This window comes from Endozoicomonas sp. ISHI1 (genome assembly GCF_024606225.1).
Classification (GTDB): domain Bacteria; phylum Pseudomonadota; class Gammaproteobacteria; order Pseudomonadales; family Endozoicomonadaceae; genus Endozoicomonas_A.
This window is the reverse complement of the sequence record NZ_JAGRPU010000015.1, coordinates 57672-115342: the sequence shown is the minus strand read 5'-3', so window position 1 is coordinate 115342 and position 57671 is coordinate 57672. Positions and strand designations below refer to the sequence as shown.

The 57671-nt window shown below is 48.8% G+C and carries 48 protein-coding genes (2 of these 48 cut by a window edge); 15 read left to right on the top strand and 33 right to left on the bottom strand.

Annotated elements, in window-relative coordinates; all coding sequences use genetic code 11:
* Positions 1 to 676: the final stretch of a Re/Si-specific NAD(P)(+) transhydrogenase subunit beta gene (gene pntB, locus KBW69_RS11550; protein ID WP_257254249.1), read on the top strand. It extends 725 nt beyond the left edge of the window; only the last 676 of its 1401 coding nucleotides appear in the window; its start codon lies off the left edge, out of view; its stop codon occupies positions 674 to 676.
* Between the two features lie 80 nt (positions 677 to 756).
* On the opposite strand, the gene KBW69_RS11545 is transcribed toward pntB, so the two are convergent.
* Both KBW69_RS11545 and nagB read right to left on the bottom strand, forming a co-directional pair.
* Entirely contained in the window at positions 757 to 1545 is a 789-nt protein-coding gene (locus KBW69_RS11545) for a hypothetical protein (RefSeq protein WP_257254248.1), read from the bottom strand.
* 467 nt (positions 1546 to 2012) lie between these two features.
* On the bottom strand, positions 2013 to 2813 hold the full coding sequence (nagB, locus tag KBW69_RS11540) for a glucosamine-6-phosphate deaminase (RefSeq protein WP_257280949.1): 801 nt from the start codon (positions 2811 to 2813) through the stop codon (positions 2013 to 2015).
* Positions 2814 to 2951: 138 nt separating this feature from the next.
* Between nagB and sbcD the strand changes: the two genes are divergently transcribed.
* Together sbcD and KBW69_RS11530 are read left to right on the top strand one after the other, a co-directional pair.
* The gene (gene sbcD / locus KBW69_RS11535) at positions 2952 to 4262 is read left to right on the top strand and encodes an exonuclease subunit SbcD (RefSeq protein WP_257280948.1); all 1311 of its coding nucleotides are present in this window, start codon (positions 2952 to 2954) and stop codon (positions 4260 to 4262) included.
* Complete coding sequence (locus KBW69_RS11530; RefSeq protein ID WP_257280947.1) at positions 4259 to 7924, top strand: AAA family ATPase; 3666 nt, start codon at positions 4259 to 4261, stop codon at positions 7922 to 7924. Before sbcD ends, KBW69_RS11530 begins: the two co-directional genes overlap by 4 nt.
* A gap of 211 nt (positions 7925 to 8135) precedes the next feature.
* On the opposite strand, the gene KBW69_RS11525 is transcribed toward KBW69_RS11530, so the two are convergent.
* From KBW69_RS11525 to KBW69_RS11505, 5 genes are all read right to left on the bottom strand, one after another.
* A complete protein-coding gene (locus tag KBW69_RS11525; RefSeq protein ID WP_257254243.1) occupies positions 8136 to 8561 on the bottom strand; it encodes a hypothetical protein in 426 nt (141 codons plus the stop codon).
* A gap of 348 nt (positions 8562 to 8909) precedes the next feature.
* Positions 8910 to 11576: a ubiquitin-like protein gene (locus tag KBW69_RS11520; protein WP_257280946.1), complete on the bottom strand. Its 2667-nt coding sequence runs from the start codon at positions 11574 to 11576 to the stop codon at positions 8910 to 8912.
* Complete coding sequence (locus tag KBW69_RS11515; protein ID WP_257280944.1) at positions 11573 to 12214, bottom strand: recombinase family protein; 642 nt, start codon at positions 12212 to 12214, stop codon at positions 11573 to 11575. The genes KBW69_RS11520 and KBW69_RS11515 overlap by 4 nt, the downstream gene beginning before the upstream one ends.
* A gap of 383 nt (positions 12215 to 12597) precedes the next feature.
* Positions 12598 to 13188, bottom strand: coding sequence for a hypothetical protein (locus KBW69_RS11510; RefSeq protein ID WP_257280943.1), 591 nt, complete (start codon positions 13186 to 13188; stop codon positions 12598 to 12600).
* Between the two features lie 14 nt (positions 13189 to 13202).
* Positions 13203 to 14477 carry an ATP-binding protein gene (locus KBW69_RS11505; RefSeq protein WP_257280942.1) on the bottom strand — a complete coding sequence of 425 codons (1275 nt, stop codon included), beginning with the start codon at positions 14475 to 14477 and terminating at the stop codon, positions 13203 to 13205.
* 242 nt (positions 14478 to 14719) lie between these two features.
* Between KBW69_RS11505 and KBW69_RS11500 the strand changes: the two genes are divergently transcribed.
* The gene (locus KBW69_RS11500; RefSeq protein ID WP_257280941.1) at positions 14720 to 14881 is read left to right on the top strand and encodes a hypothetical protein; all 162 of its coding nucleotides are present in this window, start codon (positions 14720 to 14722) and stop codon (positions 14879 to 14881) included.
* 32 nt (positions 14882 to 14913) lie between these two features.
* On the opposite strand, the gene KBW69_RS11495 is transcribed toward KBW69_RS11500, so the two are convergent.
* The 12 genes from KBW69_RS11495 to gspC all read right to left on the bottom strand — a co-directional run bounded on the left by KBW69_RS11495 (position 14914) and on the right by gspC (position 26447).
* The gene (locus tag KBW69_RS11495) at positions 14914 to 15669 is read right to left on the bottom strand and encodes a type II secretion system protein N (protein ID WP_257254473.1); all 756 of its coding nucleotides are present in this window, start codon (positions 15667 to 15669) and stop codon (positions 14914 to 14916) included.
* A gap of 5 nt (positions 15670 to 15674) precedes the next feature.
* A complete protein-coding gene (locus KBW69_RS11490; protein ID WP_257254472.1) occupies positions 15675 to 16223 on the bottom strand; it encodes a type II secretion system protein M in 549 nt (182 codons plus the stop codon).
* Complete coding sequence (gene gspL / locus KBW69_RS11485; RefSeq protein WP_257280940.1) at positions 16220 to 17455, bottom strand: type II secretion system protein GspL; 1236 nt, start codon at positions 17453 to 17455, stop codon at positions 16220 to 16222. The genes KBW69_RS11490 and gspL overlap by 4 nt, the downstream gene beginning before the upstream one ends.
* Entirely contained in the window at positions 17452 to 18459 is a 1008-nt protein-coding gene (gspK, locus tag KBW69_RS11480) for a type II secretion system minor pseudopilin GspK (RefSeq protein ID WP_257280939.1), read from the bottom strand. The genes gspL and gspK overlap by 4 nt, the downstream gene beginning before the upstream one ends.
* Positions 18456 to 19094, bottom strand: a complete 639-nt coding sequence (gene gspJ, locus KBW69_RS11475) for a type II secretion system minor pseudopilin GspJ (protein ID WP_257280938.1) — start codon at positions 19092 to 19094, stop codon at positions 18456 to 18458. Before gspJ ends, gspK begins: the two co-directional genes overlap by 4 nt.
* Positions 19091 to 19483, bottom strand: coding sequence for a type II secretion system minor pseudopilin GspI (gene gspI / locus KBW69_RS11470; RefSeq protein WP_257254468.1), 393 nt, complete (start codon positions 19481 to 19483; stop codon positions 19091 to 19093). The genes gspJ and gspI overlap by 4 nt, the downstream gene beginning before the upstream one ends.
* Positions 19484 to 19486: 3 nt before the next feature.
* Complete coding sequence (gspH, locus tag KBW69_RS11465; RefSeq protein WP_257280937.1) at positions 19487 to 20071, bottom strand: type II secretion system minor pseudopilin GspH; 585 nt, start codon at positions 20069 to 20071, stop codon at positions 19487 to 19489.
* Positions 20071 to 20511 (bottom strand): type II secretion system major pseudopilin GspG, encoded by a 441-nt coding sequence (gene gspG / locus KBW69_RS11460; protein WP_257254466.1) that lies wholly within the window; start codon positions 20509 to 20511, stop codon positions 20071 to 20073. Before gspG ends, gspH begins: the two co-directional genes overlap by 1 nt.
* A 90-nt stretch (positions 20512 to 20601) precedes the next feature.
* Positions 20602 to 21825, bottom strand: a complete 1224-nt coding sequence (gene gspF, locus KBW69_RS11455; protein WP_257254465.1) for a type II secretion system inner membrane protein GspF — start codon at positions 21823 to 21825, stop codon at positions 20602 to 20604.
* Complete coding sequence (gspE, locus tag KBW69_RS11450) at positions 21825 to 23375, bottom strand: type II secretion system ATPase GspE (RefSeq protein WP_257254464.1); 1551 nt, start codon at positions 23373 to 23375, stop codon at positions 21825 to 21827. Before gspE ends, gspF begins: the two co-directional genes overlap by 1 nt.
* Positions 23350 to 25434, bottom strand: coding sequence for a type II secretion system secretin GspD (gene gspD, locus KBW69_RS11445; protein WP_257280936.1), 2085 nt, complete (start codon positions 25432 to 25434; stop codon positions 23350 to 23352). Before gspD ends, gspE begins: the two co-directional genes overlap by 26 nt.
* Before the next feature lie 116 nt (positions 25435 to 25550).
* Positions 25551 to 26447, bottom strand: a complete 897-nt coding sequence (gene gspC, locus KBW69_RS11440) for a type II secretion system protein GspC (RefSeq protein ID WP_257280935.1) — start codon at positions 26445 to 26447, stop codon at positions 25551 to 25553.
* 551 nt (positions 26448 to 26998) lie between these two features.
* On the opposite strand from gspC, the gene KBW69_RS11435 reads away from it, so the two are divergent.
* Positions 26999 to 27586: an acyloxyacyl hydrolase gene (locus KBW69_RS11435; protein ID WP_257280934.1), complete on the top strand. Its 588-nt coding sequence runs from the start codon at positions 26999 to 27001 to the stop codon at positions 27584 to 27586.
* A 733-nt stretch (positions 27587 to 28319) separates the two neighbouring features.
* On the opposite strand, the gene KBW69_RS11430 is transcribed toward KBW69_RS11435, so the two are convergent.
* Positions 28320 to 28562, bottom strand: coding sequence for a helix-turn-helix domain-containing protein (locus tag KBW69_RS11430; RefSeq protein WP_257280933.1), 243 nt, complete (start codon positions 28560 to 28562; stop codon positions 28320 to 28322).
* Positions 28563 to 28801: 239 nt separating this feature from the next.
* Between KBW69_RS11430 and KBW69_RS11425 the strand changes: the two genes are divergently transcribed.
* Positions 28802 to 31255, top strand: a complete 2454-nt coding sequence (locus KBW69_RS11425) for a heavy metal translocating P-type ATPase (protein WP_257274221.1) — start codon at positions 28802 to 28804, stop codon at positions 31253 to 31255.
* Positions 31256 to 31258: 3 nt separating this feature from the next.
* Positions 31259 to 31678 carry a Cu(I)-responsive transcriptional regulator gene (cueR, locus tag KBW69_RS11420; RefSeq protein ID WP_257252478.1) on the top strand — a complete coding sequence of 140 codons (420 nt, stop codon included), beginning with the start codon at positions 31259 to 31261 and terminating at the stop codon, positions 31676 to 31678.
* A gap of 152 nt (positions 31679 to 31830) precedes the next feature.
* On the opposite strand, the gene KBW69_RS11415 is transcribed toward cueR, so the two are convergent.
* From KBW69_RS11415 to galU, 6 genes are all read right to left on the bottom strand, one after another.
* Positions 31831 to 32235 carry a hypothetical protein gene (locus KBW69_RS11415; protein WP_257252476.1) on the bottom strand — a complete coding sequence of 135 codons (405 nt, stop codon included), beginning with the start codon at positions 32233 to 32235 and terminating at the stop codon, positions 31831 to 31833.
* A gap of 113 nt (positions 32236 to 32348) precedes the next feature.
* Positions 32349 to 32798 carry a DUF411 domain-containing protein gene (locus KBW69_RS11410; protein ID WP_257280932.1) on the bottom strand — a complete coding sequence of 150 codons (450 nt, stop codon included), beginning with the start codon at positions 32796 to 32798 and terminating at the stop codon, positions 32349 to 32351.
* 68 nt (positions 32799 to 32866) lie between these two features.
* Complete coding sequence (locus tag KBW69_RS11405; RefSeq protein WP_257274222.1) at positions 32867 to 33265, bottom strand: hypothetical protein; 399 nt, start codon at positions 33263 to 33265, stop codon at positions 32867 to 32869.
* Between the two features lie 156 nt (positions 33266 to 33421).
* Positions 33422 to 34633 (bottom strand): glycosyl transferase, encoded by a 1212-nt coding sequence (locus KBW69_RS11400; RefSeq protein ID WP_257252472.1) that lies wholly within the window; start codon positions 34631 to 34633, stop codon positions 33422 to 33424.
* A gap of 60 nt (positions 34634 to 34693) precedes the next feature.
* The gene (locus tag KBW69_RS11395; protein WP_257280931.1) at positions 34694 to 35626 is read right to left on the bottom strand and encodes a mannosyl-3-phosphoglycerate phosphatase; all 933 of its coding nucleotides are present in this window, start codon (positions 35624 to 35626) and stop codon (positions 34694 to 34696) included.
* Positions 35592 to 36422, bottom strand: coding sequence for a UTP--glucose-1-phosphate uridylyltransferase GalU (gene galU, locus KBW69_RS11390; protein WP_257252468.1), 831 nt, complete (start codon positions 36420 to 36422; stop codon positions 35592 to 35594). Before galU ends, KBW69_RS11395 begins: the two co-directional genes overlap by 35 nt.
* Positions 36423 to 36580: 158 nt before the next feature.
* Between galU and KBW69_RS11385 the strand changes: the two genes are divergently transcribed.
* Positions 36581 to 38290 carry a sugar phosphorylase gene (locus tag KBW69_RS11385; protein ID WP_257280930.1) on the top strand — a complete coding sequence of 570 codons (1710 nt, stop codon included), beginning with the start codon at positions 36581 to 36583 and terminating at the stop codon, positions 38288 to 38290.
* Between the two features lie 824 nt (positions 38291 to 39114).
* Here the strand turns inward: KBW69_RS11385 and ggt are convergent.
* The 4 genes from ggt to sigZ all read right to left on the bottom strand — a co-directional run bounded on the left by ggt (position 39115) and on the right by sigZ (position 43240).
* A complete protein-coding gene (ggt, locus tag KBW69_RS11380) occupies positions 39115 to 40881 on the bottom strand; it encodes a gamma-glutamyltransferase (protein ID WP_257280929.1) in 1767 nt (588 codons plus the stop codon).
* Between the two features lie 102 nt (positions 40882 to 40983).
* Positions 40984 to 41679: a class I SAM-dependent methyltransferase gene (locus tag KBW69_RS11375; protein ID WP_257280927.1), complete on the bottom strand. Its 696-nt coding sequence runs from the start codon at positions 41677 to 41679 to the stop codon at positions 40984 to 40986.
* Positions 41680 to 41801: 122 nt separating this feature from the next.
* Positions 41802 to 42563, bottom strand: coding sequence for a glutathione S-transferase family protein (locus KBW69_RS11370; RefSeq protein WP_257280926.1), 762 nt, complete (start codon positions 42561 to 42563; stop codon positions 41802 to 41804).
* 140 nt (positions 42564 to 42703) lie between these two features.
* Complete coding sequence (sigZ, locus tag KBW69_RS11365) at positions 42704 to 43240, bottom strand: RNA polymerase sigma factor SigZ (RefSeq protein WP_257280925.1); 537 nt, start codon at positions 43238 to 43240, stop codon at positions 42704 to 42706.
* 226 nt (positions 43241 to 43466) lie between these two features.
* On the opposite strand from sigZ, the gene KBW69_RS11360 reads away from it, so the two are divergent.
* A complete protein-coding gene (locus tag KBW69_RS11360) occupies positions 43467 to 45005 on the top strand; it encodes an F-box/WD40 repeat-containing protein (protein WP_257280924.1) in 1539 nt (512 codons plus the stop codon).
* Between the two features lie 240 nt (positions 45006 to 45245).
* Complete coding sequence (locus tag KBW69_RS11355; protein WP_257280923.1) at positions 45246 to 46904, top strand: F-box/WD repeat-containing protein; 1659 nt, start codon at positions 45246 to 45248, stop codon at positions 46902 to 46904.
* Positions 46905 to 47034: 130 nt separating this feature from the next.
* Here KBW69_RS11355 and KBW69_RS11350 read toward each other — a convergent pair whose 3' ends face one another.
* From KBW69_RS11350 to KBW69_RS11340, 3 genes are all read right to left on the bottom strand, one after another.
* A complete protein-coding gene (locus KBW69_RS11350) occupies positions 47035 to 47754 on the bottom strand; it encodes a hypothetical protein (protein WP_257280922.1) in 720 nt (239 codons plus the stop codon).
* Complete coding sequence (locus KBW69_RS11345) at positions 47754 to 48155, bottom strand: hypothetical protein (protein ID WP_257275664.1); 402 nt, start codon at positions 48153 to 48155, stop codon at positions 47754 to 47756. Before KBW69_RS11345 ends, KBW69_RS11350 begins: the two co-directional genes overlap by 1 nt.
* 306 nt (positions 48156 to 48461) lie before the next feature.
* Positions 48462 to 48713, bottom strand: a complete 252-nt coding sequence (locus KBW69_RS11340) for an accessory factor UbiK family protein (protein ID WP_257275663.1) — start codon at positions 48711 to 48713, stop codon at positions 48462 to 48464.
* A 156-nt stretch (positions 48714 to 48869) separates the two neighbouring features.
* On the opposite strand from KBW69_RS11340, the gene KBW69_RS11335 reads away from it, so the two are divergent.
* From KBW69_RS11335 to KBW69_RS11315, 5 genes are all read left to right on the top strand, one after another.
* On the top strand, positions 48870 to 50189 hold the full coding sequence (locus KBW69_RS11335) for a serine hydrolase (RefSeq protein WP_257280921.1): 1320 nt from the start codon (positions 48870 to 48872) through the stop codon (positions 50187 to 50189).
* Between the two features lie 25 nt (positions 50190 to 50214).
* Positions 50215 to 50997, top strand: coding sequence for a hypothetical protein (locus KBW69_RS11330; RefSeq protein WP_257280920.1), 783 nt, complete (start codon positions 50215 to 50217; stop codon positions 50995 to 50997).
* A gap of 310 nt (positions 50998 to 51307) precedes the next feature.
* Positions 51308 to 51646, top strand: a complete 339-nt coding sequence (gene glnK, locus KBW69_RS11325; protein ID WP_257280919.1) for a P-II family nitrogen regulator — start codon at positions 51308 to 51310, stop codon at positions 51644 to 51646.
* Positions 51647 to 52043: 397 nt separating this feature from the next.
* Entirely contained in the window at positions 52044 to 53294 is a 1251-nt protein-coding gene (locus tag KBW69_RS11320) for an ammonium transporter (RefSeq protein ID WP_257275060.1), read from the top strand.
* A gap of 514 nt (positions 53295 to 53808) precedes the next feature.
* A protein-coding gene (locus KBW69_RS11315) for a hypothetical protein (protein ID WP_257280918.1) crosses the window boundary here: on the top strand, positions 53809 to 57671 show its 5' portion. The gene runs 220 nt beyond the window's last position; the window shows 3863 of its 4083 coding nt (coding positions 1-3863); the start codon lies at positions 53809 to 53811; its stop codon lies beyond the right edge, outside the window.

The window sequence follows — 57671 nt, the reverse complement described above, 5'->3', positions numbered from 1 at the left end:
CAATCTGCTGATCATCACAGGTGCCATGGTAGGCTCGTCAGGTGCCATACTCTCCTACCTGATGTGTGCTGCCATGAACAGATCCTTTATATCCGTTATTCTTGGTGGTTTTGGCACCGAAGGCGGCTCTGTAGCAGAAGGTGAGGAGCAAGGTGAATACACTGAGGTCAATGTGGAAGAAGTCGCTGAAATGCTGAAAAATGCTTCCAGTGTGATTATCACTCCCGGATACGGTATGGCCGTCGCCCAGGCTCAGCATCCCCTGAGAGAACTGGTCAATAAGTTGTTGGCTCAGAACACCAGGGTGCGCTTTGGCATTCACCCGGTTGCGGGTCGTCTGCCAGGCCATATGAACGTTTTGCTGGCTGAAGCAAAAGTGCCTTACGATATCGTTGAAGAGATGGATGAGATCAACGACGATTTTACCGAAACCGATGTCGTTCTGGTGATTGGTGCCAACGATACCGTAAACCCGGCAGCGGCAGAAGATCCAGGCAGTCCGATTGCGGGTATGCCGGTACTTCGTGTCTGGGAAGCAGAAAGGGTAGTGGTATTCAAACGATCCATGGCTACAGGCTATGCTGGCGTCCAGAACCCTCTTTTCTTTAAAGACAACTCTCGTATGCTTTTCGGAGACGCCCACGGCACCGTCGAAGGTATTCTTAAACAGTTCTGACATGAATACCCGGATAAAAGTCTTACTTCTATCCGGGTAAAGCAGTTGCTAGAAATTTGCTTCATGCAAGAAAGAGTATATTAAGCCTCATCACCTTGACGCTGCTGATTTTCTGGTACCGGATTTTCCGGTGCTGGGTTTTCAGGTACTGGATTCTCTGGCGATGGGTTTTCAGCTACTGGATTCTCTGGCGATGAGTTTTCAACTACTGGATTCTCTGGCGATGGGTTTTCAGGTACTGAGCCTCCCTCAGGTACTGGGTTTTCAGACACCGACAGCTTGCAGGCACCCGACAGCAAAACCGTGCTTTTTTCAGTTGATGAGCATTCTGGTAGCGGGCTTAAAGGTAGTGGCGACAGAACTATAGTGAGTCTGCTACTCTCCGCGAAGGGCACTGCATTAAAATAAGTAGGTGACCAGTTACTTTGAGGGTCTGTCACCACCGGACCGTATTCCCTGCCATCTACAGACAATGAAATCTGGTATGACTGCTCATCGGGATAATAAAATTTACCACCCGCAAATACGGTAAAAGTATAAGTAGGCCTATACACATCCGGACTGTCCAGAGACCAGCCTACACTTCCTTGAGGGTACTTGGCATCAGTCGGATGAGTATCATCATTCACATTCTGGAGACTGATATTGGTATTAATGGGAACGTAAACACCGGACTTTTCAACAGCATCCAGTGTGACCGACAAGCCACTCACCTTCCTGAAGTGCGTCAAAGCACTATATTCAAAGCCATCGGCCTTGGCACTGAAGCCGTAACCGATCCCCACCGTTTCGTCTCTGAATACCACATCTGCTGCGGACGCGAAACTGGAAAGAAATATACTAACGGGTAAAACCAGTAAAACTTTCATAACTAAAAAAAGCCTCTTCTGATGTTATAACCCTGAAAAATCATCAAGACGCATCAACCAGCATTAGGTTCGCTTCAACAATAACACCAATACCGGAGTCACCGTTTATTGATCTGCACGAAAATAAACGAACGTCACACGTCCACTTCTCGCCAACTCATTTGCGACCTACAACTAATTACGTCGGCCGAAATGCAGCAGAACAAGAAGCTCGACATTTAATGAAGTTTCCGGACTAAACCACCGCTCAATTATAGATACTCATTTCTATAACTGCTTTTTTTTACCGTGAAAAAAATTTACTCCGCCATTTTTTATTCTCAAGGGCATGACTTTCCTGATATCGGAATATCCGTTCTGATCCGGCGAGCCTGCTGTTTCAATTGGTGACACTCTTCATCCTTAAGAAGCTGTCACAAAGCTGCTGCACTTCTCAGATAGAGCGTTCAACAGTGAGTGCCTGATAATCAGAGGCCGCGAATATTTTCAGCTTCCAGCTCAGCAAAGTATTTCAGGGTCTTCACCCGCAATTCCATGGTGGCTTCTTCATCACAGACGATCATGGCTTTCGGGTGCATCTGCATGGCAGAAATAGTCCACAGATGGTTCACGGAACCTTCGACCGCAGCATGGAGGGCATAAGCCTTATCTGCACCGGTGACCAGAATCATGACTTCACGGGCATCCATCAATGTGCCCACGCCAATGGTCAGGGCCAGTTCGGGTACCTGATCGATGTCGTTTTCGAAGAAACGGGAATTGGCCTGACGGGTCTTGTCAGTCAGGGTCTTGATGCGGGTGCGTGAAGACAGGGAAGAACCTGGCTCGTTAAAGGCAATATGGCCATCGTGACCGACTCCACCCATGAACAGATCAATGCCACCACAAGATTTGATCTTGTCCTCATAGCGCTGACATTCAGCTTCCAGGTCTGCAGGATTGCCGTTGAGCAGATTGATGTTTTCTTGGGGGATGTCAACATGCTCAAAGAAATTCTTGAACATGAAGGTGCGGTAAGATTCCGGATGATTGGCGGGGATACCCACGTATTCATCCATGTTAAAGGTCACTACATGCTTAAAGCTCACTTCGCCGGCACGGTTCATCTCAATCAGGTTCTTGTAGGTAGCCAAAGGTGTGCTGCCTGTTGGCAGACCCAGAACAAAAGGGTTCTCTGCCGTTGGCTTGAACTCGTTGATCCGTCTGGCAATGTGCCTGGCGGCCCATTTGCCCACGTCGGGTTTAGCGGATAGAGGAATTAAGCGCATAGTTTATCCTTCTGGTTGCAGACTTTCAGAATTCTGTTTAGCCGGACGATGAACATTTGTCACCCTTTTTTCGGCGTGATGTAACCGGTCACATTATCACCCCTGCACATACCGGCCTATCTCACAGATCAATGTTTCGTGAAAAAGAGACGAATTTCTCTTATTCTCTACTATCCGCTCCTCTTTCTGGTTAATCCAAAATACATGCGCATTCTTCACACGTCTGACTGGCATCTTGGTCAACACTTTATGGGCAAGAGCCGAGAGCCTGAACATCAGGCATTTATCCGCTGGTTGCTAAAAACCGTCGACGAGAATTCTGTGGATGCCATTATTATCGCCGGTGATATTTTTGATACCGGAACACCTCCCAGCTATGCACGAACGCTCTACAACCGCTTCATTGTCGACCTCCAGAAAACCTGCTGCCAGCAGCTGATTATTGTCGGAGGCAACCATGACTCGGTCGCAACCTTAAATGAGTCCAGAGATTTATTGGCCTGCCTGAATACCCATGTGATCGGTGGCGTTACAGAAAACCCGCAGGACCAGATAGTGGTTTTAAAGAACCATCAGGGAGAGCCCGGCGCAGTCGTGTGTGCCATACCTTTTATCCGCCCCAGAGATGTTCTGGAAAGTCAGGCAGGTGACAGCGATACCGATAAGCAGCAAGCCCTGCAGAACGCAATCGCCAGGCACTATCAGGAAGTATTTAAACTGGCCTCCGATAAACATCTGCCAACCATAGCAACAGGGCACCTGACCACAGTGGGTGGACAAATGACTGAGTCGGTGCGGGACATTTATATAGGAACCTTGTCGGCTTTTCCGGCCAGTGCTTTCCCTCCGGCTGACTATATAGCCCTCGGACACCTGCACCGCGCCCAGAAAGTCTCGGATCAGGCACATATTCGCTACTCAGGCTCTCCCATTCCACTGAGCTTTGATGAGACATCCTGCCGCAAACAAGTTGTGCTGGTTGACCTTGAGTCCGGTGCTGCGCCAGACATCACAGAGCTGGAAGTGCCCACATTTCGTTGCCTCAAAAGCCTCAAAGGCAATTTGGACACCATTCAGGACGCGCTGGAAAAGATCGATGACGAATGCCCACTGACCACCTGGCTGGAATTGGAAGTCAGCACTGATGACTACCTCACTGATCTGCAAAAACCAATACAGATCATGCTGGAAGAGAGAAATCTGGAAGTATTAAGAGTGCGTCGAAAGCGCGAAATCAACCGTGCTGCTCTGCAAAGCGAGAGCAAAGAAACGCTTGACGAGCTTGATGTCTCTGAAGTATTTGCCCGTCGACTGGGCGACGAAGATATTGATGAGCAACGCGCAGCCACTCTCAGTCAGGCTTTTAATGAAATCCTTGCCACTCTGGATGAACCGGAAGAAGACCGCAACACCTCTGAGCCTGAGGACGAGAAGGAGTCAATGGTTTGAAAATCCTCAGTCTACGTCTGAAAAACATCAACTCGCTAAAAGGTGAGTGGAAAATTGATTTCACCGAAGATAACTTCCGCAACAACGGCTTTTTTGCCATCACCGGCCCAACGGGGGCGGGAAAAACCACGTTACTGGATGCCATCTGTCTGGCTCTTTATCATCAGACACCTCGACTGAGCAGCGTCTCAGCCAACGATAACGAGTTGATGACACGTCATACGTCAGAATCTCTGGCGGAAGTGGAATTTGAAGTTCGGGGACAGGGCTATCGTTCATTCTGGTCCCAGCGTCGGGCCAGAGGCAAAGCAGACGGTAAGTTGCAGAGTCCACAAGTGGAGCTGGCGAAACTGGATGGCGCCATTATGACCAGCCGCATCAACGACAAATTAAAAATCGTCAGTGACATCACCGGTCTGGACTTTGGTCGTTTCACCAAGTCCATGATGTTGGCCCAAGGGGGCTTTGCTGCTTTTCTGCAGGCCAGCGCCAATGACCGGGCCGGGCTTCTGGAAGAACTGACAGGCACGGATATCTACGGAGAAATTTCCCGCCGGGTGTTTGAGCGAGCACGATCAGAGCAGGAAACACTCAACCTTCTACAGGCCAGAACCGAAGGCGTTGAGCTGCTGGACGACAGTGTTATGGAAAATCTGGCTAAAGAGCAGACCGACCTGACGGAATCCAGCCGCAGGATACAGAGCCAGATTGATGAACTGAACAGACAACATACCTGGCTGGAAAAAAAAGCAGAGCTTGAGCAAGAAAAGCAAGCGTCCGAGCATTTACACCTGCAAAATGTGGAACAACAGGAAGCCCATCGTGAAACCCTGAAAAAACTGGACGAATCGATTCCTGCTCTGGAAATAAAGCCCGTCTATGATCAGCTATCGACCCTGAGGGCGGCGGCTGCTCATCGTCAGAAACAGTTGGATGATCTGTCAGAGAAAGAACAAACCCTCAAGGAAACCCTGACGGAAAAAGAACAGGCTAGCAAAAGTGCACAGGAAAACCTCAAGCAGGTCAAACAGCAGAAAGCAGAAACCGAGCAGTTGATAGCTGATCAGATCATTCCGCTGGATCTTCAAATCGCCGAAGCCCAACGCAGTCAGGCCGAGCTGTCTGAAGCACAGAAAGAACGTCAGAAAACATTTCAAAGTCTGGAAGAGCAGTACTCAACACAACAACAGAATCGCCAACAACTTCAGCACGCTCTAAAACAGGCCTCTGACTACCTGGCCCAACATGCTCAACATGAGAAGCTGGCAGAACAGCTGCCGCTCTGGCGTTCGCAGTTTGGTCAAAGAAAGTCTCTGGTCAAACAGATTCATCAGCTCAGACACTCGCTTCAAGAACAGCATAGCCGGATTGAGAAGGACAGCACCCGACACGAACAGTTGCTGGAACAGCAAAAAGTCAGCGAGGAAAGGTTAGCCCGGTCCCGTCAATGGTTGGAGCAACGGCAGACTCAACGCCAGCATTGGCTTCAGGGTCAGGAAGAGTCTTTAGTCAGGCGACAACAACACGCCATGATGGAAAAAGTGCCACTGTGCCAGCAGCTGAAAACGCTGGTTAAGCAGCATCTTGAAAACCACACCAGCCTGTGTGCAGAAAAAACGACACTGGATGAAAATAGCAGGCAACTCACCGCTGTTCGGGCAGAACTGACTCAGCAAAGGGAACTATACAGAAAAGAAACTCAGCACCTGAAAGATCTGGAAACCCTGCTGCTTCAAGAGAAAACGATTGCCAGCCTTAGTGAGCATCGTAATCAACTGAGAGATGGCGAAGCCTGTCCACTCTGTGGCTCAAAAACACACCCTGCTGTACAGAGTTATCAACAGGTAGACGTCGATTCCACTTTTTATCGACAGGAAGAAAAGAAGCAGCTTGTGGCAGAACTGGAGCAGCAGGGAACCCGGAAAAAGCAGCTGGAAACAGAACTCAAAACGCTGTGCACCACATCAGAAAAGCGCATTCTGGAATTACAGGATTGGCAGGCATCAACGCAGAAAGAGTGGCAGAAGCTTTGTCAGTCATTTCAGATTCAGCTGAATATCTCTGACACTGAACAGGTTCACACCTGGCTAAACAACACCAGAGAGCAGCTGTCAGCCATTAATGAGCGAGTCAAACAGCTGGATACGATCAACCAGCAACTGCAAAGCGCCCAACAGACGGCAACTCGGGAACAGCAGCAGCTTGATCAGAAACAGTCTCAATTGGCTCTGTTGCAACAACAGCTGAGTCAGGCTTCGGCACAAGTCGGAACAATGACTCAGCAGCTCTCAGGGCAGGAACAGGAACTGAGCCAGTTGGAGCTCGCCCTTCATCACTCTCTTGAAACCGCGCTTCCGGCACTTGAAAACCAGGACGGTTGGCTCATTGAACAAAAAGCGTTGAAAGATCGCTGGCAAACATGCCATCAGCAGAGTCTGGAGCAACAACAGGCACTGCAAACGCTTAATCATGAAATACAGATGCTTGAGCAGAATCTGCTTCAGTCCCGACAACAGGCTGATCAATTAAACCGGCAACTGGAACAGATCGAAAGAGAGCAGGCTGATCGCAAAGACATGAGATTCACACTGTTTGGCGAACTGAAGGTCAGCGAGGAACGCAGCAGGATCGAACAAGCTATAGTCACCGCTGAACAAAGCGTTAGTAGCGCAGATAAAGGGTTGCAGACAGCGTTGCGCGCTGTCAGCGAACTGTCCGGCTCTATCCGACAACACCTTAATGACCAAACAACTCATCAGTCAGAACTGGAGGGAAAAGAGGCACACTGGCAAAGCACTCTGGAAGACAGTCCTTTTGATTCCAGCGAACAGTTTGAGCAGTCCCTGCTTGCTCCTGAACAACGTACAGAACTGGAAGCACTGAAAAACACTCTGAACAAGGCCATTGCGCGCAGTACCGAACGTTGCAAACTGGCGGCTGCCTCGTTGGAAAAGCTATTGCAGGAAGCCCTGACTGAACAGGCCTCTGAAGAGATTCTGACTTGCCTGAAACAACAGACCGCAGAGCTGAGCCTGAACAATCAGCGACTGGGTGAAATCCGACAGGCACTCACTGAAGATCAGAAAAAGCGTCAGCAGTTGTCTGGCTGGGTAGATGAAATTAGCCGCCAGAAACAGCAGTTTGCCGTCTGGGAACATCTCAACAGCCTGATTGGTTCGGCAAAAGGCGACAAGTTTCGTAAGTTTGCCCAGGGACTGACCCTCGACCACCTCATTTACCTCGCCAACCAGCAGTTACAAAGGCTGCATGGTCGTTACCAGCTAAACAGAAAAGCAGGCGAAGCTCTCAGCATGGAAGTCATTGATACCTGGCAGGGTGATACTGCCCGGGATATCAAAACCCTCTCAGGAGGAGAGAGCTTTCTGGTCAGTCTGGCACTGGCACTGGCCTTGTCTGATCTGGTCAGTCACAAAACCAGTATTGATTCGCTCTTTCTGGACGAAGGCTTCGGCACACTGGATCAGGAGACACTGGAAGTAGCGCTGGATGCCCTGGACAACCTGAACGCTTCAGGAAAGATGGTAGGCGTTATCTCACATATTGAATCACTGAAAGAAAGGATTCCTACGCGTATTGAAGTGAGGAAAGAGACTGGGTTGGGATACAGTACTCTGGACAAGCGTTATGCTGTGGCCAAGTAGACGACATTGGTCTTTACTTCTCAAGGGAAACCGGCACTGTTCATCAGGTCTTATCAGGAAGATCCACTAAAAGATCCGAAAGAACTCTTGAAAGATAGCGTTATCTCTTTCGACGGCCAGAAGAACTCAGTATCAGATGACTGGGAGGTGCTGCAATGATTGCATCAGATCAGTCACCAGGTTCAGCTCAGTGAAAACTGTACGGTGAGAGCTAAGGACTCAACAGCAGCTTCACTGTTTCAGCCTTAACCTGCCCTGGCTCTCCGGTCTCCAGCAATCGTATGCTCTGAACGCTGAGTCCTCTGGCGTACATATCCGCAAACCCGTTCACAAAGGACGCCACCGAGCCTTTCCTGATGTAGATTTCAGCCTGCTGGGCATTGCCCTCTCTGACACCAATCCGCAAGCCGTTGTCGTCAGCTATCTGCTGCATCAGCATCTGCCAGTCTGCCAGATTAGTGGGCTCTGCTTTTGGCATGGCCATTTCTTCCGACTGAAGCTGGGCTCTTTCCAACAGTTGGGTCAGCTCCGGAGCGGGACTGACAGGCTTTTCAACCGGTTTAAACTTTAGATACAAGACAGTGGCTCCGGCCAGAACGAGAGCAAACAATAGAATTCTCATAAAGATTTTATTCATGGAATTTCCATTAACAGGAAGAATGACCCAGTCAACCAGGGTGGCTGATGCAAATTCAGGTTTAATGATAACCTTTCCTGTGATCTATAAACCCAAGTTCCTTCCTCTGTCAATAGTATCCATCTACCCGGCAGTTACTCTGAGTTCTCTTTGGTTTCTGGTCTACAATGGGCGATAGATATCCAGTACCCTTGAGTCACACCTGAAGACCCTGCTTCTTCACTTGCTGAAATACCAGTACCAAACTCAGGTTATCAACCCGGTCTTGCCTTCTCTCGACTTACCCGACTCTAAAGAGGCGGGGCTGCAGCCTTAATTTCGTTCAAAGATGGTGCTGAAGGAACTGGGTTATCTGTGAGGAATCCATGTGGCATGTTTTGAAAAAAACCTTTCTCCTTCAGGTAAGACAAACCCCTCTCCATCTTCAATAGTGTTAAAGTTTTGTTCGCCTGTATAAAACCAGTTTTTTACTGCATCAATAAGCAGGTCTTTTTCTATCTCTGTTAATATTTTGCTTCCGTCATGATAGTCGTCGTCCACGATATTCAAGCTTATGGAGTTAAATACCCACTCCTGACTATCAGGATTGTAAGAAAAACCACAACCAATAACAGAGCTATCTGGATATTCTCCAAAAACCGATTTATAAAGCTTTCCATGTATTTGTGACGGGAATGATGACTTGATACCTTTTATAGCCTGAGTCCTTTGAATAATAATGTAACCAGCCTTGCAATGAACTCCATTTTTTACCCAATCTAACTTGCCATCTGCGGAATAAAGCATGATGCCCGCTAAGCGTTCATTTCCATACAGGCTTTTAGGTTTGTAGGAATGACAGGATACGTGAAGAAACCTTAATGGTATTTGTTTGATGGGTTCTCCTCTCTCATAACGCGTAAGCAGTGAATTTATTTCCGCTTCTCCGTGATGCATAATGATGGTTCCTGAGCCACTGAATCTAAGCACGAGATGAATAGTGCTTTCATTTAAAATCTTATAATCAGAAAGGGTTTTGTTCGTTTCTCCTTCTAATTCGTTGCCACCAAAAACAAGTCTCATTTGATCAGGAGGGGTGCCCTCCTTATCGTGTATAAGTTCTTTTAAGTACTCAAGTCTTACATGGGGAGAAACGTAGAGTGTAATTATGTTTCCGTTAATGAATCTGCAGAAAATATATATTTTATCTGTTGCATTTAGATCTCTTAATCGTTCAGAAACTTCGTCAGAAAAATCATAATTTCCAATATAATTCGCCATGTACTCCATTATTTGATCAAGCTCTCTGTTTTTATAACAGGTTTCGAATGGATCTTCATAATCACCATACTTAACCATATGCTCAGCCAGTTTTTTTCGTTTGCGTAGCATAGCAACTATGGGCAGAGTCAAATACTGCCACTTTTCTTGCAGCATTACGGAAAGAAAAGAAGAACCCCCACTGCTAAGCTGATCATAATCTTTGAAAGACAATACACTGCCATAGCGGTTTAGGTAATCAACCACGGTTGGGTTTTCAATTATTTCTGACACTGGAGGAATGTCTGTATCGCCAGTTCGGTCAATATCTGTCAAAAGGACAGCAACACCATCAACCGTCTCTACCCAGGTTTTATAAGCTTTTTTCTCTTTTTTCCTGAGAACATCCAGCTTATCTAAATAAAAATGACGTCTACCCACTTTAAGCAAGTAATGGTGATGAGGTTCTGAAAAACTGGCATCTGCTTCCAACGGATCCTTTCCATCCTCTCCCTGCGGCGCTCCAGCTCCCTGTTTCTGAATACTACCACTCTTTGGCACTTTTGATGCGCTGGGCTGTGAATTGGTTGACTGACTGTTTGCTGACGCTTCACCAGATGGTGGTTGCTTTGATTGAGTACTCTGGCTTCCACCTAATTGATGAATCGCTGCTTCAGGAAGTAGGTTGTTGAGGGCATTTTGCAACGCGTCTATTTCAAAGTTTAAATCTAAATCCTGATGAGGTTGTTCCAAGATTGATGCAAGCTGCTCTTCAAGTGCGCCCTGCAAAGCCAGGCTGTATTCTCCCGACTGTCCGATTTCAAGCAGTGCATCTATAAATGCCTCAAGACCAGTGAGCCTTGGTTTTAGCCACAACATCAATTCTCTTGTACTACTCATATGTTTTAATAATTGCTGATATTGCAAGGGGCTGAGAAACAGGTCATCAGTAGGCTGACCATTTATGTTAATAAGTAATCTAACACCTGATTCGTCATCCCTGCTTCCAAAGAGCCAGCTTTTTACTCTCTCGCTCGGCAGTATCCTGTTCCAATCCCAGTCCAACCTCATGACAGGCAATATATCCATACTCCAGTCTGTACTGACTTGTTGTGGAATCCAACCCGGTCGCTTTTTCCGGTAGTCATCGTCAAACCAAAAACCGCCATCGCTGTCAGGTGAATAATTCAAATCTGATTTTGGTTCAAGCACTCCTCCAATGAGATCTGAACTGGAAGAAGAAAGGTGGTTTTTGCTCTTTTTCTTTTTTTGGCTGACCGCCATTATCGGTTGGTCAGAAAACAAATATTGCCCAATCTTGTAGGGGTATTGCTCTAAAGTCGCTGGGGGGCAGAGACAAGGATTTTTAAGTGTTAAATATGATTGTGGATTCTTAATGACCAAACTGAAAGTATTTATTGGGGGGAAGTGGCCTAATCGCATCATATCAACAGGGGCTTCACCGTCTATACTAATCTCTTCTGAACACGCAACAATGTGTTGATAGGGTTCGGCAAATAATGTTATCGAAATTTGGTCTGAAGATGATGCCCCCGGCTGAATTGATTTAACTTTTAAGCTGGATTTTACTTGATACTCCTGGTTTTCCAACAAAGGTGGAAGCCATTCAAGTGTCGTAACTTTTTCTGCATTAGCCAGGCTTGGAAAGATATAGACTCCCCACAATATCACACCCCATTCTATAATTGACCAAGTGAAGTTCTTTATTATTTTTCCCCCGTTGTTATTTGTTTGTGTTTCATAAAAAAAATTCATAATACAACACCCAACCCTTTTATGGCGTTCATAATCTCATCCCGCCGGGTACTGGAAAGCTCAGCCCGTATAAATCCTCTTAATTCCTTATTTTTGATATCCAGAGCATCCGCCAAAATACGAGCGTCATACCCCTGATGGACCAGCTGCGCCTCAGTGCTACTCAGGTCATAAGCCAGTACTGATTTAACCCGCTCTTCGGTAACAGGCTTGATTCCGGCATGAAGGCCTTCCGTCAGCACCAAACTCAGATACTGGTTGATTTGCAGTGGTGTCGCCAGTGCTTTTGCCAAGTATTCAACAGCTTCCGGTTTGATGATGCTTTCTGGCTTCGTCTTTGGTTGAAGGCATTGGGTGAATAGCCACTGAATGTAATCCTTTTTGTGCTTGTGAAAGCTGTCCAGGGTGAAAGTGGTGGCTCTCGTGCCTATCTCTTCCATCATCGGGCGTTTGAGGTCATTGCTGAGTTTGGGGTGTCCTGTCAATACAGTCACCAACTCATCCAGACCGGGGCGCTCTGACTTGGTACCACAAGCAACATCCCGAAAAATCCTATTACATCCAGCTTCTTCAAGGGCTTCGATCTGGGGAGTTAGATTCTGGTCACGTGTACTGACACGGGCATAACCGAGTTTCATGGCAATTGGGAGGAAACAGCAATGTTCGTATTAGTCAATAACTGCCTGAAAAATAGACGGCAGATTGGTTGACGTCAAAGATGGACTTCAGGTTTTCGCCATGCTCTGTGGATTGGCTGACAAGGGCTTTGAGTTATTTGCAACTAAGCGGAAAAATGTGTCAGGGGAGGCGCAGCCCAACAGCAGCGAGCTATAGCCAAATAGCACATAAAAGCTCACGTGCTCTTGTCATGGCAACATAATACTTGGATATTTCAGAATCTTTTGCTGTTTTTTCAGGGCTTTTCATATCAGTGATGATAATAACGTCGTTTTCAATGCTCTTGAAATGCCTGATCTCTGCAAAGGTAATGGTTTGATGCGGAAAGTATCGGACAGCGTATTCATCCAGTGGAGTGATGAAGTGATTTTGGCTGACGGTCGGATGTGCTGCCTGTGATTGTCGGTAAGCCAGTGGTGACAGGATGGTGATTGATGATGCAGAGACCCTTCCCGTGAAGACGCCATAAAATGTTTATTTTCCCCCGGTTGTTTAGCACTTCTCTGGTTTCGCTGTGTGTCGTTGCCAAGGTATCAGGCTTTTTGAAAACAACCTCTTCGCCACCATCTTCCGTAAGACAGCTTTTGACCCAGCCCTTGATATTGCGGTAATGACTCTTTCCTTCAGGTGCAAAGCTCCAGGCAGAATAATAAACCCGCAACGTAATTTTGTTACCCGTCAGGAAAAATGACATGCCTGCAGAACAGGGAGGCTGGTAACGCCTGGTTGAACGAATCGACTGGGCAGAATCAGGATCATCGTTATCAGGTGTATCTTCTTCAGCGTCTTCGTATTGGGACAGAGGAAACAAAATGCCGGTAAAATAACGGTCCAGAGGCGAGCTGCCCGTCAGTATTTCACCCTCGCCAAGGTCGCCGGTTAACTGGGAGCGAAGCCAGTTAACCAGCTTTTTTCTTTGGTACTGGTAATCCATAAGCGTTTTGCTTCCTACATATAAAACCCGCCGGGGCAGAACAGACATCCTGCCGGTACAGCCATCAGATTGTTCGAGAAGGGCAACACCCTGTCACCGTTATATACAATCACCCCCCGCCGGATACTTCCTGCCTCTATGAGCATTTCCTGAGCTGCAAACATCTCCCGCTTAATGGTCATGCCTGCCTTCACTTCAATGCCTGTCGCCTGGCCGTTGTTGCCGGACAGAATAAAATCCACCTCTCGTTTATTTTTATCCCGGTAGTGAAATAGCTGACACTCTTCTTCACTGACAGCAATAGCCTTTAACAGCTCGGTGCACACCCAGGTTTCCATCAACGACCCCATCAAGTTTCTATCTGCCTGAATTGCAGTTTCGTTAATGCCTCGTATGGCACAGAGCAATCCGGTATCGACAAAATGTATCTTGGGTTGCCTGATGGCCCGCTTCAGTTCATTGCGATGAAAACCCGGAATGCGCTTGACCAAATAAAGATTTTCCAGTGCCGACACGTATTTCTGAACCGATTTATTATCCATCTGCACTGCCTTGCCAAGACTGGCGTAGTTCAGGGATTCTGATGACAGCGCCGCCAACAGCTTGAGCAACTGCGCCATTGCATCCAGCTTCTGAAGCTGAAACACCTCTCCTATATCCCTTCGGACAATGGCATCTGCATAAGCCCGGTGCCAGCGGGTTCTGCGCCCCGGCGAACGCTGCTGAACCTCCGGATAACCGCCACAGACAATAGCTGAAATAACCTGATCGTATTCAAGAGGGTTTAAAGCGTCTGGGAGACAGTCCGGAGCCAGTAACTGGTGAATAATATCGCCGCTTTCTTGCTGTCCGGATGGGATTTGCTTTAGCTCTGCCTGGCTAAAAGGATACAGGGTGACAAACTCGGCACGTCCGGCCAGCGAGTCTGCCAGCGTCGGCAAGGTCATCAGATCCGCAGAGCCGGTCAGAATAAACGAACCGGGCTGACGATCCTCATCAACCAGCAATTTAATCGTGCGAATCAGCTCAGGTGCCCGCTGCACCTCATCAATCACCACTGGCCGGGACTGGCTACGCAGCAAACCGATGGGATCGTTACGGGCAATGGCAAGAATATTCTCATCATCCAGAGTCAGGTAGCTACTGGTCTCCTCATATTCAGGCCGGTTCAGAAAATGTCGGGCGAGGGTGGTTTTGCCCGATTGCCGAGGACCGGTAATCACGACCACCGGCGTATCAGCCAGACACGCCTGAAGATAAGGCTCGATACCTCTGGGGATATAGGACATGGTGAAATCATCCGTCCAAAATGGATTATTATTAAGACTTTTATGGATTTTAGCACAGACTTAAAAGGATTTTTTCCAAGACCAAATTGGATTTAATATTAGGTGGGTATTCTTATCCAATCGACCAGGCAGTGCATCAGTAACCTGACCGAAAGGACACCTGAAAATGATATAGAGTATGGCGTTCAGGTTTGCTACGACTGCTCGCACAGCAATCAAAGATGAACAATGGGATCTGATCAATGACACGCTGCCGGGCAAAGTCACTGATCCCGGGCCGACAGCTGACAACAGGTGATTTATTGAGGCGATTTTCTGGCTTGCTGGTACCGGGGGTTCCGTGGAAAGGCCTGCCTGAGGAGTTCAATGATTGGCACAAAAGCTTTCAGGCAGAATGCCCCTGAATATGCGGCCAGATCATTTTGAAAACTGCGAATTAAATTCGCCCTCTTAATGTTAAAGGATAGCGCCCCTGAGAATCCGGCCTTCCAAGAAATTGCATGCCGTCTTTCATGGTTTCTGGCAGGGCCTCACCTTCAGACACTTTCCCGTTCAACGAATAGCTGCCGTTAAGATTAAAGCTGAAAACGGCATCTGTTGTCAGAAATTCGGATGACTGGCGAATTTTACCTTGCAGAGTATTTCCCTTGCAGGTGAGATCAGCATCTGCTTTACCCAGTTTCACGTCACCCAGAGGACTGCTGATTCGCCCTCTTTCCCATGTCATGTGACCGTCCAGCTCGACACACAGACCTTTTTCATAAACCAGGGAGTTTGCCACCAGATTGATATTACCCTTGGCGGTTGCCGGAACCGGCATGGGAACAAGCTGCTGCAACCAGCCTGCCGTAGCGTCTGCTTGAAGATCTTCAATCGTCACACCCTGAGGACTGTAGGTCACTGTCGCCTGACCCACAACGGCAGAAAAATGATCACCGACCTCAACGTTCGCGCTGACCTTTCCGGTCAGCAGTGCAGAAGGCTGGAGATCCCAACTGACTTCCTGAAGCCCGATACCGTTGATGGTTAATTCCTGCGCTGAACCCGACCAGAGTGAGCCTGAGAGATCTTCGAGTTCAATCCCCGGCATTTTGGGTGCATGACGCCAGACAAAAGCGGCTGGTAGCTCTGCCAGCATAAAACCTGTGTAAGAAACTGCGGCCAGTGCGGCCAGAGTAATGATTCTCTTCATATGTCTTAACTCTCGCTGAAGGCTGTCTCACTGCTGAATGCTCTTTGTATTCTCAAAGCCTTAACGATCACATGACCGGGCTTTTCGGCAGCTTCTACCTCCAACTCCCTGATCTCAACTCCTCCCTGCTGTTGAAGATTGACTAGCCATGCCAGTAAACGATCAAAGCCCACTGTATCAAGATCGACCTGCAATGAATCACGAACAGTTCGCACCCCGGTGATGCGCAGATCAAAATCTTTTGCGGTTTTATTCACCATCTGGTCCAGAGGTAAAAGCAGATAGCGGCCCTTGTCTGGCTGACCCTGACGTAGCCTGACAATCTCACTGGCCTGTTCCTGTACAGAAGCCAACAACTTCTGACTGGCCACCAGCTTCCGTTCGGCAGCTAACTGACGTTCTGACAAAGGGTTTAAAATACCCTGCCAAATGCACCAGACAATAATAAATGCCCCTGCCACCATACAGAGTTGCTGCTCGCGCCGACTCAGGCCACGCCAGAAACTCTGAGCCTGTTGCCAGCGCTCATTGAAGCCTTCCATGATGTCATTCATGAATCACTCCCCCTGATGATTAGCGTACCATTGGCAATATCACCACTCTTCTCCAGTGTTTCAACCGTGATCACCAGTTGCTCACCCGACTCTTCCCGGAATGCCGTAAAAGTATCAAAATCCTTCGCAGTGGCTTCCACCCGCAGTGATTGCTGAGACTGGTTATACGACAAAGTAACAGTATTGAGTTGGGGATATTGTTTAAACAAGGGTGCAGTCTGATCGAGCAGTTTCAGCAGACCCGAGTCATCGCTGTTGTTACTTTTCAAGGCCATTAGCTTCTGCCTCATTTGCGACTGTAGACGCACAATCCGCTCACCGGGGAACATGTCACTGTAGATCTTATGCGCCTGCGCCTGAAGCTGATCAGCCTGTTGTTCCAACTGTACCGATTTCAATACTGCCTGAGCCATAAACAGAGTAATGGTAAAAGCCAGGAGTCCGGCAGCCAGCCTCCAGGGTTTCAGGCTCTTGATGATGGATGACTCAACTTGCCAGACACCCTGCAACAGGTTGGGGCTGTTCTTCTGTGAGTCAGCACTGACCGCACCCGCTGCCAATACTTCCAGAGCAGGGCCCGAAGCTTCCCGGTTCCATTCCCCCGTCAGGTTCTCAGGTAGTTCGCTGAAACTGTTCACTTTCAGAGGCGTCTCTTCCGAGTCGTCTGCTGCCAGATAGAAGCTCAGCCAGGATGGATCACAGGCAGCCCACTGCCAGCGGCTATCCCGCAGTATCCAACGTTCATCCATGGCCAGCGCCGAGCACTCTCCCTCGGTCCAGGGCAGAGCCAAAGCTTCGGGAATCATGGTTTTGACTTTAAGGCCGGACTGATTCATTGCTTCACACCAGAAAGCCATTTTCGAATGAGCGACCACGGACAGATAAACCTGAGCCCCTTCTCTCGCGATGACCGAAATATGAAGATCGTCTACGTCCTCAGCCAGATCATCTTCCAGACGAAAAGGCAGTGACTTTAATACCGCCTTGCTCAGCCTGCCTTCAACCTGAAGGCAGTGAACACTGACCAGCTCCGTGGGAACCAGGGCAATGGTTTTGGTATCCGGGAATGACTCCGTCAGTGTTCCCAGGTCTTCAACAGACGGCAGAATGCCAGAGGAGGCTTTTTCCCCATCTGCCGCCTGAATCACTGGCCCCTGCTCTACTGGATAGCGTTGCCAGTGAACGGGCTGGCCGGGATCTCCGGGCAGCCTGATGATAAGATGCTGGCTCACTCAAGCCCTCCAAACTCTCGGCGAATGACGCTGAACTTATTTTCTTCTTCCCGCCGCAGCAGGCTTTTTATTCGGACTTTGGAGTCCGCATAGGAAGCGGTTGCAGTCATCACAAAATACTGACTGTCCACCGACATCAATTCGTGGGTGCCTCCGGCACTGAAGTTGGAGAGAGACGGTTGCTGAATAAACTCATCCACACTCTTCCAGCCATCCTCCGGCCTCTGTTCCAATACCCCTTTTGCCTGCTCTAAGGGAAGCTCACCCAAATACAGGGCACTGAGCACCGGTGCATGATCTGGCGACAGAGTATTAATATTGATCTTCATCTCGGTGGCCGGCAATGCACAGATATAAGGCTTGACCCTTCTCATGATTTTGGCATTGACGCCCTTAACCGCTCTCAACTCCGAAACCGATCTCATAATGGTATTACTGGCCAGATAGGGCACTGGCAGAGACTGGTAATAACTGTCTTCCGCGCCGATGCCTGATGCCTGGGTGTTGTCATTGTCTACCCAGTCTCTGGTTGATTGTGCAATTATTTCGGCCTGATAGGACTCAATTTCCAGTGCTTCCATCAGGGATTGAAATACTTTGACTTCAACCGAAGTCTGCCCTTCTTTATCCGATGCCTGCAAAGCATTCAGGTTTAAACAAGCCTGAGCGTCGGAAATTTCTCCCTTGATTGCCCCACTATCCATCGGAAAAGTCACTTCCCCCGTGGCCCAGGTTTGGCCAAGATTCACGGTTTCATCGCTCTCATCAAACTCGTCCTGAAGCACCTTGATTGTCAGTTCTTCGGCTGACAGTGCATACCAGCGTGCCTGTTCTATTTGCTGCAGGGAGGCGGTCCGCCGCATTTGCAGGGAAAACCCGAAAGTCATCTCTGCCGCTATCAGTACCATAAGCGTCAATACGAACATAACAATCAGCAGTGCGACACCCGACTGCCGACGCTTAAAGGATGTACTATTCTTTTTATCCGAAATCAGGCTCCTCATGACTCCTGCTCCTGAACTTCCCAGTTCCCGGGAAGCACGTAGCGCCGCTCGATGATCCCCAAATCATTCAGCTCAAACCTAATCTTCAGGCCTTGGGGCAGGGTATTGCCGAGCGTTTCTACCCACAGGCCTTTAACGAAGTACTGAAACTTGAGTGAGCGGACATCGGTTAACAGATCCCTGACTACGGGTTCCGCATTTTCCTCCGGGTCCAGCACATAAAAGTGTTGACGCTCAAGCACGCCGTCCTTAAGCCGGTAGCTGACTTTCTGCAATTTGGAGCGGGGAAGTTTGTCTTGCGGATTACGCCAGCCCAAACGAATAAAGGCCGCTGCCTCGTCATCGGATTCCAGCATATCTTTACCGGCAAACAGACTTTGATTCGTCAGTTCACCATCGACCCGCACACCCCGGTCAATCATTTGCCGGAAGTCCTGTTCCATGACTATCATGGCGTAGTCAATTTCCTGAATACGACTCTGATGATCGCTGGCAACATCCCGGGCCCCCATAACCCCCTGTAGAATCTGCCAGGCACTCATACTGACCAGTGCAAAAATGGTCAGGGCCACCAACATTTCCAGCAAGGTAAAACCCTGTTGGGTCCAGCGTCGCACGGTGTTCAATGACTTCAAGACCGCTTCACCGTGTAAGTTTGCAGACTGGCCAGAGCGGCTTTCTTGTCATCACGGTCCAGTCGGACTTCGACCTGGATGGCTCGAAAATTTTCATCCGCCGTACGCACACTTCGGTATCGGACATGCCAGGTTTGGTCTGCCAGCTCACGGGTTTCTTTTTTCCAGGTCTGGGACGGCCATTGCTCCTTCAGGTAAAGATCGACCAGTTCATTGTCGGCCACCCAGCGAGCCATGGTTTTGTTCTTCAGGTACTGGCTGTTATCAAGGCTTTCACTGCTGGTTCTGAGCACTGTGATACCAGCGATGGCGAGAATAGTCATGGCCATCAGCACTTCTAACAAAGTGAAGCCCCTGGCCCGTCGGGAACAGCCTGCGTGACGTTTCATTTATCAGCCCCGGCCACTTGTCTTGTCGTACTCATCTGCACTGACCACGGTTACTTCTCCGGTTTCCCTGATCATCACGCTAAAAAAGCGACGACTGTCGCTGGCAGACTGAAACCGCACTTCAGCCGGGGTCACGTCGCCACTGGACCAAATATAGAGATCAGGTTTTTTCATGCTTTCTTCGTTTTCAAACAGCCCTGAGTCGGTGAAAAACGAGTCACTATCATGCTGCTCTTCAGCATCCAGAGCAGCCTGCCAGATCAGCTCGCCCGGCATAAAGTCCAGATTGATGGCTTCTGAAAGCTCTTTCTCTGTGAGCAATCGGTCACTCTGCATTAACTGCCATTGGTCTTCGTGCCACTCCATAAACTGATAGCCGTTGTCGGTCAACCTGACCCCAAGGTCTTTACCTTTGAGCAATGACTCTTCGTGGCCAGTTTTCACCAGAGCAGCAAATCGCTCTGCGTCCGTTTTTAAACGTGCAGAACTGTCTGCCGGTTCCAGAGTAGGCAATACGACAGCGGTAGCAATGCCCAGCAGTACCAGAACCAGCATAATTTCAAGCAGGGTGAAACCAGCGTGCTTCATCAGGAATTCATGTTCCAGTTGCCGATGTCATCGTCAGAACCCGCCTGTCCATCAGGTCCGGCAGAGAAGATATCGATATCACCAAATTCACCGGGAGACTGCATCAGGTAGTCATTACCCCACGGGTCTTGGGGTAGACGACGGATGTAGCCATTGTCACGGTAATTTCCGGGTTGAGGGCTGCCGGAAGGCTGTTCTACCAGAGCATTCAACCCTTGCTGAGTGGATGGGAAGTGATTATTGTCCAGCTTGTACATGTCCAGTGCGTTTTCCAGCGTCACTATGTCACTGACCGCCTTCTGCTGGTCTGCTTTTTTTTTGTTACCCAGAACATTCGGGGCCACCATACTGGCCAGAACGCCGAGAATCACGATCACCACCATGATCTCGATCAGGGTAAAACCCTGCTGTTTTTGTCGATCTACCTTTTTCGTAGTCATTGGTCATTAACTCCTAATCCACATGGTCCGATCTGTATCAGGCTCATGTTTTTTTCTGAAAAACGCTTAACTTAAACCCCCTGGTGCCTGTTAACCACCTGATACCAGTGAGTTAAGGTCCAGCATCGGGGTCAGAATCGCCATAACGATAAACAGCACCATGCCCGCCATGGAGACAATCAGCAATGGGCCAAAAACACCCAGGGCAATGTTCACCTGGTTTTCAAACTGTCGATCCTGGCTGTCCGCTGCCCGGCCCAACATCTGTTCCAGCTCACCCGACTTTTCACCACTGGCAATAATGTGAAGCATCATGGGCGGAAACAGTTGTGTCTGATCCAGCGCCACCCAGAGGCTGGAACCTTCCCTCACCCGCTCCGAAGCTTGCTCAAGGGATTTCCGGATAAAAGAGTTGGACATGACCTCGGCGGAGATTCTCATACCCTCCAGAAGCGGCACTGAACTACTACTGAGAATACTGAGTGTCCGCGCAAAACGGGAGGTATCAACACCGGCACCCACCTCGCCCATAACGGGCATTTTCAGCATCCATCGGTCATGGGTCAGTCTCCGTTCAGGATTAACCAGCAAGCGCTGCCTCAGGAATAAAAGCATGATAAGACCAGCTAATACACCGAAGCCGTAGTCCCGAACAAAATTACTCATGGCAATCAGAGCCAGGGTCATCGCTGGCAGATCCTGTCCGAGATCCGCAAACTGTTCCACTACGGTAGGTACCACGGTTGCCAGCAGAATGGCGATGACCGAGACCGCCACGATGGTGAGAATGGCGGGATAAATCATGGCCTGAATCAGCTTGCCCCGGATCACCTGACGCTGTTCGGTGTAGTCCGCCAGTCGCTCCAGAACCGTATCCAGGTGACCGGACTTTTCGCCAGCCGCCACCATGGAACAATAGAGTGTGTCAAAGGTTTTCGGGTAAATCGCCAGACTTTCTGCCAGCGTCCGTCCTTCCAGTACCTTCGCTCTTACGGTAGTGATCATGGCTTTCAGGTGGGATTTCTGAACCTGACGGGACAGAGCCTGAAGACACTCTTCCAGAGGAATGGCAGCCGCTACCAGAGTCGCTAGCTGACGAGTCAACATGGCGACTTCAGCCGGGCTGGCTTTCTTCTCGAACAGAGAAAACGACGCCCGTTCGCCACTGCTCTTTTGTTCGGATTCAGTAATGGCCACCGGAGCCAGACCTTCCAAACGCAACTGCTGACGAAGCTGGCGGGGGGAATCAGCCTCAAGCACCCCTTTGCGTTTTTTACCCTTTTTATCCAGGGCTTCATAAGCAAATACGCCCATTATTCCTCCCTGGTCACCCGCAGTACTTCTTCAATGGAAGTCATACCCGCAAGAACTTTACGAAAGCCATCTTTCTGGATACTGGGACTGGTCCTGCGAATCACATCTTCCAAAGCCTGTTCACCTACACCTTCATGAATCATACGGCGGACTTCATCGTTGACCAGAAATAATTCATGAATGCCGGTTCGGCCTTTGTAGCCACCACCATGACATTCGGAACAACCTTCAGGGCTGGCTTCGTGAACGGGTCTGCTGTCAGAGTCGTCTATTCCCAACAGCTTTCGCTCATGAGGCGTTGGCTCTCGCGCTACTTTGCAGGAAGGACAGAGGGTACGAACCAGACGCTGGGCCAAAACGCCCAAAAGACTGGATGACAGAAGGAAAGGTTCAATGCCCATATCCCTCAGGCGTGTGACAGCACCGATAGCCGTATTGGTGTGCAGGGTACTCAGCACCAGGTGACCGGTCAGGGAGGCCTGAATAGAAATTTCTGCGGTTTCGAGATCACGAATCTCACCCACCATCACCACGTCCGGGTCCTGACGCAGGATGGCACGCAGCCCCCGGGCAAAGGTCATATCGACCTTGGGGTTGACCTGTGTCTGACCCACGCCTTCGAGATCGTATTCCACAGGATCTTCAACAGTGAGAATATTACGTTCGGTGTCGTTGATTTCTGTCAGACCAGCGTACAGTGTCGTACTCTTACCGGAACCGGTCGGGCCTGTGACCAGCAGAATACCGTGAGGTTTATGCAGAGCTTCACTGATATGCTGATGAATATCGGGCGTCATACCTAAACTGGACATATCCATGCGGACACTGTTGCGATCCAGCAAACGCAATACGATTCGCTCACCATGACGAGAAGGCAGTGTCGATACCCGGACATCGACGGCACGACCACCCAGTCGCAGGGAAATACGACCATCCTGAGGAACCCGCTTCTCGGCAATATCCAGTTTGGCCATAACCTTGATACGGGATACCAGCAATGCCGCCAGCTTGCGCTGGGGTCGAAGGATTTCTCTCAAAACACCATCGACACGGAAGCGAATCACCAGACAGTTTTCGAAGGTTTCGATATGAATATCGGAGGCACCTTCCTTGATCGCCTCGCCCAACATGGCGTTGATCATTCGAATGATCGGGGCACCATCGTCGGCATCCAGAAGGTCTTCGTTGTCAGGCAATTCCTCTGCCAGAGAGTGAAGCTCTTCATCATTGCCAATATCATTCATCAGCTGACGGGCAGCCGATGAGTCTTTTTGATAATAGCTCGACAGTCTCGCCTCAAAGTCACCCTCAGACAGGGATTTGATGTCAATCGGGCCTGCAACAAAGCGACGAACTTCAGTAATAGCGGCTCTGGAAGATTGACCATTGACGTACAAACAGAAATTACCCTGCTGCTCTCTTTCCAGCAGGACACCGAAGTTACGGGCAAAGGCAAAGGGCAGCTCCAGAACACCCGCAGGGAGATCTTGTGCCGCTTCCTGAGCAGAGGCTTCGGTTTCCTGATCAGCTGTTATCGCCGGACTCTGCATCGCTCTTCTCCGACTGTTTACTGGCTACCTTGTCATCGTCTTTCTTGTCGTTTTTTTCTTTCTCTTTTTCTTTCTGATCGGCTTCATCCAGTTTCTGGCGCGCTCTGTTCATCAGATCGGAGTTAGAGGGGTATTCCGGCAGGACCGGGGTTCTTGCATCAGGCATCAGCTCAACGCCCTGATCACGACGATCCAGCTGTCGGGCACGCATATAGCTGTATTTCTTACCGCTGATACTGGTCAGGATGTTATCGTCACGAATGATGGTGGGCCTCAGGAAGACCATCAGGTTACGCTTTTTCACCTCGCTGGAGGTGGAGCGAAAGAGAGCACCTATGTAGGGAATGTCACCCAGCAGTGGCACTTTGGAAACACTTTCCTGCACGTCTTCATCCAGCAATCCGCCAATAACAATGGTGTCACCACTGCGTGCCATGATGGATGTTTTCACTTCACGTTTGGAGAAAGTGACATCGACGGATGTGGTACCATTAACACCAGACACTTCCTGAGTAATATCCAGCATCACCGAATCTCCCTCATTGATCTGGGGCTTAACAGTCATCTTCACACCTACTTCCTTACGCTCTACGGTCTGGAAAGGGTTGTCGTTGTTTGAACTGGAGGCAGAACCGGTGATAACAGGGACTTCGTCGCCCACTATGAAAGAAGACTCTTCGTTATCCAGCGTCATCAGGCTCGGAGTCGCCAGAACATTGGATTTTGTTGAGCTGGTAACAGCCTGCAAAAGGGCTGTCCAGTCGCCGGATGTGATACTGAAGGCCGCACCAGAAACACCGGCCAGAGCATCATATAATTTGGTGTAATCACCCGGCTGATCAGGATTGACAGTGACATTGCCATTTTCACTGATGACTGTTGAGCCTGGCTTATCTTCAGCATCTTTCAGACCGGCCATGATCTGGCCAATCGGAACCGTTCGGCCATCGTTAAACTGCATCATACTGCCGCTGTTAGCATTGGCTAGCTGGAAGGAGAGGTTAATGCCATCGCCATCCGCTACCTCAACGATAATGGCTTCGACCAGAACCTGGGCACGACGAATATCAAGCTGCTTGATGACACTTTCCAGACTTTTCATAATGTCTGGCTGAGCGGTGACCACCAGAGCGTTGGTTTGCTCATGAACATTGATACTGAACTTCTGGTTATTACGAACAACTGTCTTACCGCTGTCTTTTTCTGCCTGAACCGTTTGACCCACACCTTCCATGACTTCTTTCAGTTCTTCCGCCTTGGCATACCTCAAATAGAAGACGCGGGTATTGCCGGATGATTCCTGTTCGGCATCCAGTTGATAGACAATACGATTCACTTTTTGCAGTTGTCTTGTCTGGCCGGCAACAATCAGTCGATTGCTGCGATCATCAGCAACCACGGTCACCCGGGAAGTACTGCCCTTGCCGCCTTTTTCCTGCAGCAGGGAAGTGAGAATTCGCTGCATTTCAGAAGCAGAAGCGTACTCGAGCTGAATAACCGAGAAGTTTCGGTTGCCGGCCATATCCACTCGTCTGACAATCTCAACCAGACGCTTCACATTGGCTGCACGGCCGGTCATCAGAAGAATGTTGGAGGGGTCGTAGTGAACGACATTGCCCGCTGTATCATTCAGCTGGCGCAATAACGGAGACAGTTCTCTCACCGGCACGTTCTGAACCGGTAGCACCCAGGTAACAAACTCATCACCCTGCCCCGGCTTTTGCCTGTCAGCCAGTGCAATCGCCGACATTTTTGCGTTCTTGTCCTGAACAATTTTCAGGACATTATTCTCTTGTTCGATAACGGCAAAACCGTGGACTTCCAGAACGTTCAAAAAGAGCTGATAGTATTGTTCAGCATTGAGTTTGTCATAGGAACGGACCGTTACAGAGCCACGCACAGCGGGGTCCAGAATAATGGTTTTGTTCAGAGTGGCGCTGACTGTACTGGCAAATTCAGCAATATCGGCCTTTTCAAAACTGGCAGAATATTGCTGGAAATTGGCAGATGTCTGACCGGCAAAAAAAGATGTTGTAGCCAGTAAAATTCCTGCTGTCACTGAGCAGATCTGTCTGCGCAGCCGTCTCATAACATCCTGATTTACACATTTCCGGGCCATGGCCCCGCTAAGCGATTCAGGGAATAATATTAATAACCCTGTTTTTCCTCTAACACTCATAGTCTGACTTCTATTTCATAGAGACGACCATTTCTTTCAATGGTCATCGATAGCTGGGTGAGCTGCTTGATTTCCTGCAGCAGCTTCATGGTGTCGTTGCTGTCACTCAGGTCATATCCGTTAATAGACAGGGCGATATCATCAGGCTTCAGGCCTGACTCACGAAAAACGTCAGGAAGCTTGCCAGGGGTTAACTGATAGCCAACCAGCTGACCATCCTTCTGAGCCGCGTTGATCTGGACAAAATCCGTAAAAGAGGCTGGATCAGAGATCACTCGTTGACGTAATTCTGCCAAACGACTACTGTCTCTTTTTTCTACTTTTCGATCCGCTTCATCGGGGTAAAGCAACAAGGCTTCGAGCTTGCCCCTGTTGAATACAATCACCCGATCTTCATAAATATCTTTCACTTCAGCACTGGAACCCTGAAGCTTTTCACCAATTCGATAAGTGCGATCACGGCCACCGGAATGAATCACAGCGACGGAATCAGCAGGAACTGAACTGGCAACAATACCGGTTACTTTTGCAGACAGGCGGGACTTTGGAACGGCGTTGGGGTCGATATCGCTTTTATCCGTTTGTTTCAGCTTGACAGGCTCCTGACCAAACAGATGAAAGTCATTCAGCGCAGGGTAGGCATCCTGTTCCGATTGACGACCATTTACCACCGTTGATTGAGGCTGCCAAGAATGAATCGTGGCGCTGTCAGAACCTTCCAGGACTTGCCATGTAAGACGAGCCAGCTGCTGAGTCAGAAGAATGACCAGCAGCACTTCACAGCCAATAATCAGTCGCCGCACCCCGGTCTGTGACAACACACCGGCAATGTTAAAGTCAGGCGAGGACAGAGGGCCAGAGGCTTTTAGTCTGTTGAGCAGGGTTGGTGGCATGGTACAACTTATTCATCAATTCGTTTATCAGTCCAATGCCCATAAAACCGGCATTAAGATTCTTGTTTTCTCAGTTGCTACTATTAGTGGTACATAGGTACTAAAAATTAGCTATACGTGCAAATACTTATAATAACAACGAGTTCTTCAGCGCCTCCGGTGTACAAGGGCTAAAGCAAAACGGCCCTGATCTCGATCCAGGTAAAGTCGATCGATTTGATGATAATGGTTCACTGTTACACTCTCGTGAAGCCATCAGAATCAGCTCTTTGAATACGAATGATACTGACCATACCTGGCTTCATTAGCGGGTACTTCACGGATTCCTTCATTTCTTGAGTCATAAAAAGTCCAAAACCGGGTGAGATAACAGCCTCAATATCGACCTGACTTTGCTGAAAAACAACAAGGTTGGAAAAATCTGGTCTTATTCGTTGGCTCCCTGGTGTAAGTTAGTAGGAAGCCCCCTCCCACTGAGTGGCAAGGGTATTGCGAAGCAAACTTTGGTAGCGGGCTCAATAAATATTAAAAAACACAAGAGCATAAGGATCATGAGACTCAACAATGCAGCCTTTCTGTCGGCAGTACCTTTGGTGCTATCTGTTTTTTCAACGTCGGTCGTCGCACAACCTGAAAGTATTCATTTCAGCTACGGGCCCGATCTTTCCAGTAAAATAGAGGTTAAGGACACTCGTCTGGCCCTGAGATGGCATTTAAGTGACGAAGGACTTCTCGAAAACTTAGAATGGAATGACCGCTTTCTTCTCGATACCTCGGTTTCTTACTGGGATAATCAACTGGATGCAAGCCCTTCGCATAGCTCGAAAGGTGGCGATGATATCTATGGCTTTTTCATGACTCCGGTATGGCAATTCAAAAGTCCCGGCGGACGGTATTACTTCGATGCAGGTCTGGGCGTTGGCTGGATCAGCGACACCCAGATTCGTTACAAAGGCGACCAGCCTTTAGAAAAAAGCACTCATTTACAGTTTGAAACCATGCTGGGTGCCGGAGTTCTTCTGGGTTCCGAAAAAAGTTTCGATCTGGGCGCCAAGTTGCTTCACTACTCCAATGCTTATATCAAACGGCCCAATATGGATTTGAATGTTGTCCAGTTCTCGCTTGCGTATCATTTTTGAAATGGAATGCCCGGCAGTTGTCGGGCGTTTTGCTGACTGTCTGCTTGTAATTCCAGCTCGCAGGTAAAAGATCATTATTCAGCCGAGGTATAAGCCTGCTTGGGTGAATTAGGCTCAGCAGGATAAGCTCGCTCCAGCTGCCTGTTTTTCACCATCCTGTTCAAATGCCCTTGTCTCAGAGGATCAGGGGATCTGTTCAGTAACTCTGCCAGAACTTTAAGAGACAAATAGTGACCGCGACAGGCATCCAATATGGTTTTTTCCATTAATTCGGTAGCCAACTTCTTCTTTTCTCTAGCAGCCTGTCGGACTTAAGGCTGTCCTACTGCGGTTGCAATAAATTGGTCTAGAAATTCCTGCTTCTTCGTCAAATAGCTCACTATTCTCCTCAGAAGCAGAAATTTTTATCCTCAATTTCTTGCAATCCTCGCTACGGACGCTTAAGTCCGACAGGCTGCTAGAAATTTCAGTTAGTTGCAAAAGTTTTTGATGAAAATCGGGGACAATCGCCGTTAAGTCTGAAATGACCTGTTTCCCATCCTGATGACGATATGACAAGCTCAAACCATTGGAGCTTGGGGTCAAACCATCGGAGCTTGGGGCCAAACCATCGGAGCTCGGGGCCAAACTTGGGGACATGAATGCGTATGACTGATTTGCCATTCAACTCAATGACAGAGATATCCTGATTACTCAGCAGATTATCACTGACTTTGGCCGAGTTGAGCGTATTCTATAAGTCACTCATTATCTTGTCTGGCTTGGCAATACCGATAACTGAGAATACTCCGGCAGGCTTTTCTCTGATGCCCAGAAAAATATCACCTCCCTCAGTATTAGCCATGGCACTGTAGGTTTTCCAGACATCTTTTGGTACTTCTCCCCGACCCTCTTTCCCGGCAGCTAATTTGAACTCAACTTCCAAGCTTTCTTTCAGACTGATGATATCTTCGATAGCAGTAATGGAGCTGGTCATTAAGGCAAAATCCCTGGCTTGAAGGCGTTAGTGTTTAGAACTTGGCAGGAAGTTAAGAATCAGAATATCACGCCTGAAAAAATAGTGCAGAAACAGTTATGGTACCAATGTGCATAATATTTAACTGGAGCTAGCTGCGAATTATGGCATATCTTCTCTACCACTTCTTTACCTTCCAGTCAGGGTAAGGGTTATCCTGTGTACAGTTTCCCTCAAAATCAATCTCGTGGAGTAACATCATGAAATCTCTACAGATTCAGCTGGCCCTGTCCGGCGTCAACTGTGCCGGTTGTGTCGGCAAAATTGAAAAGTCTCTGAAAGGTGTGGCTGGTGTGAATACAGCCAGTGTTAACTTTGTAGACAAAACGGCCATGGTCGAAGGCAGTGCCGAACCTTCCTCCCTGATTTCAGCCTTGAAAAACGCTGGATTTGAAGCCGAAGTGATGCCTGGCGACTCTGAACGACAATTCTCTATACCAACGATTCACTGTGCCTCCTGCGTCAGCAAAATTGAGTCGGCTCTTCTGGAGGTTCCGGGCGTTGAGAGCGCGTCGGTCAATCTGGCCGATAAAATCTGCTCTGTTCAGGGTCGGCCTGAAGCTGGTGTCATTCTGAAGGCGTTGGAAAGTGCCGGGTATCCGGGTACCTTGCTGACACCTGACAGCGATATTCAACTTAGGCAGGAACAGGAAGACAAAAAACAGTATCGGCACCTGCTAAAACATACCGCCATTGCTCTGGGTCTGGGCATTCCCCTGATGTTATGGGGTGTCGTCACGGGGGAAATGAGCGTAAACACGCCCTTTCAGCAACTTGCCTGGGGGATTGTCGGCCTTGCCACTCTTTTTATTCTGGTGTTCTCCGGTAACCATTACTTTACCGGCATGTGGAAAGCCTTGAAACACGGCAACACCAATATGGATACCCTGATTGCCGTAGGTACAGGCATTGCCTGGCTTTACTCCATGGTTGTCGTGTTGTTTCCTCACCTACTACCGTTTGCCGCTCGCCATGGTTACTTTGAAGCCAGTGCCATGATCATTGGTCTTATCAATCTGGGCCATGCCCTGGAGTTAAGAGCGAAAGGAAAAACCAGTCAGGCAATAAAAAGACTACTTGGGCTTCAAGTCAAAACGGCCAGAGTCGTACGCAATGGACAGGAAATAGATATTCCCGCGGATCAGGTTTTAAAAGGCGACATCCTCAGGGTCAGACCCGGCGAGAAAATTGCTGTAGACGGCATCGTAACTGAAGGCACCAGTCTGGTGGATGAATCCATGCTCACAGGCGAACCATTGGCTGTGAAAAAAACACCCGACGACGAAGTATCAGCAGGCACCTTGAATAAAAATGGCAGTTTGCTATTCAAGGCAGAAAAGGTTGGCAGCGAAACCGCTCTGGCCCATATCATTGCCCTGGTAAAAAAAGCCCAAAGTTCAAAGATGCCCATTGCCCGGATGGCTGATCAGATATCATCCATATTTGTACCTGTTGTGATGGTTATTGCTCTTCTGGCAGCTTCGGTCTGGTTCTTTTTTGGACCCGCGCCGACATTGGCTCACGCGCTGGTGGTAGCCACCACGGTTCTGATTATCGCCTGCCCCTGTGCCCTGGGTCTGGCTACTCCCATGTCGGTCATGGCCGGTGTCGGCAAGGCAGCTGAGCTTGGAATGCTGATTCGCAAAGGAGACTCTTTGCAGCAGGCCAGTCAATTGACAACCATAGTGGTGGATAAAACAGGCACCATCACCGAAGGCGTTCCCAAGGTGATCGAACAGATCTGCATTACAGCGGACACCGAAGAAGAAAAGAACAGAATTCTGCAGATAGCCGCCAGTATTGAGAGTGCATCGGAACACCCTCTGGCTGACGCTATTGTTAATTCTGCCAAACAAAAATCGTTGTCACTTTCACCCGTATCCGATTTTCATGCGGTAACCGGACAAGGGGTGACCGGGCGTGTTCAAAAAAAGTCGGTACTGCTGGGTAATGAAAATCTCATGGCTGCCAATGGCATTGATGTCATGCTTCTGACCTCAACATCAGAGTCATTGGCTAATCAGGGTAAAACCCCCATTTTTCTGGCTGTTGATAACCAACTGGCGGGACTGATAGCGGTCGCCGACCCGGTAAAAAAAGACTCCAAAGCAGCTATCGACAGACTGCATAAGCTGGGCATCAAGGTCATAATGCTGACGGGTGATAACACACTGACTGCCGCAGCCGTCGCACAACAGGTAGGCATTGATGATTTCAGGGCCGAAGCCATGCCTGAAGACAAGGAAAGGTATATCAGAGAGTTGCAGGATCAAGGACACAGGGTCGGTATGACAGGTGACGGCATAAACGACGCCCCGGCCCTTGCCCGCGCTGACGTTGGCTTTGCCATTGGCACGGGTACTGATGTTGCCATTGAATCGGCAGATATCACCCTGATTCGCTCTTCACTCCATGGACTGGCCGATGCCGTCGAGCTCTCCAGGGCAACCCTCGGAAACATTAAACAGAACCTGTTCGGCGCCTTTGTTTATAACTCTCTTGGCATCCCGATTGCTGCCGGAGTGTTTTACCCTTTCACAGGGATGTTGCTTAACCCTGTCGTTGCAGGAGCAGCCATGGCTCTGTCATCCGTCACAGTCGTCAGTAACGCCAACCGTCTGAGACGGTTCAAGCCAACTGCCAGGGAGGTCTGAACCATGAATATTTCCAAAGCAGCACAGGCCACCGGGCTGACCGCCAAAACCATTCGCTACTATGAAAGTCTGAAGCTGATCTCACCGGCCCACCGTCTCGATAACGGTTACCGTAATTATAATGAATCCCATTTACGAGAACTGTCTTTTATCAGTCACGCCAGAGAGCTGGGCTTTACTCTGAAAGAGTGCTCGGACCTTCTGGATCTGTACAACGACAACCATCGTAAAAGTGCTGATGTAAAATCACTGGCTCTGAAAAAAATGGTCGATGTTGAGGCTAAGATCAGCCAACTGCAGGTGATTCGTGACAGCCTGCAACAGCTCACCCAATGCTGTCATGGGGATGATCTGCCGGATTGCCCTATCATTGATCGATTGATCAAGGGAAAAGAAACGAATCCTGATATAGATGGTGCATAAAGCTATCGGAGTTGAAGTCATGAGAATGTCGGTGTTTTATGTTCAGTTTGCACCGATCTCACAGAAGCGCCTGGTACCCACAGGGCATAAAAGCACGACCAGGACAATGGCAGGCGGGAGTTCCCACGAAGAGAGTGGGAACGAGAGGCTACTTACTTGCTGGCAAGGTTGTTGACGATCTGGATCAGCAGCTCTTCAACTTTGTCAAAACGCCTGCTATGGTCAGCTAATTCCTCCTTCATCCATTCTTGTTCCTTCAGAACCAAGGCCACTGTGCCTTCAAAGCCAGTAAGCACTTGATTCATGCCAGCAAGTACCTGATTCATGCCGGCAAGCACCTGATCTTGCTTACTGAAGCGACTGTCCATCTCTTTCTGCATGCCATTAAAGCGGCTGTCCATCTCTTTCTGCATGCCACTAAAGCGGCCGTCCATCTCTTTCTGCATCCCCTCCTGTTTCCTCAGAAGCAGGGAGATTTTGCCTTCCATGCCAGCGAGCACCTTGTCCGATTGCTCCCGATGTTCTTCCAATACCGTGACTCTTGCCTCAAGGCTCATACTACTTGTCCTGTCTGGTTTTTTGTTTGAGAGTTGAGAATAGCAGTTGAAAGGAGAGCTGAAACTCGCTCCTAAAGAAGCTCATGAAAGAGCTTCTTTGGATCGTGCCATGATTAATGAGTGGCAAATACACTCATCTTTCCATCACTACTGAAACCGATCACCTTATAAGGATCTTTGAGGTCTCCGTACTCCATGCCTGGCGACCCCATAGGCATACCCGGAACAGTCAGACCGTTCACACCATCAGGCTTTTCAGTCAGCAAGCGCTTGATGTCCGCAGCCGGGACATGACCTTCAAAGGCATAATCACCGATAAAGGCTGTGTGGCAAGACTCCATTCCTTTCGGAATTCCGGCCTTGGCACGATAGGTGGCTGTGCCCGGCACATCATGGGACATGACCTTAAAGCCATTTTCTTCCATATGTTTTGCCCACTCTGTGCAGCAGCCACAGGCTGGGGTTTTGTAGAGCATGACCGTCGGCAATGACTCCTCCGCCTTGGCCAGTATAGACGACATTAAAACAGCAGTTCCCAGGAACAGGGCTTTCAGCTTTTTCATTGTCTCACTCCCCTACTTTCGTAGTTTTTCAAAAATTCAACTTATTAAACGACGATGTTTAATAATAGCTATTCCAAAAAAGAGACATTGGCCAGATAGATCTCAGGTTGGGAGCGGTATACCGAAGATGGGGGCGCAGAAATCCAGTCCTGCAACGGTTCAGAGTCCAGCAAGATCAACTCTGCAACAATATAGAGAAGGGTAAAAGTCGGCTTACTGTCCGGGTGAGAAAACGGGATATAGTGATCCTCAGAGTCGCAGTCTGGACAGACCTGATTCGCTTTCTGCAGATGTTCTGCCGGGGAAGGAGTACAACAGTCATGATCCGCGGACAAATCGTCAGCCATGCCGACAACATCGGCTGACATCATCATGGACATGTCTGAGTGATCTGTAACCATAGCCTGTGACGACTCCATCAGGCAAACCTGCAACAGCAAAAACATTAGCAGGGCAATCATTGTCATACCAATGTTCTGCCTGTGTTTCAGGTTCAGGTGTAGGATGGACATAAGATTCAAGAGGTTATGGTTCAGCTTTTCAACTTAAACCATCCAGTAACTGGAAGGTCAATACATGAAAAGCTGAATAAGGAACGGTGTGAAACTGGCTGTGTACTTTAATCAGGCATTGTCTTCTTCTACTGCATCGTAGAGGCGCTCCAAAATATCAGGGACGGCAGACATCACCCGGTTCCAGCTGGGAATAAAGGGTCTTTCCATCGGATTTTCCAGAAAGTGTTGCCCAGCCGCCATGATATTTCTGGCAAAGAGCTCCACTGCTCGCTCTTCTGAATCACGATCGACGTGCAGGCCATTCATCATCGCATCATCGTAATAAGACTCAATGAAATCCAGTGCTACCCGGTAATAAGTTGCTTTGATCGTGCGGAAGGTTTCAGTATTGAACTGAACCCCATTGGTCGCCAACTTTCTGAAGACGGCCTTGATGATATCGTGGCTCATTTTGGAAAGACCGGAATTACGATCTTCTTCTGAGAGAGGCTGATGTTTATGATCATACACATCAGCAATATCTACCTGACACAGTCGTTTATTGGAATAGTTTCTCTTAACTTCTGAGAGTACTCCTATTTCCAGACCCCAGTCGCTGGGAATCCGGATGTCATTGAAAACACTGGTTCGCATGGAAAATTCACCGGCCAGGGGATAACGGAAACTGTCGAGGTATTCCAGGTATTCCATAGGGCCGAGAATTTTCTTCAGGGCACGCAGGAGTGGCGTTACCAGCAAACGGCTGACCCTGCCATTGAGTTTGTTGTCAGCTACTCTTGCGTAATAGCCCTTGCAAAAATCATAGCTAAACGCAGGATTGGCTACCGGGTAGAGCAGTCTGGCCAGCAGATCTCTCTGGTAGGTCACGATGTCACAGTCGTGCAGGGCTACGGCTTCTGATTTGGCTGAAGCCAGCACATAGCCATAGCAGTACCAGACGTTTCTTCCTTTTCCAGCCTCTTTAGGGGCTAACCCTTTACTTTCAAGCAGACGGTCAATGTCACGAAGTCTGGGACCATCCTGCCATAGAATACGGTGGTGTTGATTCAGCTGGGCAAAAAAGTCTCTTGAATAGGTATATTCTTTTTCGCTGGCCCTATCCAGGCCAATGACAATCTCGGAAAGATAAGGAACCTGACTGAGTTCCTGTACAATATTTTTCAGGGCTGGCCCCTGCAACTCGGAGAACAGCGAAGGTAAGACCAGAGACATAGGGCGCTGTCGAGAAAAGGCCTGCAGCTCCTGCTCCATATCCTCAACCGAACGTACTCTTAAATTATGGAAATTGGTGATAGTGCCATTCTGGTAAAAATCGCCCATAAATCGTTTCCCTTCTTCTCGTTATCGCTTTTGCACCTTGATCATACTCTGCAGCTGAGCTCAGACTTCTTGTAAAGAGCTGTCTTGTAAAGAGCTGTCTTGTTCGGAGCAGACCGGCTGATGACCTTCTTGAACAGAGTTCAGAATCTCCAATACCGCTTCATTCCAACCTTCAGGCCCCACTGATTTTGTGTATTTAATATCAGACAGATGTTCTATAGCGGGCTGTTTACTTTTTTCAGAACGCACAAGAACAGGAATATCCACTACTTCCAGCATGGGCAGGTCGTTGAAGCTGTCGCCCAGCCCCATGGATAACCACTGCCAGTCAGGGAAACTCTTCAGGTAATGTTTGAAAAGCTTCTTCGCCGCTGAACCTTTATCTCCCTTGCCGGATACATGATAGAAGCGCCCTCCCCGGGTCAGGTGCAGACCCTCTTTGGTAAGCTGCTTTTCAAACAGCTCTAATGCCTGAGCACTGTCTTCCCAGATCAGAGGTTCACTGGCTTTTCGGTCTGCAGCCAGTTTAGCCTCCTCCAGACTGAGCCCGGAGAGATCGGCAATTTCACTATGACTGCAGTCACCAAAGCCCCTGAACCGAAAGCCATAGTGTTCGCGAAACTGTTTCAACACCCTGCGGATCGCCCTATAGGGCTGTCCATGGAAGTAATGGGTATTCTTGTCAGTATCAGACGACTGAAAGTAGTTAGCCGGGATGGTGGTAATCATTCCATTTTCGGTAATAAATGGATGATCCAGAGCCATTTCCAATTGCAGAGGCAACACCTCACTGAGGGTTTTGCTGGTATTGAAAACAACCGGAATATTTTGCTTTTTCAAACGATCCAGGGCAGGTTTGGCCGCTGCCCAGCTGTAGCTGTCATGATCGAGCAGAGTGCCATCCAGATCGGAAAATATCACCAGCTTCTTCATCGCCTTTTTGCTGTTGAACATCGGCTTAAACTCTGTCCAGGCGTTTTTGGTAGATGGCATTGGTGGCCTCGACAAAACCACTGACGCTGCCACAATCAAAGCGTTCACCCTCAAACTTACAGGCGATGACACAGCCTTGTCTGGCCTGAGTCAGAATGGCGTCAGTCAACTGCACTTCACCGTTTATTCCGGGTTCAGTATGCTCAATGATGTCGAAAATATCCGGCGTCAGGACATATCGTCCAATCACTGCCAGATTACTGGGTGCTTCTGAAGGGTCTGGTTTTTCCACCATATCGGTTACACGGATCAGGTTATCACTCAGGGCTTCACCGGCAATCACTCCATACTTATCGACTTCGGATTCGGGCACTTCCTGAACAGCCACAATGGTGCAACGAAATTGTTTGTAGAGATTGACCAGCTGCGACATCACTAATGGACCACCGTCGTTAACACAAAGGTCGTCGGCCAGCACTACACCAAAAGGCTGGTCACCCATCAGGGTTCTTCCGCAGAGAATGGCATGTCCAAGACCCTGCATCTGATTCTGACGAGTATAGGAAAAAGTACAGGCCGCCATCACTTCGCGAATCGTCGAAAGTTTTTCTTCTTTGCCGCTGCCGGCTATTTCGGCTTCCAGCTCATAGTTGATATCAAAATGATCAGGAATCGCTCGCTTGTTTCTGCCATTCACAAACCCCAGGTCAGTCAGACCTGCCAGCATGGCTTCTTCCACGCCATATTGAATCAGGGGTTTATCAACAATAGGCAGCATCTCTTTGGGCATAGACTTGGTGGCAGGTAGAAAGCGGGTTCCATACCCTGCTACAGGAAACAGACACTTTTTAATCATATTATTGCTCGTCTTGTTGAGAAGTTTTCCATCTCGTCAGACTTGAAGCAGAAGTCGTGCCAACTCAGAAAACCACCCGCCGACCTCCCATAGTGGCATGACTCCTGCTGCAAAGAAGGCATAGCACTAAAAAACATTGCCAAAGGGGAAGATGTATCGTGCAAAGTTATCCTAAAGCCTTCGATGCTTTTCATCAGGCCATGACTCAGCTTTTGATTCTCCCTTACGGACAGGAAGCGGGCGAGATAGCCGCCAGAATTGTCCGTCGGGTTCAGCATCATCTCCATGAAAATCCTCCCCAAACAGTCTCAGGCTGGTCAGAACAGGATATCTTTCTGATCACCTATGGCGACACCCTCTATGACAACACTGGCCAGCCTCCTCTTCAGGTCTTGAAGCGATTTCTTGATGGCCATCTGAACGGGGTTATTAATACCCTTCATATTCTTCCCTACTTTCCCTTTAGCTCGGATGATGGTTTTTCTGTGATTGATTACCTGTCGGTCAACGAACAGCTGGGCAGCTGGCAGGATATTGAAGCCATCGCCGCTGACTATCAGCTGATGTCGGACCTGGTCATTAACCATGTATCCCGGGAAAGTCTCTGGTTTGCCGACTTTGTCAGTGGCCATCAGCCCGGCCGGGATTACTTTATTGAAGAAGATCCGGATACAGACCTCAGTGCAGTGACCCGCCCAAGGAACTCCCCCCTGCTGGTGCCTATTCATACAAGACGAGGGCTGAAGCACGTCTGGGCCACTTTCAGTGAAGATCAGATGGATCTGAATTTTAAAAATCCCGATGTGCTGATCCAGATGGTGGATATCCTGCTCTTTTATCTGGCCCGCGGCTCCAGAGTCATAAGGCTGGATGCCGTCGCTTTTCTGTGGAAGAAACCGGGCACTCATTGCATAAGCCTGCCCGAGACCCATGCTATCGTGAAACTGTTCCGACTGATCATGGAGAAAGCCTGCCCCGGCAGCACACTTCTGACCGAAACCAATGTCCCTCATGAAGAGAACATCAGTTATTTCGGGGAACAGGACGAGGCTCACATGGTGTATCAATTTGCTCTGCCGCCCCTGATACTGCACGCACTCAATCGGGGCACTGAGAAATACCTTGTGCAATGGGCCAGTGACCTGCCTGATTATCCAGAGAGTTGCACCGTCCTGAACTTTACTGCATCCCATGATGGCATAGGCCTGCGTCCGCTGAAGGGGTTGATCCCGGAGAATGAAGTTTCAGAGCTGATCGACAGCATGCACCGTTTTGGGGGGTTCGTCAGTATGCGCACCCTTTCAGACAATACGGAATCACCTTATGAGATCAATATTGCCCTGTTTGATGCCATGAAAGGGACCAGACGAGGCGAGGATCAGTGGCAGGTACAGCGATTTATTTGCTCTCAGCTCATCATGCTGGGGATGCGCGGAATACCTGCTATGTATATACACAGTCTGTTTGCCACGCCTAATGATCTGGCAGGCGTAGAGAGCAGCGGCAGAACCCGCTCTATCAATCGTCGCAGGTGGTTACTGGAAGAATTATTGCCAGACTTGGAAAGCCCTGTTTCAATACCGTCGCTGGTGTTCCAATCGCTGCTGAGTCATCTCAGAGTTCGTAAACAGGAACCCTGCTTTCATCCCAATGCCTCACAAACCATTCTGAATATGGAACCGGGCATTTTTGCATTCATGCGTACATCGCCCTGTGGCCGCCGGAAACTGGTGGCTATACACAACCTGACATCGGCTCATCAAACATTGAACCAGCCAGACTATGTCGGCTGGTTCGATTTACTGGGCGGTGCCGTGGTACAGGACCTTCAACTCAAGCCTTATCAGGTATTGTGGCTGGGAGGCTGAAAATGGCTATCTGAAAGAGCAATGATTTCACCTGTGCCGATGATTTGGATTGTGAAGTTTTCATGGGTACTGGTTATACAGCGGACGAGCCCCCTGACGAGAGCTGATAGCAATCATTGGACATTAGAACCCATAAGAAAAGGACGCTAATGGAATAATATTCACTAGCCAATCCAGTAGCACATGCTCACGGAACAAGTATGAATCAAACCCCCAGAAAACATCACCCGCGCTCGTTGTAAATTTAATTCCGTGAATAAAAATTCCGGAGCACTGATCCAGCCAATCAAATCTGTTACAAAAACTTATTTGCTGCTGACTCTGTATCGGATAATTGCCCCAGACCAGATAGGGTGGGCGAAAATATGTTGATGGTGCAAGAACTCCAAACACTGGTGGAATAAGAGTTACAAACATATCATGACCTTTGCCAGACGTGCACGATGCGTAACTAAACAGGCAGGCGATTCCAATTAGTCACCCAACAGGCTCCTGTTTCACAGTTTGTTGCTCGGGGAACAAGCGAGGGCGCCTAGCCGGGGACGCCCAGCCCTAAACTCCCCAAGTCTCATAGACTCCGCAGACCTAACATCACGTAAGCTCCAAGGTAAGTCTAAAAGAGACAGAGGAAAGGTAGTTCACGGGTTGGCTCTCCGCAAGCCTCGCTGACATCCCCCACCTGTTTTGGTGGGTCTTACGCGAATTGAGGATCAATGTAGGTGTCGAGTAATACCATTCAAAATTTCACCAGTTCCGCACACGTCTTATACCGGCTACGCTTTTTTTTGTTTAGCCCTGGCCTCAATAATGGCTGCAAATAGCATTCAAATGCCCATCGCCACCCCCTCACGACGGGGGTCAGCACCGCCCTCAAGGCCTTTTTCCGTGATCACAATGCCATGCAGGCCACTGTTGAGTTCCCGCACCTTGATGGAATAGCCGAGCTTTTCCAATGCAGGCTTCAGACGCTCTGCTTCGGTATCCTGCTCAAGCTCATAAACGCCAGACGGATTCAGCTTATGAGGCAGAGCAATGGCTTTCTGGATATCCATTCCCCAGTCAATATGGGCTATCAGGGTTTTGGCAACATAACTAATGATACGACTGCCGCCGGGTGAGCCAATCACCATATAAGGCTGACCCTTTTTATCCATAACAATCGTGGGGGCCATAGAAGACCTTGGTCTTTTACCAGGTTCAACACGATTGGCAATGGGCGTACCACCCTCATGACTGGCAAAAGAAAAGTCAGTCATTTCATTATTCAGCAGGAAACCGCCCACCATCAAACGGGAACCGAAACCGTTCTCAATCGTCGTCGTCATGGACAGCGCATTACCCTCGGCATCGACAATGGAAATATGGCTGGTAGAAGGCAGTTCAATGGACTGATCATCCGCCCTAAGTGAAGCATGCTGCCAGGTGGGTTTACCCGCTTTAACGGTCTTCAGGGCCTGATCTGACTGAAGCTGTTTAGCCCGGTCTGCCAGATATTGACTATTCAGAAGTCCCTGGACAGGCACGGGAACATAGTCACTGTCAGCCAGATAACGGGCCCTGTCGGCAAAAGCCAGTCTTGAAGCACCGGCAAACAGACGCCAGGACTCCGGATTATCCGACCCCAGGCTGGCCAGATCATAAGACTGCAGAATGCCCAGAATTTGTCCCACTGTGGTTGCGCCTGAGCTGGGCGGCCCCATGCCGCAGACAGAGTATTGGCGATAGGCTGAGCACACCGGCGCACGCTCTTTTACCTGATAGTTTTTCAGATCCTTCTTTGAAAGCGCTCCGGGATTTCCCCTGGCCTCTCTGACTGTTCTGACAATTCTTTCCGCCAACTCCCCCTTATAGAAGGCTTTTGAGCCCTTGCTGGCAATAAGCCTGAGTGTCCTGGCAAACTCGGGATTTTTTAGAACAGTACCCGACTGAAGTGGCTGTCCTTCTTTATCAAAAAAGTATTGGCGGGTACCCGGATAACGGCTGAGTCTTTTTTGATCTTTGGCAATCAGGCTGGCCAGTCTGGGAGAAACGATAAAGCCTTTCTCAGCCAGTTTAATGGCCGGTTGGAAAAGTTCAGACCATGGACGTTTACCATATCGCTGGTGCATCTCTTCCAGAAGCTTGACAGTACCTGGCGTACCTACCGAGCGCCCCCCCACCACGGCATCATAAAATTGCAACGGCTTGCCATTGCTGTCCAGAAATAAGGTCGGTGTCGCCTTCGCAGGGGCTGTTTCCCGGCCATCCAGAGTGATCAGACGGTTTTTTTGGGCATCGAAGTAGAGGGTAAAGGCGCCTCCGCCAATACCGGACGACTGCGGCTCAACCAGATTCAGCACCAGTTGAACAGCAATCGCCGCATCTGCTGCCGAACCGCCTCTTTTGAGGACTTCGTCACCTGCCTGAACAGCCAGCGGATTGGCCGCCACCACCATATGTTTGCTGGCTTTTACCAGACTCTTTTGTTGAAATCCTGTTGCAGCCTCCGGAGCAAGATCATCACTCATATTCGCGGCCATTGCCTGCACGTTAAAGCAAGCAACTAAAAGACTGGCGGTGATACCGCACCGTCTGAAAACTCCCCCAGACATAGCAAGACTTCCTTTAAATTAATTTTTATCAGGTCGGCCAATGGTTTCAGTGTTAGCTCAAATGTGCAATGGCTTTTGGAGTTGAAGGTTATAAAAAGGTGCTTACCTGACTTCACACTTAAAGAAAATAAAGTGAGGCGTTGTGGATAACCTTTTATAACTTTCAGCACAGAGAGACTTCATGCGCTCTGTCGGTTTTCCTTCTGACAGCTGAGTAACACAGAGACCCACTGAAGCCAGGCTCTCAAACCACTCTGTCAATGAACGACGGTAGAAGCTTACTTCGACAAGATGACCCACCGTATCCCACTCTTCCGTGACCAGCTCTTTTTGAAAGTAGTTGCCTGAAGGTGACACTTCTAAATCCACTACCGGGTGATGGGTAGAAAAAATAAATACGCCTCCCTGTTTCAGCAGGCGCTTAACGTCACCGAACAACAAGCTGACGTCTTCAATGTAATGCACAGTCAGAGGACAAATAATGATGTCATAGCTGGCATCTTTTTCTTGCGGCAGCCCCCGGGAGAGATCCTGCGGATAAGCTTGAACCTTATCACCCAACTTCTCTATGACGATCTTAATCATTTCCTGCGAGACATCAACTGCCGTCACCGATGCACCCTGATTGAGCAAATACTCTGCGTAGACACCCGGCCCACACCCCAGATCAAGAACATTTTTCCCGGCGAGTTCAGGCAACATAGCAATTAAAGACGGACGCTCCAGATTGCCATTGTAAATATTATCGACAATGGCTTTCTCGTAGTCCCTGGCGAACTGCTCGTACATTTTGCTCATCCTTACACCCTCTCAAATGTTTGTTTTCAGTGGTCAAAAGGGTATCAGGAAAAGCCATGCCAACTATCCGAAAAAACACCCATAAATGCTATTCGAACAGGCCATCCATCCAAAGCAGACGCTTAACACCCGCAGCTACTGCCAGAATTCCTACAAGTCACGGCTTTTGTCTTGCAGCAGTCCCCTTCTATGCAGCACTCTTCGAGATTAGAGGCGTTGCAATCCCCTCCCTGTTCACAGCGGCCCAGAAAGGTCTCCCCAGACAGATAAAAGCCTGTGAACTTTTCATCAAAGTCTTCGGCGACACTCTTTTCGGCCAGTCCGGTAGCCAGCAGACTTTTTTGCCATGCTTTAGTTTTGGGATAAAAAGTCAGGAAGTCATAGCCCGTGTTTTCTTGAATGAGATGAGCTCGATGCAACACGGGCAGCCACGCCAGATCGACCATGCTCAGTGAATCACTTTTGAAGAATAGGTGCTCACCCAAAACCTTCTCCACTTTGGCAAAGGCACTGGCGAGCTTCCCGGCGCGCTTGATCAGAGTCGGAGCATCCTGACTTCTCTGAGCAGCGCACTGGACCAGATACTGCTTACTGCCCAGGTAGCTCCAGGCGCGATTCAGTGCTTTCTGCTCTGCACTCAAGCCAGGCTGCAATGCGGGATAAGCTTCTTCCAGATATTCAGCGATGGCATCGGATTCAAACAGGGCCACGCCATTCTCAGTGACCAGTACGGGTACCTGACCGTTTGGAGAAATATCCACAAACCACTGGGGCTTTTCGCTCAGGCTGATGTACTCGATGTCATAGGGAATGTTCTTCGCTTCCAGTATTCCGGTAATGCGTTGCACGAATGGGCAGATTTTAAAGCTGATGACTTTCAACATGTTTTATACCTCGATCCAGCGATAGCCAGTCAGACCGGCCTGTTAGTTCGTCGTCGTTTATAAAGACGTGAGGTATGAAAAAAGGACGCAAAAAAATTAATTTTTTCTCTTAAACATGTTTTCTTCACTGTTGGTTGCTCTCAGCAATCTCCACAGCCGGTTTTTTTAGGCTGGTAGTCGGTCACACCGCCCCGGCCGATTTCAATATCGCAGCAGGCAGTGAAACGTTCTCTCAGCTGAACCCGGCCACGTTGGATTCGGCTCTTGGCACCGGACACTGACAAGCCCAGGGCTACTGCCACCTGTTTTTGGCTCATGCCTTCCAGCTCTGACATCCGCAAGGGAATCCGGTACTTCTCGGGCAGCTCATCCATAAGAGGCACCAGACAGCGGGCCAGTTCCTGATGACTCTTTTCTGCATCATCTTCTTCCGCGGCGGCAAGGTCGTCTGGCAACTCGTCCCAGGGCTTTTGCTGGCGGTAGTAATCCATGACGGCATTATGGGCAATCCGGTATAACCAGCCAGCCACTCTGTCTTCTGATTTCAGTGTCTGAATCTGGCTATGCGCTTTCAGATAGACGTTCTGCAGAATGTCATCCACTGCCGATGGTTCGCTCACTTCACGGGCTACATAGCGTTGCAGCTGAGCTTTATGCTCCTGCCAGTGACTTTGCATAACAGTCAGCTCCTGTTCAAAAGGTTGGTTTTTTATTCGATAACGCTTTGCGTGTCCGGAAAGCGGATAAAAACAAACATTTGCAGGAGCTATCAATAATCTTGGTTCCACTGACCTCAATATTTGAACTTCCGCTTTAAAGCCGAGTCTAACAGAACGGATCAATTTTGAATGTCCTTCCCAAGCAAGGATAAATACTGAATTTGGAGCCATGGAGGAATCGGGCATGGACCCTGTGAAAAGCAGTTCGAGCATAGACGTAGCACTCTTGCCAATACCTGTGCAAGCTCAACTGGAGGAAGCACCAACGGGTGTCAGTGCAGGTAGGGACGTTACTCCTTATTACAACAATAACGCTCCATTCTTCTACTTGCCCGAATTAATACATTTACAGATTATTCGCTGTTTGAGTTTTCGAGAGATTACCCGTTTAGCAAAGGTATGCAGCTATTTTCGCGATCTTGTTAAACAAGATAAAGCTCTGGAAAGAGCATGGATTCGCCGGTTTCCTTCGCCACAGCAATATCAACTAAAGACCATCCTTAAGACAAAAGATGAGCACCAACTCCGCGATTGGCTGAAGCCGTTTGCAAATGAGGACACCATCGTGTCGCTCATAAAACAACAAAAGAATATTCATTTTCCTGCTCAGTTATTTTTCACCAACGGTAAACTGATGTCTCTGTGTAAAAAATTTGAGTTAGTGGAAAAACTCGAAATTACCCATGGTGATAAAGTCTTAAATGCCACTTTCAGCAACGATGGCCAACATCTGGCAACCGCCAGTCACGATGGAACAGCGAAAATCTATGGTCGGAAGACCGATGGATCATGGCAAGAAAAAGCCGTCATTACCCATAATCATTGGGTCCATTCAGCCATCTTCAGCCCCGATGGCCGCTATCTGGTCACCGCCAGTCAGGATCACACAGCGAAAATCTATGGTCTGGAAGACGATGGCACATGGGAACAACAAGCCTGCATTTCCCATGATGGTGCGGTCAATTCAGCCACCTTCAGTGCTGATGGCCTTTATGTGGTGACCACCGATTACAATTATTCTGTGAAAATCACTCGTCGCGGGGACAATGGGTCATGGCAACAACCAGTGGACGTTATTCGTAAAGCCGGGTTCGTTTCTGCCAAGTTCAGCTGCGATGGCCTTCACCTGTTGCTCTGCGGTGGACGCTGCTCCGCAAAAATCTATGGCCAGGCGGCCGATGGATCATGGGTGCAAAAAGACACCATTCCACACAACCGTTGGGTGCTCTCTGCCAACTTTAGTGCCGATAGCCTCCATCTGGTAACGGCTAGTGGGGATCGCACGGCGAAAATCTGTGACCTTGAAGCCGATGGATCATGGGAAGAAATATTCGAGATTGATCATTATGATGAAGTCACCTCAGCTGATTTCAGTACCGATGGCCGCCATGTGGTGACCACAAGTTTTGATTTTACGGCGCAAATCTGTAGCCAGGCCGGTGCATCGTGGCAAGAAATAGCCCGCATTGACCACAAGGGGGTGGTCACCACAGCTAACTTCAGCGCCGATTGCCTCCATGTGGTAACCGCCAGTGAAGATAACACGGCGAAAATTTATGGTCTGCAGGCCGATGGATCATGGCTCGAAAAAGCCACCATCGAACACAAGAAAACGGTCAGGTCAGCCAGCTTCAGCCCTGATAGTCGAAATGTCTTGACCGCCAGTGATGATAAAACAGTGAGAATCACTGAATTAAGGAGTGGGCGGCTGATGATCGAATGAGCGTAAAGCCCGCTAACGACAGGTGACCATTAGCAGTGTTTTTTGCAGAAATGACCTTGGACAGCGGTTAGTGGTTTTTTGTAGGAACTGTTTCTCAAACGACTCTTCTTTTCCAGAGTTCCACTGACCTCAATGTTTTGAACTTCTCTGATAAAACCGACTCTAATAGAACTCATCAATTTTGAATGTCCTTTCCAAGCAAGGATACACATTGACTTTGCAGCCATAAAGGAATCAGGCATGGGACCAATGAACAACAATTCCAGCATTGACAATTTACTCCCGCCAACACCTGAACCACTTCAAATGGAGGAAGCACTAACGGGTGTTATTGCAGGCAGAGATGTGAGTGTCTATAACAACCATCAATGTTTATTACTCGATTTACCCGTTGAAGTAGAATCTACGCTTATTCGCTATTTGGGTTTTCGAGAGGTTACCCGTTTAGCCAGGGTATGCAGATATCTTCGCGATTTTATTAAAGAAGATAAAGCTCTGGAAAAAGCATGGATTCGCCGGTTTCCTTCTCCACACAAATATCAACTTAAGGCCACCATTAAGACAAAAGATGAGCAACAACTCCGTGATTGGTTAAAGCCGTTTGCGGATATGAGCACGATTGAGTCACTCATAAAACAACGAAAGACTGCTCATTTTCCTGCTCTGCTCCTTTTCACCAACAGTAAAATGATGTCTCAATGTGACACGTTCGAGTTAGTGCCAAAAGCAGAAATTAGCCATTCTAATCATATCAGCACCGCCACTTTCAGCGCCGATGGCCGCCATCTGGTAACCGCCAGTCGCAATAACATAGCGAAAATCTATGGTCAGGAGGACGATGGATCATGGAAATCACAAGGTGCCATTTCCCATAATAATTACGTCATATCAGCCAGCTTCAGTGCCGATGGCCGTCATCTTTTAACCGCCAGTCAAGATAACACAGCGAGAATCTATGGTCAGGAGGACGATGGATCATGGGCAGAAAAAACCATCATTTCCCATACTGGTCAGCTCAATTCTGCTACCTTCAGCGTTGATGGCCGCCGTGTGATGACGGCCAGTTTTTATACGGTGAAAATCTTTGTTCAGAGGGACGATGGGTCATGGGAGTCAGAGGAGATTATTAACCTTGTTAGTCCGGTCAATTCGGCCATGCTCAGCCTCAATGGCCATTTTCTGGCGCTCTGCGGTACAGATTATGCTGTAAAAATCTATGCTCAGGGGGTCGCTGGATCATGGGTAGAAAAATTCACCATTCAACACAAAAACGTAATCAACCGGGTCAGTTTCAGTGCTGATAGCTGCCACCTGTTAACCGCCAGTTTCGATAACACAGCGAAAATCTGTGACCTGCAGGCTGATGGATCATGTAAACAAATAATCTCGATTCATCATGTTGAGGCTTACTGCTCAGCCAACTTCAGCGCCGATTGTCGCCATGTGTTGACCGGCAGTTGGGATGGCAAGGCGAAAATCTATAGTCGGGAGGGCGCGTCATGGAAAGAAAAAGTCTGCATTTCCCACAACAGCGAACTCACCTCAGCCAACTTCAGTGCCAATTGCCATTATGTGGTGACCACCAGTGAAGATGACACGGCAAAAATCACTGGCCTGCAGGCCGATGGATCATGGCAGGAAGAAGCCAGCATTACCCATGAGCACATCGTCCTCTCAGCTAGCTTCAGTGCCGATAGTGGTCATATGGTCACCGCCAGTGTGGATGGTAAGGCGAAAATTTGTGGTCGGAAGGCCGATGGGTCATGGCTGGAAAAAGCCACCATTCAACACGATAGAGACGTCATTTCAGCTGCTTTCAGCGCCGATAGCCGACATGTGTTGACTGTCAGCGAAGATAACAAGGCGAGAATCACTGAGCTATTGAAGAGCAATGGATAATCGCAGGTTTTCTAACAGCTCTGAAGTTGATCGCATGCGTATCATGCTTACTCATACTTCTACCTTTCTGGTTTATTGTGTGTGCTACGTTGTCAGGAGTGCCTGGCCAGCAAGCCGGCCAGGGTAGAGATCAGTTTATGATTTTCCAGGAACCGTCTTCCTGCAGGCAGGCTTGTCCCCAAGCATCCTCGGTTTGACCGCCTACCGTAATGGACTGTTGGAACTCACGGCAAACCAGACCGCTGGAGGCACTTTTGCCTTCTTTGGTGGTCACAACATAGCCGGAGGAGTCGCCCTCATCCCAGATAATCTTTTCACCGACCGGAGCGGTAGTTGCTTTGATCTGGGCTTCTTCGTGAGCACGTTGCGCAGCTTCGTTGATGTTGTCGAGAATTTTGAGCGTGATGGCCGTAAACGCCAGCCATTTGTAAGCATCATTGTCGTCGTGGTAGTGGCCATAACCGTAGTAGGAATTACCATAGTTTCTAACTACGACAATATTGTTTCTGATCACCCTTTTTCTTGGGGCTACAACGACCAGATTGTTCTTGATGACCTTCGGTCCATCCCAGCGGTTATGACGGTGATCTTGACGATCGTCTTTTCTGTCTTCTCTGTTATCCTGACGATCGTCTCGACGTTCTTCACGATTGTCCTGACGGTCGTCATGACGTTCTTCACGATTGTCCTGACGGTCGTCATGACGCTCTTCACGATTATCCTGACGATCATCACGTCGCTCTTCACGGACTTCATCCCGATCATTATCGATCAAGCCGGCATGGACCATTGTTGAGACCGGTGAAAAGGTGGTGAGTAAAACTAAAATCGTAAACAGTCGTTTTTTCATCAGGCAGACTTACCCATGAGCAGAACACTGGCCTGAACGCGTCCGGTTCCATCAGTGTCGTAGTAGAATCTTACTTTTTCAATGGCCCTTGCTTTACCGGGCAGGTCAATGACGCGAGAGCTGCCGCCTTTCCTGACTTTGCTGCGGATGGCTATTTCACGGTTTTGACCGTTTTCGTAGTGCACGATGACTCTGTCGAAATCCACGTCAGCTCCTTTGACCTTGAATTGCAGACGCTTGAAAGCACCGTCTCTCAGACCAACACGGATGGTGTCTGCTTCTGCACGACGACTGACTTTCTTTTCGCCCAGCAGTTCCCAGCCAGCGGCGGAAGCAGTCTGTGTAAAGCCAGACATGATCATGCTCATCAGCAGAGTAAACATTGAAAGTGTGCGTGTCATAGTGATGGTTCTCCTGAGATTTTCTCTATTTGTCCTTGAGACCAGTCTTTGTTGAAAGGATCTGGCCAATGCCATGGCATATTATTATTGAGGCAACTATCTTAATTTGTTGCTCAATGCTATAGCGAAGAGAGGAGTACCTCTATAGGGAAAACTACCGAGGGGTTTAATAGTGATAATTATCTAAATTATTGATTTTAATTATTTTTTTAAATAATCAATATTGTCAGTGAAGAGTAAAATCTGGTCGGGTGTATGCATTAGCCGTTCTCAGGGCGAGAACGGCTAATGACATCAGCAACAGGGCTAAGACTGTTTGGCTTTTTCCAACTCGGCCACCTTCTTTTCAAGGGCTTCCAGTCTTTCACGGGTATGCTTAAGAACGGCGACCTGGGCATCAAACTCATCACGGGTGACCAGTTCAAATTTGGCCAGGGCACTGCCCACCAGAGCCTTCATGTTTTGCTCAATATCTTCCCGGGTCTGGCTTTTTTGCCCACCCAGTACCTGACCTGCTTTGCCGGCAATACTACCGATAAGGGAGGCTTTATCGATCATCGATGATTCCTGCAACTGCTGTGATTCAAAACCGGCGGGTATGATATCACAAGCAGTTATCTCAACGTGCTTGCTTTTATGTGCTAAATTGATAGTTGCTCGGTAAACATTGATTAAGTCAACTCATGGATTTGGCTTATGCCAAAGACTCTGACCATGCTTACATCCGCCCTCGGCTGGTTCTCTTTATTAGCGTGTTTTGTTATCCCTCAAAACATCCATGCTGCAGATAAGAATCACGATGCTTACTCTACACCAACCGAAGATTTTTCGGTGCATGCAATCAAAAACGGTTATAGCTTGTCCGAAGCAGAACGATTGCATGGTGAATGGAGCCTGAACAAATTTTTGAATATTACCGAGTCGGGTGCTTATTCTTATTTGCACTTGGGTGAGTTTTTGCCGCAAGCCATGATTCACCGGGATGGTGAGGTAGTCAAGCTTGAGACAAGTGCAAGGCAGTCAATCGGTGAAATTTCGCTCAAAAAAGACGGAAAATCCATAGCATTTGAACAGATGATTATGGATGAGAAGTCACCGGTTCAGGGCGTCATGGTGATCAAAAAGGGCGAAATTATTTACCAGCAATACCCTGGCATGAGGGAGAACGACCGCCATGTGTGGATGTCGAATTCAAAAGTGATCGCCGGCACGCTTATCGCTTTTCTGGAAGAAGAAGGGCGTATTGATCTACAGAAAACCGTGTCAAATTATCTGCCCAAAGCAAAAGGTACAGCTTGGGAGAACGTGAAAATATTCGATGTGTTGAACATGCAAACAGGGCTTGATTTGGAGGAAAACCCCACAACACGCAGTGGTGATACCCCTTATAACGCCTTTGTGAGAGCAGAGTTGGGTGTGCCCGCAAAAGACGGAAAAGTTTATACCCACAATGAGGCTTTGCTTGCCATTCCTTATTTGAAAAAGCCAGGTATGGCTTTTGAGTATTCATCCGCTAATACGCAGATGTTGGGTTTGATTATTGAGCAGATCACGCAAAAAAGGTTGGCAGAGGTGGTCAGTGAGCGAATTTGGTCAAAAGCAGGTATGGCAGGTGATGCAACCATCGGTTTAAGCCCACAGGGTAATGCCATTATTCATGGTCTGGTAAGTTCTCGTTTAGATGATATGGCGCGTTTTGGCATGTTGTTTACCCCGAGCTGGAACAAGCTTGGTGATAAACGCATTGTTTCGGAACAAGTGCTGAAGCGTATGCAAACCTCGGGAAAGCGGGAAAACTATTTGAAAGGTGCTCTTGGGCCCAGGTTGACGGAAGAATTCAGAGATGCACCATTATTTAATAGTTATCAGTGGGATGCTGTTTTTGCTGATGGTGATCTCTATAAAAGTGGCATGAATGGTCAGGGTATCTATGTATCCCCTTCCAGAGATAATGTGGTGGTTTGGTTTGCTACCGGCTTTACCGAAATACCGATGGAAGCCTTTAGCCGAAAAATCAGTCTTGACCTGGATTAGAGTATTTCAAAGGGCGGATGTCGTTTTGTTTAAGTTTCTGTCATTGTGTTTAAGCTTGATTGTTTGCCTGTCAGCTTATGCTGATGATGATGAATTGGCGAAAAAATTAACCAATCCTGTTGCTGATTTAATTAGTATGCCCGTGCAAGCCAATTATGATACGGGCTTTGGCCCTGACGATGGGCATCGTACAACTGTCAACGTGCAGCCTGTGATACCCATCGAGATGAATGACGATTGGAATATGGTTTCCAGAACCATTTTACCCTTGATTGAGCAAAATGATGTGGCGGGTAGCAGCGGTTCGCAATCGGGTACTGGTGATATTGTTCAAAGCCTTTTCTTTTCACCAAAACGGCCTACCAATAATGGCTGGATTTGGGGTGCGGGGCCGGTCTTTTTGCTACCAACAGCCAGCGACGAATTACTCGGTACAGAAAAGTGGGGACTAGGGCCTACTGCTGTATTGCTTAAAATGGAGCAGGGCTGGAGTTATGGCGCACTTGCCAATCATATCTGGGATATAGCCGGTGAAGATAAGCGTGATGATGTTAATGCTTCTTTTATTCAGCCCTTTCTCACCTACACCCACAAAGGTTGGACTTATACGTTACAAACCGAAAGCACTTACGACTGGAAAAACAGTCAATGGAATATTCCGATTAATGCTGTGCTGTCGAAAGTAATTCACATAGGTCGGCTGCCGGTGAGCTTTGCAGGAGGTGTGCGTTATTGGGCCGGAGCGCCAGAACAAGGTGCAGAAGGTTGGGGAGCACGCTTTGCGGTTACTGCAATGTTGCCCAGGTAGATAGTCGGGCTTTATCGTACAAGCGGATGATGGTCTATTGCACTAAAGAAGTGCGCGATTTGGGTGCAAGAAGCATGGTAGGCGTTCTTTTTTGGTGCGTGAGGTTTAATGAATGAACGGGAATAGAATTTTTTCAGTCTGCGAGCCTTGTTGACAGGTTGTTTTCAGAATTTGGCACAGTGCCTGCATATAAGCCACCAAACTCAGTTGGAAGTAAATCAGCTGAATACTTAAGGCTGGGGGCACGGGTCATAATGACAATGTCCGGAAATTCCCTGCTGGCCAACAGGATTCACTCAGGAGAGCTTTTATGAAGTTGGTATCAGCCATCATTAAGCCATTCAAATTGGACGACGTGCGAGAGGCTTTGTCCGAGATCGGTGTTCAGGGTATCACTGTCACTGAAGTTAAGGGGTTCGGTCGTCAAAAGGGGCATACTGAACTTTACCGTGGAGCTGAGTATGTGGTTGATTTTCTGCCCAAGGTCAAGTTGGAAGTTGGCATTGCGGATGACCTCCTGGATCAGGTGATTGAAGCCATTTCTACAGCGGCTAACACCGGAAAGATTGGTGACGGAAAGATCTTCGTCACCAATCTGGAGCAGGCGATTCGGATCAGAACCAACGAAACCGGCGAAGATGCCATCTGATGTACTCAGCGGCAAGAGACCATAGTCAGGAAGTTCATGGTTCTCAGGGTACACGTACAACAACAGACAAACTTTGTCGTCCGCTTCAGCTACATTAAGAGCGGAAGGTGACATTCGCAAAAAATAAAAATGGCTAATGCGGAAACAGCTCCTGAGTCAAGGTGACTGTTTCCAGGGCATGAATGCCCTAGCAGCCTGTCGGACTTAAGCGTCCGTAGCGAGGATTGCAAGAAATTGAGGATAAAAATTTCTGCTTCTGAGGAGAATAGCGAGCTATTTGACGAAGAAGCAGGAATTTTTAGACCAGTTTATTGCAACCGCAGTAGGACAGCCTTAAGTCCGACAGGCTGTTAGCAAAAGACTACTCATTCTGCTGAACTTTTTTGGGAGGAGCCCTGTGGAAAATCTGGCTCAAGTGTCGTACGCACTCGATACTTTCTACTTTCTGATGTCCGGTGCGCTGGTAATGTGGATGGCCGCCGGTTTTGCCATGCTCGAAGCTGGTCTGGTCCGTTCTAAAAACACGGTTGAGATTCTGACCAAAAACATCGCACTGTTTGCGATTGCCTGCACCATGTACCTGCTTTGTGGTTACGCTATTATGTACCCCGGGGCTAATGAGGGCGGTATCCTGCCGGTTCTGGGTTCGTTGATCGGTACTGAAAACACGGTTGAAGCCGTGACTGCAGGTGGCGATGATGCGCCATACTATTCTGCACGTTCAGACTTCTTCTTCCAGGTGGTCTTCGTTGCGACTGCAATGTCCATCGTTTCCGGTGCGGTTGCCGAGCGCATGAAGCTCTGGTCTTTCCTGCTGTTTGCGGTCTTTATGACTGGCTTCATCTATCCCGTACAAGGTTTCTGGAAATGGGGTGGTGGATTCCTGAACGAAGCAAACTTCCAGGACTTCGCAGGTTCCGGTGTTGTTCACATGGCCGGTGCTGCTGCGGCTCTGGCAGGTGTTCTGCTGCTGGGTGCCCGTAAAGGCAAATACGGTAAAGACGGTGCTGTTAACGCAATCCCGGGTGCCAATCTGCCTCTCGCTACTCTGGGTACCTTTATTCTGTGGCTGGGATGGTTCGGCTTCAATGGCGGTTCTCAGTTGAAGCTGTCTGACGTTGAAAACGCGAACGCTGTCGCCCAGATTTTTGTCAACACCAATGCTGGTGCTGCGGGTGGTGTCATTGCTGCCCTGATTGTAGCTCGCATCCTGTTCGGCAAGGCTGACCTGACTATGGCCCTGAACGGTGCTCTTGCCGGCCTGGTATCCATCACAGCTGAGCCCCTGACACCGACTGCAGTATCTGCCACTCTGATTGGTGGTGTCGGTGGTGCTTTGGTTGTCTTCGCCATTCTGGCTCTGGACAAGCTACGCATTGACGATCCAGTGGGTGCCATCTCTGTACACGGTGTTGTAGGAATCTGGGGTCTGCTGGCAGTACCTTTGACCAACGACGGTGCGACTTTCAGCGCTCAGCTGTTGGGCATTGCCTCCATCTTCGCCTGGGTATTCATCGCTTCCCTGATCGTCTGGGCTGTTATCAAGCAGATACTCGGTCTGCGTATCACTGAAGAAGAAGAGTATGAAGGTGCTGACCTGACGGAATGCGGCATGGAAGCTTACCCTGAGTTTATGGGTAAACAGTAACAAGAAGTAGGTGATTAAAAAGAGCTGTCGCCGCGTGCATGACCTGACATATAACTTTTAGCGATGACATAAAGCGACAACTCTTCCAAACGAGACCTCGGCAACAATACTTCAAGTTTTGTGTGACCGGGGTTTTTTTATGTGCCAAAGAACACTTGAGCTGAGACAGTAAAAAAGGGACGCCGGATTAAACGGCTTCTGTCTACTGATCTTTTTCAGAACTCACATACCCGTCAGAACTGTGTCGACGCGTCCGACTATAATCAATTTCAATATATTCAAACATCGCCTGATGCATCTGCTCCCCCGTTCATCATAGGCGTATAAACCTGTGTTTCTACTTTCAAAGAATGACAGCAGCTTTCAACTCGGGCATTAGTTCAGCAATCACCTTTACGACTCTTACTTTGCTCTCATTCATCTTTGCAGAGGATGTTTCTGAAGGTTTTTGAGCTATACCGGTTTCCTCGACCACGAAGTCAAGTGTCTAAAGACAGAACTCTGGAGAATGGCAATGGGCATTGCAAAGAGCTGGTCTATTGCGGGTTTGTTTACCTTATTGGCAGCAAGCTGTATGCAGACAGTAGCTCAAACGGCTGTTACTGCCCGGCCAACAATGCAACCTCCACTGATCCACGAGATTAATATAGATCCGAACATGTTGCCGGTAACGGTTGCTCCAACACCCACAGGAGGCGTTGCCCCACCAAGCCATTGTGGGCCCCACAGGGTTATGAGTGTCTCATGGAATATGAACAGTACGCTCATGGCTGTGGGAATGGGTTCCGGCAGTGGCACTTCCGGATGTCCTTTTTCAGGCCCCGTACAAATCTTTGATATGAGTGACCCGGTGAGGCCCAGACTCCTGCACACCTTTCACGATGCTAAAAACTGGGTGAGGAATGTTGCCTTCAATCACGACGGTACCCGACTGGCAGTCGGGGGGGATGAGAATGAGGTCAGGATTTATGACCCAGTGAACCTGTCCACTCCCCTTGCCACCCTGTCCGATGCGACAAGCCCGATACGCAGCGTTAAATATGATCACGGCGGCACTCAGCTGGCAGTCGGAGCACAAGATAATAAGCTCAGGATTTATGACCCAAGGAACCTGTCCATTAGTCCGACAATTCTGACCGACGCAGCAGGTTGGGTAATGGACATTGACTACAACCCCGACGACACCGAACTGGCAATAGTATCGAGAGACTACAGGCTCAGGGTTTATGAGCCGAGGGATCTGTCCAATGCCCCGCAAGCTGTGATCACTTATCTTGATCAAATGCGGAGCGTTAAATTCAACCACGACGGCACACTGCTGGCAACTGGGGGAAGAGATCTTAGATCCAGGGAAAACAGGGTTGTAGTTTATGACATAAATAACCTGGCCAGCACGAAATATACTCTGTTGGGTGCGACAAACACGGTCATGAGCATTGACTTCAATCACGACAGCACCCGACTCGCCGCTGGGTCGGCTGATCAGAAGGTTAGAATATATGACATGTTGAATCCACCCGGCGTTCTGTACACCCTCTCTGATGCGACAGATGTTGTACGGAGCGTTAACTACAACCACGACGGCACCCTGCTGGCAGTCGGGGCGGAGGATGGAAAGGTCAGGATTTATCGGGTCGCTGCAAGAGTGTCAGCGACAACATCGTCATCTGCACGTCTCTCAACCAGTCAACTCATCACTGCTTCGTCATCTGCACGTCTCTCAACCAGTCGACTCAACACTGCTTCGTCATCTGCACGTCTCTCAACCAGTCAACTCATCACTGCTTCGTCATCTGCACGTCTCTCAACCAGTCAAATCACCACTGCTTCTACAACCATTTTGAGATCTCCATCAGAAAATTCAACGCAGATCAGGCATTCATCGTCGTATACAACCCAGCCAACAACGTCTGCTACTGCTCAGCCGACAACGTCTGCTACTGCTCAGCCAACAACATCTGCTACTGCTCAGCCGACAACGTCTGCTACTGCTCAGCCGACAACGTCTGCTACTGCTCAGCCAACAACATCTGCTACTGCTCAGCCGACAACGTCTGCTATTGCTCAGCCAACAACGCCTGGTATCACAAACGTGCGCCCTCAATTGATCCATGTGATTAATATAGATCCTAACATGTTGCCGGCAACGGTCGCTCCAACACCCACAGGAGGCGTTGTTCCACCGAGACATTGTGGGCCCCATAGGGTTATGAGTGTCTCATGGAGTATAAACAGTATGCTTATGGCCGTGGGAATAGCTTCCGGCAGAGCAAATCCCGGATGCCCTCATTCAGGCTCCGTACAAATCTTTGATATGAGTGACCCGGAGAGTCCCAGACTCCTGCACACCCTGTTCGATTCGAAAAACTGGGTCAGGACTGTTGACTTCAACCACGACGGCACCCGGCTGGCAGTCGGGGGGCAAGATAAAAAGGTCAGGATTTATGACCCAGTGAACCCGTCCTCCCCCCTTGCAACCCTGTCTGATGCGACACGAGGGGTACGCAGCGTTAAATACAATCACGGCGGCACTCAGCTGGCAGTCGGAGCACAAGATAGCACGCTCAGGATTTATGACCCAAGGGATCTGTCCATTCGCCCGACAACTCTGACCAATCCATATGATTGGGTAATGGACATTGACTACAACCACGACGACACCTTGATGGCAGTGGCAGCGAGAGATGGTTGGCTCAGGGTTTATGAGAAGGATCTGTCCGTTGTCCCGCATGCTCTGCAGCATTGGAGAAGTCAGGTACGGAGTGTTAAATTCAGCCACGACGGCAAGCTGCTGTCAGCTGGGGGGTCTGATAGTAGCCCTGTGGGGGAAAGGGTTGCGGTTTATGACATAAAGAACCTGATCAGCCCGAAGTATACTCTGTGGGGTGCGAGAGACTGGATCATGAGCATTGATATCAATCGCGACAGCACCCGACTTGCCGCTGGGTCGGGTGATCGAAGGGTAAGGATATATGACATGTTGAATCTGCCTGGCGTTTTGTACACCCTCTCTGATGCGACAGATGATATACGGAGCGTTACCTACAACCACGATGGCACCCTGCTGGCAGTTGGGGCGGAAGATGGAAAGGTCAGGATTTATCAGGTCGGTATAAGAGCGTCAGCGACAACATCGTCATCTGCACGTCTCTCAACCAGTCAACTCACCACTGTTTCGTCGTCTGCACGTCTCTCAACCAGCAAACTCGGCACTGCCTTTACAACTATTTCGGGAGCTCCATCAGAAAACTCAACGCTGATCAGACCTTCATCGTCGTATACATCGCTGCCTCACGATACAAAAGGACCTGGCCTGTCGGGTAGCTGCCCGCCACCAGAAGGAATACCCCTGTTTCAAGCGTATGATGCGAAAAATGAGCAGATATACGTCGTCATTCAGCCTGAGTTGCATTCCAAAAAGGTTAATCTGGCACGTTATAAAGGCTCTGAACTGGATAAACAATTTGGTCTGTGTGGCATCGTGACTTACACAACCTCTGACAACCGTTTAAAAATGCTGGCCTCTTACCAGTCTCTGACTGGGCAGGTTATTCACGATACAGCAGGTTCTCACCTTGTCATTGTTGCAACGCCAGCGTCCGGAGAAACGGTTCTGGTGGAGTTCCCCTTAGTTGCCATCCAGGGGGGGCAGGCAGGATTTAGCGTACGTAAATTCCCTGGAGGGGTCCAAATTAATGATACTGCTCATCATCAGGGTGTCATGTATTTAACAGGAACAATCAATAACAAACTGTTGTTTAGCAGTTACCATGAACAACGACTCCAGTTGCCTAAAAAATGTTACAAGAATGATAAGGAACGAGGACTTCGTTTAAGGGTCTCCCCGGATGGCGAACAGTTCTATGTAACAGGCATAAGCGGTGATAAAGATGTCTCCTATCCTTTCTTTATCAGACAGTACGACAAAAAGGGACTAAACCCCACTGCCTCTTTTGGAGGCGATGGCAAAGGGATACTGATCGCCACAGACATGGGTATTGACAACATTCTGCAAGACATTCTGATTCAAAAGAACCATGTTTATGTTGCCGTATTCAACCCCGAGTCAGAGAAGCTTTCTATTCGCCGGTTCGCCACTGACAACGGACAGATGGATAGCGCTTTTATTATTGACGATACGATTCGTTTTTCTTCAGGCACATCGGGTACGTTTTTAACCGTTAGACTGGTGACTACGGAAAATTATGTGCACACCATTATTTACAACAGTAATGGGCAACTGTCTGTCGTTGCTTATGAAAATCAGGTCAATGCCCATCATTTTGACACCGCATTCAAGACCCCGGCAACAGGGTCAATGCGCCCGGTTTTTGTGGGCAATAAAGCCTATCTGGCCGTTGCAGACGCCGATATTGA

What these genes read in the sequence shown, in the direction of transcription:
- KBW69_RS11360 (WP_257280924.1), top strand. Translation starts at nt 43,467, where the DNA reads ATGGACCCTGTGAAAAGCAGTTCGAGCATAGACGTAGCACTCTTGCCA.
- KBW69_RS11520 (WP_257280946.1), bottom strand. Translation starts at nt 11,576, where the DNA reads ATGAATTTTTTTTATGAAACACAAACAAATAACAACGGGGGAAAAATA.
- KBW69_RS11370 (WP_257280926.1), bottom strand. Translation starts at nt 42,563, where the DNA reads ATGTTGAAAGTCATCAGCTTTAAAATCTGCCCATTCGTGCAACGCATT.
- gspC (WP_257280935.1), bottom strand. Translation starts at nt 26,447, where the DNA reads ATGCCACCAACCCTGCTCAACAGACTAAAAGCCTCTGGCCCTCTGTCC.
- sigZ (WP_257280925.1), bottom strand. Translation starts at nt 43,240, where the DNA reads ATGCAAAGTCACTGGCAGGAGCATAAAGCTCAGCTGCAACGCTATGTA.
- KBW69_RS11335 (WP_257280921.1), top strand. Translation starts at nt 48,870, where the DNA reads ATGCTTACATCCGCCCTCGGCTGGTTCTCTTTATTAGCGTGTTTTGTT.
- gspH (WP_257280937.1), bottom strand. Translation starts at nt 20,071, where the DNA reads ATGAAGCACGCTGGTTTCACCCTGCTTGAAATTATGCTGGTTCTGGTA.
- KBW69_RS11410 (WP_257280932.1), bottom strand. Translation starts at nt 32,798, where the DNA reads ATGAAAAAGCTGAAAGCCCTGTTCCTGGGAACTGCTGTTTTAATGTCG.
- KBW69_RS11430 (WP_257280933.1), bottom strand. Translation starts at nt 28,562, where the DNA reads ATGACCAGCTCCATTACTGCTATCGAAGATATCATCAGTCTGAAAGAA.
- KBW69_RS11515 (WP_257280944.1), bottom strand. Translation starts at nt 12,214, where the DNA reads ATGAAACTCGGTTATGCCCGTGTCAGTACACGTGACCAGAATCTAACT.
- KBW69_RS11435 (WP_257280934.1), top strand. Translation starts at nt 26,999, where the DNA reads ATGAGACTCAACAATGCAGCCTTTCTGTCGGCAGTACCTTTGGTGCTA.
- KBW69_RS11340 (WP_257275663.1), bottom strand. Translation starts at nt 48,713, where the DNA reads ATGATCGATAAAGCCTCCCTTATCGGTAGTATTGCCGGCAAAGCAGGT.
- KBW69_RS11345 (WP_257275664.1), bottom strand. Translation starts at nt 48,155, where the DNA reads ATGACACGCACACTTTCAATGTTTACTCTGCTGATGAGCATGATCATG.
- KBW69_RS11500 (WP_257280941.1), top strand. Translation starts at nt 14,720, where the DNA reads ATGACACGCTGCCGGGCAAAGTCACTGATCCCGGGCCGACAGCTGACA.
- KBW69_RS11350 (WP_257280922.1), bottom strand. Translation starts at nt 47,754, where the DNA reads ATGAAAAAACGACTGTTTACGATTTTAGTTTTACTCACCACCTTTTCA.
- KBW69_RS11505 (WP_257280942.1), bottom strand. Translation starts at nt 14,477, where the DNA reads ATGTCCTATATCCCCAGAGGTATCGAGCCTTATCTTCAGGCGTGTCTG.
- cueR (WP_257252478.1), top strand. Translation starts at nt 31,259, where the DNA reads ATGAATATTTCCAAAGCAGCACAGGCCACCGGGCTGACCGCCAAAACC.
- KBW69_RS11525 (WP_257254243.1), bottom strand. Translation starts at nt 8,561, where the DNA reads ATGAATAAAATCTTTATGAGAATTCTATTGTTTGCTCTCGTTCTGGCC.
- KBW69_RS11415 (WP_257252476.1), bottom strand. Translation starts at nt 32,235, where the DNA reads ATGAGCCTTGAGGCAAGAGTCACGGTATTGGAAGAACATCGGGAGCAA.
- nagB (WP_257280949.1), bottom strand. Translation starts at nt 2,813, where the DNA reads ATGCGCTTAATTCCTCTATCCGCTAAACCCGACGTGGGCAAATGGGCC.
- glnK (WP_257280919.1), top strand. Translation starts at nt 51,308, where the DNA reads ATGAAGTTGGTATCAGCCATCATTAAGCCATTCAAATTGGACGACGTG.
- KBW69_RS11425 (WP_257274221.1), top strand. Translation starts at nt 28,802, where the DNA reads ATGAAATCTCTACAGATTCAGCTGGCCCTGTCCGGCGTCAACTGTGCC.
- KBW69_RS11405 (WP_257274222.1), bottom strand. Translation starts at nt 33,265, where the DNA reads ATGACAATGATTGCCCTGCTAATGTTTTTGCTGTTGCAGGTTTGCCTG.
- gspK (WP_257280939.1), bottom strand. Translation starts at nt 18,459, where the DNA reads ATGAGGAGCCTGATTTCGGATAAAAAGAATAGTACATCCTTTAAGCGT.
- KBW69_RS11395 (WP_257280931.1), bottom strand. Translation starts at nt 35,626, where the DNA reads ATGCCATCTACCAAAAACGCCTGGACAGAGTTTAAGCCGATGTTCAAC.
- KBW69_RS11510 (WP_257280943.1), bottom strand. Translation starts at nt 13,188, where the DNA reads ATGGATTACCAGTACCAAAGAAAAAAGCTGGTTAACTGGCTTCGCTCC.
- KBW69_RS11375 (WP_257280927.1), bottom strand. Translation starts at nt 41,679, where the DNA reads ATGAGCAAAATGTACGAGCAGTTCGCCAGGGACTACGAGAAAGCCATT.
- gspI (WP_257254468.1), bottom strand. Translation starts at nt 19,483, where the DNA reads ATGAAACGTCACGCAGGCTGTTCCCGACGGGCCAGGGGCTTCACTTTG.
- KBW69_RS11355 (WP_257280923.1), top strand. Translation starts at nt 45,246, where the DNA reads ATGGGACCAATGAACAACAATTCCAGCATTGACAATTTACTCCCGCCA.
- gspG (WP_257254466.1), bottom strand. Translation starts at nt 20,511, where the DNA reads ATGACTACGAAAAAGGTAGATCGACAAAAACAGCAGGGTTTTACCCTG.
- KBW69_RS11400 (WP_257252472.1), bottom strand. Translation starts at nt 34,633, where the DNA reads ATGGGCGATTTTTACCAGAATGGCACTATCACCAATTTCCATAATTTA.
- KBW69_RS11545 (WP_257254248.1), bottom strand. Translation starts at nt 1,545, where the DNA reads ATGAAAGTTTTACTGGTTTTACCCGTTAGTATATTTCTTTCCAGTTTC.
- galU (WP_257252468.1), bottom strand. Translation starts at nt 36,422, where the DNA reads ATGATTAAAAAGTGTCTGTTTCCTGTAGCAGGGTATGGAACCCGCTTT.
- KBW69_RS11495 (WP_257254473.1), bottom strand. Translation starts at nt 15,669, where the DNA reads ATGAAGAGAATCATTACTCTGGCCGCACTGGCCGCAGTTTCTTACACA.
- KBW69_RS11490 (WP_257254472.1), bottom strand. Translation starts at nt 16,223, where the DNA reads ATGAATGACATCATGGAAGGCTTCAATGAGCGCTGGCAACAGGCTCAG.
- gspF (WP_257254465.1), bottom strand. Translation starts at nt 21,825, where the DNA reads ATGGGCGTATTTGCTTATGAAGCCCTGGATAAAAAGGGTAAAAAACGC.
- gspE (WP_257254464.1), bottom strand. Translation starts at nt 23,375, where the DNA reads ATGCAGAGTCCGGCGATAACAGCTGATCAGGAAACCGAAGCCTCTGCT.
- ggt (WP_257280929.1), bottom strand. Translation starts at nt 40,881, where the DNA reads ATGTCTGGGGGAGTTTTCAGACGGTGCGGTATCACCGCCAGTCTTTTA.